At 71.3% G+C, this 49,554-nt stretch carries 37 protein-coding genes and 1 pseudogene (1 of these 38 only partly in view); 22 read left to right on the top strand and 16 right to left on the bottom strand.

All coding sequences use genetic code 11. The features are described 5' to 3' along the window. The 8 genes and pseudogenes from CBF90_RS05085 to CBF90_RS05050 all read right to left on the bottom strand — a co-directional run. Nucleotides 1–677: pseudogene (locus CBF90_RS05085) on the bottom strand (DUF5684 domain-containing protein); the annotation flags it as partial. A 51-nt stretch (nt 678–728) separates the two neighbouring features. Next, nucleotides 729–3,233, bottom strand: a complete 2,505-nt coding sequence (locus CBF90_RS05080; RefSeq protein WP_088380041.1) for a transglutaminase domain-containing protein — start codon at nt 3,231–3,233, stop codon at nt 729–731. Further along, nucleotides 3,230–4,585 (bottom strand): DUF58 domain-containing protein, encoded by a 1,356-nt coding sequence (locus CBF90_RS05075; protein WP_088380040.1) that lies wholly within the window; start codon nt 4,583–4,585, stop codon nt 3,230–3,232. The genes CBF90_RS05080 and CBF90_RS05075 overlap by 4 nt, the downstream gene beginning before the upstream one ends. Then, nucleotides 4,582–5,547: a MoxR family ATPase gene (locus CBF90_RS05070; protein ID WP_088380071.1), complete on the bottom strand. Its 966-nt coding sequence runs from the start codon at nt 5,545–5,547 to the stop codon at nt 4,582–4,584. The genes CBF90_RS05075 and CBF90_RS05070 overlap by 4 nt, the downstream gene beginning before the upstream one ends. A 31-nt stretch (nt 5,548–5,578) precedes the next feature. Then, a complete protein-coding gene (locus CBF90_RS05065) occupies nt 5,579–11,518 on the bottom strand; it encodes an Ig-like domain-containing protein (protein WP_088380039.1) in 5,940 nt (1,979 codons plus the stop codon). A 1-nt stretch (nt 11,519) separates the two neighbouring features. After that, the gene (locus tag CBF90_RS05060) at nt 11,520–12,665 is read right to left on the bottom strand and encodes a serine/threonine-protein kinase (protein WP_023950268.1); all 1,146 of its coding nucleotides are present in this window, start codon (nt 12,663–12,665) and stop codon (nt 11,520–11,522) included. 110 nt (nt 12,666–12,775) lie between these two features. After that, on the bottom strand, nt 12,776–13,831 hold the full coding sequence (locus CBF90_RS05055; RefSeq protein WP_088380038.1) for an FHA domain-containing protein: 1,056 nt from the start codon (nt 13,829–13,831) through the stop codon (nt 12,776–12,778). Nucleotides 13,832–13,864: 33 nt separating this feature from the next. Next, nucleotides 13,865–15,460, bottom strand: a complete 1,596-nt coding sequence (locus CBF90_RS05050; RefSeq protein WP_071917992.1) for a dolichyl-phosphate-mannose--protein mannosyltransferase — start codon at nt 15,458–15,460, stop codon at nt 13,865–13,867. A gap of 22 nt (nt 15,461–15,482) precedes the next feature. On the opposite strand from CBF90_RS05050, the gene rsmI reads away from it, so the two are divergent. Beyond that, nucleotides 15,483–16,307: a 16S rRNA (cytidine(1402)-2'-O)-methyltransferase gene (rsmI, locus tag CBF90_RS05045; RefSeq protein ID WP_088380037.1), complete on the top strand. Its 825-nt coding sequence runs from the start codon at nt 15,483–15,485 to the stop codon at nt 16,305–16,307. Nucleotides 16,308–16,397: 90 nt separating this feature from the next. Here rsmI and CBF90_RS05040 read toward each other — a convergent pair whose 3' ends face one another. The 5 genes from CBF90_RS05040 to CBF90_RS05020 form a co-directional block, all read right to left on the bottom strand. Then, nucleotides 16,398–18,743, bottom strand: a complete 2,346-nt coding sequence (locus CBF90_RS05040; protein ID WP_141097130.1) for a glycosyl hydrolase 53 family protein — start codon at nt 18,741–18,743, stop codon at nt 16,398–16,400. A 105-nt stretch (nt 18,744–18,848) separates the two neighbouring features. Next, on the bottom strand, nt 18,849–19,742 hold the full coding sequence (locus tag CBF90_RS05035) for a sugar ABC transporter permease (RefSeq protein WP_023950273.1): 894 nt from the start codon (nt 19,740–19,742) through the stop codon (nt 18,849–18,851). Next, the gene (locus CBF90_RS05030) at nt 19,742–21,370 is read right to left on the bottom strand and encodes an ABC transporter permease subunit (protein ID WP_088380036.1); all 1,629 of its coding nucleotides are present in this window, start codon (nt 21,368–21,370) and stop codon (nt 19,742–19,744) included. The genes CBF90_RS05035 and CBF90_RS05030 overlap by 1 nt, the downstream gene beginning before the upstream one ends. A gap of 61 nt (nt 21,371–21,431) precedes the next feature. Next, complete coding sequence (locus tag CBF90_RS05025; RefSeq protein WP_023950275.1) at nt 21,432–22,664, bottom strand: extracellular solute-binding protein; 1,233 nt, start codon at nt 22,662–22,664, stop codon at nt 21,432–21,434. Between the two features lie 147 nt (nt 22,665–22,811). After that, nucleotides 22,812–24,833 (bottom strand): beta-galactosidase, encoded by a 2,022-nt coding sequence (locus CBF90_RS05020; protein WP_088380035.1) that lies wholly within the window; start codon nt 24,831–24,833, stop codon nt 22,812–22,814. Nucleotides 24,834–25,031: 198 nt separating this feature from the next. On the opposite strand from CBF90_RS05020, the gene CBF90_RS05015 reads away from it, so the two are divergent. The 3 genes from CBF90_RS05015 to CBF90_RS05005 are packed head-to-tail and all read left to right on the top strand — an operon-like array spanning nt 25,032 to nt 28,617. After that, nucleotides 25,032–26,048, top strand: a complete 1,017-nt coding sequence (locus tag CBF90_RS05015; RefSeq protein ID WP_036304553.1) for a LacI family DNA-binding transcriptional regulator — start codon at nt 25,032–25,034, stop codon at nt 26,046–26,048. A gap of 59 nt (nt 26,049–26,107) precedes the next feature. Then, nucleotides 26,108–27,676, top strand: a complete 1,569-nt coding sequence (gene metG, locus CBF90_RS05010; RefSeq protein ID WP_088380034.1) for a methionine--tRNA ligase — start codon at nt 26,108–26,110, stop codon at nt 27,674–27,676. Between the two features lie 2 nt (nt 27,677–27,678). Then, complete coding sequence (locus CBF90_RS05005) at nt 27,679–28,617, top strand: TatD family hydrolase (protein ID WP_064956455.1); 939 nt, start codon at nt 27,679–27,681, stop codon at nt 28,615–28,617. Nucleotides 28,618–28,621: 4 nt separating this feature from the next. Here the strand turns inward: CBF90_RS05005 and CBF90_RS05000 are convergent, their stop codons facing one another. Further along, complete coding sequence (locus CBF90_RS05000) at nt 28,622–29,587, bottom strand: LacI family DNA-binding transcriptional regulator (RefSeq protein ID WP_242435587.1); 966 nt, start codon at nt 29,585–29,587, stop codon at nt 28,622–28,624. Between the two features lie 8 nt (nt 29,588–29,595). After that, nucleotides 29,596–30,912: a glutamyl-tRNA reductase gene (locus tag CBF90_RS04995; RefSeq protein WP_023950285.1), complete on the bottom strand. Its 1,317-nt coding sequence runs from the start codon at nt 30,910–30,912 to the stop codon at nt 29,596–29,598. A gap of 116 nt (nt 30,913–31,028) precedes the next feature. Between CBF90_RS04995 and hemE the strand changes: the two genes are divergently transcribed. The 10 genes from hemE (at nt 31,029) to CBF90_RS04945 (ending at nt 41,378) form a co-directional block, all read left to right on the top strand. Continuing rightward, nucleotides 31,029–32,099 carry a uroporphyrinogen decarboxylase gene (gene hemE / locus CBF90_RS04990; RefSeq protein WP_267879193.1) on the top strand — a complete coding sequence of 357 codons (1,071 nt, stop codon included), beginning with the start codon at nt 31,029–31,031 and terminating at the stop codon, nt 32,097–32,099. Then, a complete protein-coding gene (locus CBF90_RS04985) occupies nt 32,096–33,499 on the top strand; it encodes an NAD(P)/FAD-dependent oxidoreductase (RefSeq protein ID WP_023950289.1) in 1,404 nt (467 codons plus the stop codon). Before hemE ends, CBF90_RS04985 begins: the two co-directional genes overlap by 4 nt. Then, nucleotides 33,499–34,188, top strand: a complete 690-nt coding sequence (gene hemQ, locus CBF90_RS04980; RefSeq protein ID WP_172407787.1) for a hydrogen peroxide-dependent heme synthase — start codon at nt 33,499–33,501, stop codon at nt 34,186–34,188. Before CBF90_RS04985 ends, hemQ begins: the two co-directional genes overlap by 1 nt. Further along, entirely contained in the window at nt 34,188–35,402 is a 1,215-nt protein-coding gene (locus tag CBF90_RS04975; protein WP_088380032.1) for a ferrochelatase, read from the top strand. Before hemQ ends, CBF90_RS04975 begins: the two co-directional genes overlap by 1 nt. Next, nucleotides 35,399–36,379, top strand: coding sequence for a hydroxymethylbilane synthase (gene hemC, locus CBF90_RS04970; protein ID WP_023950296.1), 981 nt, complete (start codon nt 35,399–35,401; stop codon nt 36,377–36,379). The genes CBF90_RS04975 and hemC overlap by 4 nt, the downstream gene beginning before the upstream one ends. Next, nucleotides 36,376–37,146 carry a uroporphyrinogen-III synthase gene (locus tag CBF90_RS04965; protein WP_071918000.1) on the top strand — a complete coding sequence of 257 codons (771 nt, stop codon included), beginning with the start codon at nt 36,376–36,378 and terminating at the stop codon, nt 37,144–37,146. Before hemC ends, CBF90_RS04965 begins: the two co-directional genes overlap by 4 nt. Continuing rightward, nucleotides 37,143–38,138, top strand: a complete 996-nt coding sequence (hemB, locus tag CBF90_RS04960; protein ID WP_023950300.1) for a porphobilinogen synthase — start codon at nt 37,143–37,145, stop codon at nt 38,136–38,138. Before CBF90_RS04965 ends, hemB begins: the two co-directional genes overlap by 4 nt. Then, nucleotides 38,135–39,454, top strand: coding sequence for a glutamate-1-semialdehyde 2,1-aminomutase (hemL, locus tag CBF90_RS04955; RefSeq protein WP_088380031.1), 1,320 nt, complete (start codon nt 38,135–38,137; stop codon nt 39,452–39,454). Before hemB ends, hemL begins: the two co-directional genes overlap by 4 nt. A gap of 57 nt (nt 39,455–39,511) precedes the next feature. Further along, entirely contained in the window at nt 39,512–40,357 is an 846-nt protein-coding gene (rsmA, locus tag CBF90_RS04950) for a 16S rRNA (adenine(1518)-N(6)/adenine(1519)-N(6))-dimethyltransferase RsmA (protein ID WP_064956461.1), read from the top strand. 100 nt (nt 40,358–40,457) lie between these two features. Then, on the top strand, nt 40,458–41,378 hold the full coding sequence (locus tag CBF90_RS04945; RefSeq protein WP_023950306.1) for a phosphodiesterase: 921 nt from the start codon (nt 40,458–40,460) through the stop codon (nt 41,376–41,378). On the opposite strand, the gene CBF90_RS04940 is transcribed toward CBF90_RS04945, so the two are convergent. Further along, entirely contained in the window at nt 41,323–42,957 is a 1,635-nt protein-coding gene (locus CBF90_RS04940; protein WP_088380030.1) for a stealth conserved region 3 domain-containing protein, read from the bottom strand. The genes CBF90_RS04945 and CBF90_RS04940 overlap by 56 nt on opposite strands. A gap of 83 nt (nt 42,958–43,040) precedes the next feature. Between CBF90_RS04940 and CBF90_RS04935 the strand changes: the two genes are divergently transcribed. From CBF90_RS04935 to CBF90_RS04900, 8 genes are all read left to right on the top strand, one after another. After that, entirely contained in the window at nt 43,041–44,114 is a 1,074-nt protein-coding gene (locus CBF90_RS04935; RefSeq protein WP_088380029.1) for an aldo/keto reductase, read from the top strand. After that, a complete protein-coding gene (locus CBF90_RS04930; protein ID WP_023950313.1) occupies nt 44,111–45,055 on the top strand; it encodes a 4-(cytidine 5'-diphospho)-2-C-methyl-D-erythritol kinase in 945 nt (314 codons plus the stop codon). The genes CBF90_RS04935 and CBF90_RS04930 overlap by 4 nt, the downstream gene beginning before the upstream one ends. Further along, nucleotides 45,052–46,365, top strand: coding sequence for a GNAT family N-acetyltransferase (locus CBF90_RS04925; protein WP_071918005.1), 1,314 nt, complete (start codon nt 45,052–45,054; stop codon nt 46,363–46,365). Before CBF90_RS04930 ends, CBF90_RS04925 begins: the two co-directional genes overlap by 4 nt. 109 nt (nt 46,366–46,474) lie before the next feature. Then, entirely contained in the window at nt 46,475–46,765 is a 291-nt protein-coding gene (locus CBF90_RS04920) for a DUF427 domain-containing protein (RefSeq protein WP_023950318.1), read from the top strand. A 4-nt stretch (nt 46,766–46,769) separates the two neighbouring features. After that, nucleotides 46,770–47,591: an ABC transporter ATP-binding protein gene (locus tag CBF90_RS04915; RefSeq protein WP_023950321.1), complete on the top strand. Its 822-nt coding sequence runs from the start codon at nt 46,770–46,772 to the stop codon at nt 47,589–47,591. Between the two features lies 1 nt (nt 47,592). After that, nucleotides 47,593–48,276: an ABC transporter permease gene (locus CBF90_RS04910; RefSeq protein ID WP_023950323.1), complete on the top strand. Its 684-nt coding sequence runs from the start codon at nt 47,593–47,595 to the stop codon at nt 48,274–48,276. After that, on the top strand, nt 48,273–48,986 hold the full coding sequence (locus CBF90_RS04905; protein WP_023950325.1) for an ABC transporter permease: 714 nt from the start codon (nt 48,273–48,275) through the stop codon (nt 48,984–48,986). Before CBF90_RS04910 ends, CBF90_RS04905 begins: the two co-directional genes overlap by 4 nt. A 54-nt stretch (nt 48,987–49,040) precedes the next feature. Further along, nucleotides 49,041–49,554 carry the 5' portion of an ABC transporter substrate-binding protein gene (locus CBF90_RS04900; RefSeq protein WP_023950327.1) on the top strand. 404 nt of this gene lie beyond the right edge of the window, so the window shows 514 of its 918 coding nt (coding positions 1–514); the start codon lies at nt 49,041–49,043; the stop codon falls past the right edge of the window.

The raw sequence follows: 49,554 nt of genomic DNA, 5'->3' as shown, positions 1-49,554 counted from the left end.
CGCGGTGCCGGTGTCGCGAGCGACGCGGCGACGGTCGATGTCGGCACCGCCGCACCCGCGGCCGGGGCCGCGGACGTACGGAACGGCCCGGGCTCGGCCGGTGCTTCACGGCCGAGCCACCGCGCCGAGCCCCAGCCGACGACGCTCGCCCACACCGGGAACAGCAGGGCGCCCAGCACGACGAACCCGGTGCCCAGTCCGAACCCGCGGCACAGGGCGCGCAGCATCCGAACGTGGATGACCAGGGCGAATGCGATGAAGGCGAGCCAGATGAGCGATGGCACGATCGCTGCGGCGGCGAGCGCGCCGGCCGCGCTGCCGGCGTCACCGCCGAAGCCCGCGTTGAGCGCGATCCCGGCGAAGATGCCGGCGACGACGCCGGAGATGATGGTCACGAGGACGGCGCCACCGGCGAGCACGGCTGCCCACCACCCGCGCATGCCGGCCAGGACGAAGAGCTCCCAGATGTTCAGCACCGGCACCCAGGCGCGCCACGGATCGATGCCCGTCTTGCGGAACACCGCGGTGAGTGCGAACGCCGTCCAGACGTAGATCCCGATGCCGACCACGACCTGGACGATCCCGAGGGCCGCGAAGGCGCCCGTGGGGCCGCCGTTCGAGCCGCCGAGCGCGATGACCGCCGTTGCGTGGTCGATCGTGAAGCCCTGTGCCTTCACCTGTTCTCCTGCCCTCGAGCGCGGAACCTTCCGCGCGTGCCGCGTGCCACCTTATCGATCCCGCCGTCCGCGCGGCAGCCGTTGCGCTCGGCCGACGCGACGCTCCCGTCGCACCAGCGAGCGGAGCGACACCCGCGCGCGGAGCCGGGCCCAGAAGCCCAGGCCCTCATCGAGCCGCGAACGTTCGGACTCGACGATCCGCCAGAAACGCTCCGCCTCGTCCTCGTCGGGCGGTGCGGCGTCGAACACCGACCGGTCGGCGAGCGTCGCCAGTTCGGTCGCCCCGACCGATCCGCCGTACGCGACCACGAGCTCCTGCCGTGTCAGCGAGCCGGGCCCGGGGAGCCCGTGGTCCACCGCGGAATCGACGAATTCCTGCCAGCCGCCGGTGAACCGCTCCACGGGGTCGGTGCTGGCGCGGCGGCCGCGGCGTCGCACGAGCTTGGCCAGCACGATGAGAGCGAAGGGCCCGACGAGCAGAAGCAGCACGAGGAGCGAGATCCCGCCGATGCGGAGAGCCGTCCACAGCGCGGTGAGGTCGCGCGACGTCGCCGTGTCGTCGCTGGGGCTGCGGCCGCCGTCGCTGGGATTCGCCTCGGCGGGCTGAACCGTCTCGGCCTGTTCCTGCCGCACATCGGTCGGGATCTTCGGATCCTGCCGCTGCTGCGTGTCGGGGGAGGGGAACACCGCGTGCTGCGGCGTGACGTCGACGGCGACCCAGTCGGGACCGAGACCGCGCACCTCGAGCCACGCGGAGATGTCTCCAGCCGTGCACAGCCCGTCGTCGCAGGTCTCGAGCGTATCGTCGGTCGACTGCAGCCGCATGCCCACGACGATCCGGGCGTCGAAGCCGAGCCGGTCGGCGATCATCATCGCGGCCACGGCGAACTGCTCGTCGTCGCCGATGGCCGCGACCAGTGCCGCATCGTCCTCACCGCCGACCTCGTCCTCGCGAGCCAGAAGATCCCCGAAGAGCTGGTCGATGCGGTCGGTGGAGTGCCCGGCCCGGCTCGGCTGGAACGCGTAGTCGCCGAGATCGGTGATCCACGCCGGTGGTGCTGCCGTGTCGATCGTGAGGGCGTGGCTGAGGAATCCGCGTGCGCGGAGCAGGTCGATGAGGTGCTCCAGTCCCGCCCCGCCGGAGCCGTTCGCGTGCTCATCCATCCATCGCACGAGACTCTCGGGCACGACGTCGTCGCCGAGCGTGGGCGTGCCCCGTGCGGGCTCCAGCGAACCGAGGGCGGGTACGGCCTCGGGACGAGCGGTGCCCTGCCGGTACTCGGCGCCGGGCTGCAGGCCCGGGTCCGCCAGCTGCACACCCGCGGACGTCTCGGCGTTGTAGTAGAAACCGTCGGCCAGGGTCGCGGCATCCGCGCCGTCGAAGTCGACGGAGGTGACGGCGTCGACCGTCGGCATCCAGACGCCGTCCCAGCCCTCGATCGCGATGCGCGCGGATCCTGTGACCGATCCGGCGCCGGCGGGGAGCGCCGAGGGGACCCGGGTGAAGGACGAGCGCGGGTCACCGGCCGGCGCGGCGGGGTCGACGACCCGCGCGACCCGGCCGTCGTAGAACGGCAGCGTCGCGAGCCTCACCCGGTCGACGCCCTCGGGCGCCGTGACGCGGAACATGGGCTGGTCGAAGCGGTCGTCGGAGAACCAGGTGCGGTACTGCCCGAGCGGGCTCAGTTCGGCGGCGAGCTCGAGCCGCGGGTCGACGTCGGCCCGGAGCACGTCGCGGGGCGCCCCCGCGAGCGCCCACGGCGCGACGATCGTCGCGCCGACCAGGCCGACCGCGACCATCCCCGCGGCCGTGGCGATCCGCCCGGCGAGCCCGCGGATGGGCCTGCTGCCGCTGCGGACGCCTGTCGCGGCCGTCGCCGTCGCGATCGCGCGCCGCCGGTCTGCCGTGGTGCGCCACACGATCGCGATGAGCGCCGCCACCAGGGCGGCCATCCCCACGAGTGCTTCGCGGCTGAGCGCCACCGGCCCGACCGCCGGGCCGGGCATGGGGGCCGTGGATCCGAACGCGACGCCGAACACCGTGGGGACGAGCGCCGTGACGACGGCGAGCGGCCACCATCGTCCGCCGCGCCACGCGACCGACAGCGCGAGCACCGTGGCGCCGAGGAAGACCAGCAGCGCGGGAGCGAGCGTGGCCTGATAGCTGCCGAGCGGCAGCTCGAGGGTCAGGAGGTCCTTCCACCCGGTGACCGGGGCCGTCACAACGCCCCGCAGGCCCTGGAGCGCCTGCGGGAGCGAGCCGAGCGAGCCGGGGGCCGCGAGCGGGAGACCCAGGACGACGTACGTCGCGATCGCGGCGAGCGCGATCCACCAGCCGTTCAGACGCCAGCGCAGTCCGGCCGCCGCGATGGCCGTCCCCGCCACCAGCGCCGCGGCGACGACGATGACGAACGCCGCACTGCGGTAGATGGGCCACGCGGCGAACGCGCCCACGGCGAGCACGAGCAACAGCACGACCGCCTGCAGGACGAAGAAGCGCCAGGGGGTCCGGGGGGTGCGTCGGGCGCGCAGGTCGCGCCGTGCGGGCGCGCTCACGACTGCGCCGCCCGCGACAGCAGCTGACGGAGGTCGTCGAGGAGTCCGATGGAGAGCACCGACATGCTCCCGAGGGTGCGGAAGCCCGGCTCGGCCTCGGGCGAGCAGGTCACCGCGATGACGCCGACGTCGGCGGGGAAGGCGAGGGCCGCGGACTGCAGCTGGGCAGCGGTGAGCGGTGAGCCGCAGACGAGGAACCCGATCGAGACGTCGGGGTGACTCTCAGCGGCGAGCGACGCCGCGTCGCGCAGCGGGCTGACGTGCTCGAGACGGTCGAGCCCGGCGAGGTCGTCGAGCAGAGTGCGGGTCGTGATGGTCGTGAGCTCGCGGATGGTGCGGATGCGACGGCGGGCGAACTCCGGCACCTCTCCGCCGACCACGACGTCGACGTCGCGTCCGTCGCGGATGCCGCGGATGCCGAGCGAGGCTGCGGCGCTGACGGCGAGCTCGAACTCGTCGTCAGAGGCGTACTCGTCGGCACCGACCGCGAGGGCGATGACCATGCGGCTGCGCCGCGTCTCCTCGTACTGCCGGACCATGAGGGTGCCGGTCTTCGCGGTCGACTTCCAGTGGATCTGGCGCTGCGAGTCGCCGGCGACGTAGGGGCGGATCGCGTGGAACGAGAAGTCCGCGTCGACGACCGTGCGCGACGCGCTGCCCTCGAGATCGCGGATGTAACCGGTCGTCGTGCTGCGGAGCGCCGTGGTGACGGGATGGATGTAGAGCGTGTGCACGTCGTCCCACGTGCCCTCGCGCTTGAGGATGCCGAGGGGGTCGCCGCGCACGGTGCGAGCGGGACCGACCGTGATGATGCCGCGCCGGTGGGTGGGTACCACGACCTGTTCGGTGTGGGTGTGCCCGTGGCGCAGCAGAGGAACGTGCACGTCGACGATGCCGTCTCCCACGGGGACGTCGATGCGACCGGGGAGGGCGGGCGCCGCGCCGACGTTGGTCACGACGAGCGTTCCTTCCACCTGGGTGCCGGCGACGACCCGGTCGTGCTCGAGACGCAGATCGACCTGGTAGGCGCGGGCGCTGAAGAGGAAGGGCACCGACAGCACGAGGAGCACGAGGGCGACGACGCCGGCGGCGGTGAACTCCATGAGACCGAGGCACAGGCCGATGCCCAGCCCGAGGACAGCGGCGACCACCATCAGCCACCCGGCGACCGTGACCGTCTCGGCGATCCATCGCGCCGTCGCCGTGGCGGCCCGCCGCAGACGTCGCCACGACTGCACGCCACGCACCGCGAGCACGGTCGTGCGGCCGGTGGTGCCGAACCGCGTGCGCGCGAAACCCGTGCCCTCCGAGACGGAGGTCCGGGTCAGGCGGGACTCGGTGTCGAAGCTCACACGGTCTCTCTCTGGCTGGGCGGCACGGTGTCGAGCAGAACCTGCCCGATGACCGCCCCGGCCGTCACGCCGTCGAACTCCGCCTCGGGGTCGAGGATCAGACGGTGCGCGAGCACGGGCTCGGCGAGGGCCTTCACATCGTCGGGCGTGACGTAGCTGCGGCCGTGCGCGATGGCCCAGGTCTTCGCGGCCTTCGTCAGCGCGATCGCCCCGCGGACGCTCACCCCGAGGCGCACCTCGGTCGCGAGCCGCGTCGCCTCAACGAGGCGGGCGATGTAGTCGAGGACGAGGGCGTCGAGGTAGACCCCGCGTGCGATGTCGGCCATGCTCACCACGCCCTGGGGCGTGATGACGGGGGAGACCTCGCGGCGCGTCTCGGCTGCCGCCTCGAGGATGCGCACGGTCGCGGCGTGATCGGGGTAGCCGAGCGTCGTCTTCATCAGGAAGCGGTCGAGCTGCGCTTCGGGCAGACGGTAGGTGCCCGCCTGCTCGACGGGGTTCTGCGTCGCGACGACGAGGAAGGGCACGCCCACCCGGCGGCTCACACCATCGACCGTGACCTGGCCCTCCTCCATGACCTCCAGCAGCGCCGACTGCGTCTTCGGCGAGGCGCGGTTGATCTCGTCGGCGAGGACGACGTTGGCGAAGATCGGGCCCTGATGGAACTCGAACTCGCCGCGACTCTGGTCGTAGACCGTGATACCGGTGACGTCACCGGGAAGCAGGTCGGGCGTGAACTGGATGCGGCTGCTCGTGCCCTGCACGGTCTGCCCCATGGCGCGGGCGAGTGAGGTCTTGCCGGTTCCCGGGTAGTCCTCGAGCAGGAGGTGACCCTCGGAGACCATCGCGGTGAAGGCGAGCTCGATGACGTGGCGCTTGCCGAGCACGACCTTCTCGACGTTGTCGACGAGCGTCGCGAACGTCTCCTGGAACCAGGCGGTCTGCTCCGGTGTGATGCTCATGGGGTCCTCTCGGTTCGCCATGCGGCGGCTGTCAGGGGGCGGTGTTGCCGGTGCCATCGGCGGATGGCTCGGTGGGTGTCGGCTGCGGGGCGGCTATCTGCTCGCAGGACCGCTCCAGGGTGAGCTTCTGCAAGCCGGACAACGGCCCCGTCCACGTCACCGTGTAACGGTTGCTCCGTACCGTGCCCGTGCCGCCGACGGCCTCGGAAGCGACCGAATACGTGCCCGACGGGAGGCCCGGAGGACTCCACGCGGGGACGGATGTCTGGTCCGATCGGCACGACGGCAACGAGTTCGCGGAGACCTGAACCGGGAAGGATGCGTTTGCGGAAGCCGGTTCGATCGGAGAGGCGTCCGAGCAGTTGGCGTCGAAGCCGAGGAACGTGTCGCACCAGCGTCCGGACCAGCCGGTCACGGGAGCGTTGTAGCCCGGGGTGAAGTCGGCGACCGTCGTGCGGCCGTTCAGGAGCCTGAACTGGGCGTCCTCGAACGGAGGATCGGTCGGACGGTTGAGCTGTGCGCCGTAGGTGTAGGTCGTGCCATCGCTGCTCGGCTGCGTGCTCACCGAGAAGGTGATCCCCTCGGGCGCCTCGACGTTGCCGACCGGACGCGCCGAGATCTCGGCGCCCGTGACGCCGAAGCCGCGCTTTCCGTTGAAGGTGTGCTCGGCGCACGCCCAGACCGTCTTGCGCTTGAACGCCTGCGCCTCGAACTGCTGGCTCGTCGCCGACCCGGTGGGAACGCAGGCCTCGGCCGACACGTCGCTGAAACCGATGAGGGTCTGCGTGCCATCGCCGTTGGGGGTGACCGACGCGGTCACGCGCATGGAGTTCGAGGTGTTGGTCTCCGACAGAGTCAGGCCCGGGGCGCCGACGCCGTGCGCCGTGACGGCACGCGACTGCCCTTCGCTCGAGCCGGCCGCGATGGGCGGCAGGTCGAAGGTCGTCAGCGGCGTCGCCGTGAGAGTGATCGCGGAGTTCGATCCGACGTCGTAGTTGGGGAACGTCGCGGTGCCGCCGACCACGGGGCGCGTGTCCGATCCCGCGCGCCCGCCGCTCAGTCGCACGCTGCCGGTCGTGGCATCCAGTCCGGTCACGGTGATGGTAGCGCGTCCCCCGTCGCGTCCGTTGGGCGTCGGCTCGAACGACGATCCCGCGGGCTGTGCCGGCGGGCGGTAAGCCCACGCCTGGGTGCGCACGGTCGAGCGCGACTCGCCGACGGAACTGTAGGCCCGCGCCTCGTACGTGATCTTCTCGCCGACGGGCGCGGAGATCGGGGAGCACGACCCGGATGCCGGGCAGGTGGCGACCTCGCGGCCACCCGCGGTGATCCGGTAGCCCTGGACAGCGGGGTAGGAACCGCTGTCGGAGCTCACGCGCAGGGTCACCGAGTCACCGGTGTACGCCGTCCACTCCACGCGCGCGGGATTGGCCGGAAGGCCCTGCAGGTCGAGGATCACCTGCCCGTTGCGGGCCCCGCTGGACTGACGCCCCTGCGCGTCCTCGACGGTGAAGCTGCCGGTGCAATCGGCGGCGCCCGGCGCATCCGCGCTCCACGTCGCTCGTACGGCGGTGTCGCTCGCGCGCGAGAACGACACGCCCGTGCAGTTGCCGGGGCCGCTGGCGCCCACGAGCCGCAGCGGCGTGCCGGGCAGCGGGTTCACTTCGCCGGCCCCGCCGATCACCTCGATCGTGCACGAGGTCGCGCCGCCCGACTGCGAGCACGTCTGCACCGCCGACCCGCCCTTGGGCAGCGTCGAGGGTGCAGGACCGACCGTCAGGAGGAGATTGGCGGGCGCGGCGTCGGAGTGGCTCGGGAGCGAGATCGCGACCGGTTCCTGACGCCCGGGACGCGCGGCATCCGCTGCCGTCACCGTCGCGGTGCTGCCCTCGACGGTCACGGTGAACTGGTCGCCGCCGTACGCGCCCGCATAGCGGACGGAGTCCCAATCGGCGCGACCGGCCCACTGGACCATCTGCCCCAGGTCGTAGGTCTGCGTCGAGCCGGGGCTGACGGTGAGCGACGCGCTGCGCAGGGTCGGCTGGGGAATCTCGGCTTCGATCGTCACCCGGAGCGTCAGGAAGGTGGCGACGTCCTGCGTGCTCAGTCGCGCGGGGACGATGCAGCTGTCGGTCCACGGGGCGCCGGCACCGGCGGAGTATCGGATCGTGGTGCCCGACACGACGCTGCACACGGCCTCGCCGCGAGCGCCGCCCGCGCGGATGCCGTCGTCGATCACCAGCGTCGCGCCGCGGGGGACGCGCACGGCGTCAGCGAGGTCGACATCGACGCTCTCCTTCTCGCGCACCTGCAGGGGCGGGAAGCCCTCGCGCAGCGCGAGGCGGACGTCGGCCTCGCCGGGCACGCGGAGGAATCCGTACGAAGTGACTTCGGTGCCGTCGAACGCGGTGCCGGTGACCTCGAAGGGGATGAGGCGCGAGCGCTCGGGCAGCTCGCCCGAGATCTTCCAGCCGTCGACGGCGAGATCGGTCGGCTCGCCCCACAGCGAGAGACGGAGGCCCGAGACGTCACCGGTGTTCCACGACACCTGCCCGTCGAGCACATCGATGCCTCGGGGGAAGTCCTCGCGGTTCTCCAGCGTCAGCACGGTGTCGCGCACGACCGGGTAGTCGGGCACCGGCTCGCGGACGGTCTTGACGACGATGAGTCCGATGGCGGTGTCGCCCCGCTCGTTGCGGACGGTGTAGGTGTACGAGAAGGTGCCGAGCACGTCGCCCGCGCGAAGAGTCACGGCGCCGTTCTCGATCGGTCCGATCAGGCCCCGCAGGGTGTCGTACTCGCTCGAGCCCTCCTGCGCGTTCGGTGCGACGTCGATCAGCTCGAGATCGGTCCCCGCGGGGTCGATGTCGTTGTCGGTGGGGCGCACGACCACCGTGCTCTCCGCGCCGACCTGCACCTGCAGGTAATCGCTGTAGGTCACCGGACTCGGGTCGGTCTGCGTGTCGATAACTCCGACGCGCACGTCCGCCGTCCCGGTCGCTCCGCTGGGGTCGCGCACGGCGTACCGGAACCTGACCTGCCCGCTGAAGCCGTCGGGGCTCGTGTAGACGATCGCCGAGCCGTCGGCCGAGATCGTCGCCGAGCCCTGGTCGGGCTGTGCGACGATGCGGTCGAGCACGACGGGGTCGCCGTCGGGATCGACGGCGTAGGCGTCGAGCGGGATGCTGACCGATTGGCCGCTGAGGACCCGCCCGACCAGCGTCCGCGGGAGGGGTGCCTGGTTCGACTCGTCACCCACGACGGTCACGGTCACGCGTGCTGTGTCTCTGACCTCGGGGAATCCGAGCCGGAAGATCGTGTACGTCAGGGCGTACGTCCCGGGCTCCGCGGGCGCGAGGTAGCGCACCAGCCGGCTCGTCGCGAAAGCGAGCCCGCCGCCGGTCTCGTTCACGATCGACGAGGGATCGATGGCGATCGGGGCGCCCGACGGAGCGGTGTCGTTCTCGAGCACCGGGATGTCGATCTGCGTGCCCGCGCGCACGGTCACGGCGTCATCGACCGCGATCGGCGGTTCCGCGGTCGCGGCCGGGAGCAGGACGACGGTCAGCTCGCCCTGCGCCGTCGCGGCTGCGCTGCCGGTACCGTCCGACACGGTGTATCGCACGACGCCGAGGCGACCGGGTTCACCCGAGTCGGTCATGCCGCTCACCCGGAGCAGGCTCTGGCCGACCAGGTCGACGCCGAGCGAGGCGAAGGGGTCGCTCTCGGGCCGGATGTCGCTGAGCAGCAGCACCGAGCCGGCCGGATTCGACACGGCGGCGGCGACGTCGATCGTCGCGTCCTCGTTCGGCCGGACGAATGCGGTGAGGGGCGGAGTGGTGATGCCGGCCGTCTCGGGCGCGAGCATCGTGACCCGTACGGTCGCCGTGGCCTCGGCCAGAGAGTCGCGCACGGTGTACTGCACGAGATAGGAGCCCGGGGCCGAGGCGGTGACGACCATGCTCAGCGCGGCAGGGTTCGCCGCCGCCGTCGACTGGGCCTCGTCGAGCGGCACGACGCCGGTGAGGGACACCGGCCCGGCGGCGCCGGTGACGTACGGCGCGACGGACACGTCGAGCGGCTCGCCGACGACGCCGGTGACCGCGAACGACTCGGCGGTCAGCTCCGGCGTGGGGGTGACGGTGATCGTGAGCGGCTGGGTCGCGGCCGCGGCGCGCGCATCGGAGACCGTGACCGTGATCGTCACGGTCAGGCCCTCCGTGGCGTTCGGATCGGGATGCTGGTAGGTCAGCGTTCCCGTGGGGGTGGTGGTGACCGTTCCGACGCCGGTGTCGTTCGTCGCGCCGGCGAGGAAGACCGGGTCGCCCTCGGGGTCGACCCACCCCTCGAGCAGCTCGGCCGAGACCGTTCCGCCGGGAGCCACGGTGAGCGACGGCCAGGTGGCGAGGCATCCCTCGACACCACACCATACGGGCGCGGTGTTCTGCTCGTCGTCCACGACCGTGAGTGTCACCGTAGCGAACTCGGAGAGCAGGCCGTCGGCGGTCGTGCCGTCGGTCACCCGGTAGCGGAGGGTCGCGGAGCCCGCGGCATCCGGAGACACGGCGACCGTCAGCTGCTGCTGCGCGCCGGTGATCGACGCGGTTCCGAACGACGGGTCGAGGTTCTCCAGCGAGCCCGGGTCGATGCTGAGCACGTCCTCGTTCGGGTCGTGGTCGTTCAGCAGCACCGGGAGGAGGGCCACCGAACCGGCTCGGACCCCGAAGGCGTCGTCGACGGCGACGGGCGGCTTCGGATCGACGACACGTTCGGAGGTGGCATCATCCTGCTGCTCGATCTCGACCTGACGGTCGAGATCCCACTGCTGCGACGACGCGACGAGCTCCCCGTCGGGGACGTTCCAGACCCAGCCCGAGCGGCGATCGTTCAGCGCGAGCCTCGTGCCGTTGCCGATGAAGGCGGGATCGACATTGTCGCCGATGTCGGCGCCGCGGTAGTCCAGCGGCGTGACGGTGCCGGGGTCATCGCTCGACCACAGTGAACCGGCCGACTCGCCATCGCCGAGCCACGCGGCGTAGACCGTCGAGCCGAGCACCGCGGGCCTGGCGGCGGTGCCGGCGCCGGGGCGGTCGAGCGCGCGGCTCGCGCCGGCACCGGTGAGGTCCACGGCGACGACGCCCTCCGCGTCGGCGATGTAGGCGCGATCGCCGTCGCCTGCGGCGTCCTGCAGTCTGGCGCCTCCGGCGAGACCGGTCGTGATCGCCTCGTCGCGCCCCCGCACCCACACGTCGCCGCTCGCGTCGTCGAGCAGGACCCAGCGCGAGCCGACGACGCTCAGCTGCGCCGCGTCGAGATCGCTCGGTGCCGCGTCCTCTCCGAGGATGCGGCCGGTGCGCGAGTCGGCGCGGACGACCCGACTCTCCGCGGCCGAGAAGGCGTAGACGACGCCGTCCGTGCCGACGGCGACGGAGGTGGCCACGAAGCGCGGCCGCTCCTCGCCCTCGGGCACCTCGGCATCCGCATAGGGGTCGATCGGGATCCCTTCGCCACCGCCCGACAGGCTCGAGCCGAACACGGCCCCCGCCTCGGTGCGGTAGGCGATGGTGTCGCCCGTCACGGCGATGTCTGCGGTCCCGGGAGGCGTCGGGGTGAAGACATCCTGGGCGTCCTCGGTGAGGTCGGCCGGCCGGCCCATGTCGACGTCGGAGAACTGCGATGAGCCGTTGCTGTAGACGAACAGGCGGTCCGTGGTCTGCGCCAGCGCGCTGCCGTTGTCGACGCGCTTGACGGTGTCGATCTCGCCGAGCTCGAGGTTCACGCGGGCGTATCCGCTGCCGGCGCCGTTCTGCAGCGCCCAGACCGTCGGATCGTCCGGAGGCGTCGACTGCGCGTCGTACCCCGGCCAGACGACGGCGAGCGTCGCGGTGACCGCGAGCACCGCCGTCACCGCACCCGCGGCGATCCAGGTCGTCCGGCGAACGCGGGGACGCGCGCTCTCGCGCCGCGCCATCTCAGAAGCCCCCGCCGACGATGAGCAACGTCGTGACGGCACCGGCCCCGGCGACCAGCAGCGCGCCGCCGGCGATCAGGGCGACCCGGGCTGCGGTTCCGAGGCGGCGGACCGGCTCGGCGCCCGCGAGGATCGTGCCTTCGTCGGGACGGCGATCCACCACACGCGCAGCCCGCGCCGGACGGCGGGACTCGTACGCCACCGAGGGGCGGACGGGTCCGCGTGCGCGGTCGTCGGCGAAGTCGACGGTGGCCCCCGCTGCGGCCCACTCGTCGACCGCCACCTCCATCGGCGTGTGCGGGAGCCCGAGCTCGTGCTGCACGAGCTGGAGGTCGTGCGCGAGATCGGCCGCCGTGGCGTGCCGTGCACCCGGGTCGCGACTCATCGCGCGCGCGAGGACCTGCTCGAGGCGCTCGGGCACGTCGGCCCGGCCGATCGGCGTGTACGCGGCCTTCCGGATGCGCGACTTGAGCTGCTCGCGGCTGTTCTGACCGCTGCCTGCGCGCTCGAACGGGCTGCGCCCGGCGAGAAGGGAGTACAGCGTCGCACCGAGCCCCCAGACCTCGGCCGCGACCGACCCGGAGACGCGCTCGTCGATGATCTCCGGCGCACTCCAGGGCACCGACATCGCGAATACCTCGTCGCCGTCGGAGCGTCCGGAGATGGCGGCGGCGATGCCGAAATCCGACAGCACCGGGGTGCCGAAGGTGGTGATGAGGATGTTGGAGGGCTTGATATCGCGGTGGAGGAGGCCCGAACGGTGCGCGGTCTCGAGGGCCGAGCCGATCTTCACTCCGAGCTGCAGCACCTCGCCGACCGGGATGACCTCGCGCCGGTAACGGTTGGTGAGCGAGGTGGGGCAGTACTCCATGACGATGTAGGGCCGGCCGTCGGAGGAGATCGACGCTTCGTAGATCGTCAGGATGGAGGGATGCGAGCTGAGGCGCGCCATGACGTCGGCTTCGGCGTTGAACATGCGCAGCAAGCTGTCGTCGATGATGTCCTCGAGAAGGACCTTCACCGCGACGGGGCGGCGAGGCAGGTTCTGCTCGAAGAGGAAGACGTCGGCGAACCCGCCCGTACCGAGGGGACGGACGTAGGTGAATCCCGCAAGACCGGGCGGCGCGGAGGGCAGTCTCGACGCCACGAGTCATGCACCCCCTGTCAACGGGGGCGCGATGACGTCCCCCGGAATCCGAATCCGGTGAGATTTTTCTAACACACCGACCACAGGCCGGGAAATCGCTTGACCGGACGTCACGAGAGCGGCTCGAAAGATGCGAGCACGCCGTCGCCGAGATCGAGCACAGCACCCGGCGCGACCCGAGCGGTCGCCCCGCTCCGCAGCAGCTCGGCGTCGCCCGACGCGTCGCGCACGATCGTGCCGTTGGTCGACCCCAGGTCGCGCACAACGAGCATGTCGGCGTCGAGGCTGACCTCGACGTGCGTGCCCGAGACCTCCTTGCGGGGCGAGGGCACCGAGACGATGCGGGCGCCCGGATGCTGCGCTGCGCGCGGCGCTCGCCCGAGCACGATGGGGTGGTCGAGAGGGTAGGTACCGCCCGGCTCGAGGCGCAGGACGTACCGGCGCGGTTGCGCACCGACGGGTGCGGCGGGTGTGCGGCGCGAGCCGAGAACGGTGCTGTCATCGATCTCCGGCCGCGGCTCGGGCTCGGGTGCCCGCTCGGGGTCGGATGCCACCTCGGGCTCGGGGCCGGGTTGCGTGCGGCGCCGGGGGCCGAAGGACTCGGTCAGCGTCCGACGATCGACCGCGACGGTCTCGAGCGGGTCGAGGTCTTCGAGCGCCGCGACGGGAGGTGCAGCCGCGACGACGGTTGCAGCGACAGCGGGCGAGGCGACAGGCGCGGTCGAACCCCATTCCAGGGCGTCGGTGCGCACGACGCCCCGACCGATGGGGAGGAGCGAGGGTCCGGTCGCGGCGCCGATCCCGAGGGAGATGCCCGCGACGTGCTGGGCCGAGCCCTCGACCCACGTGCCGACGCCCGTACCGGCGTAGCTGCTGCGCTGAGGACCGTGCAGATCGATCGTCGCCGCGCCGCGGACGGCGACGGAGACGGCGCTGGAGCCCGCGTCGACGAGCTCGACCAGGGCGAAATCGGGCAGCGCACCGATGCCGACGGTCGCGATGACCGAGAGGACATCCTCGAACGCGGCATCCCGCGCCGTCATCGCCTCCCACACGGCCCCGGACAGCGCTTCGCCGGCGCTCGGGCCGAGAAGCAGCGCGAACCGATCGGTGACCATCGCGAACCCCGAGCCGCGGGCGTCGTCGGGCGTCGGGTAGCGGAACACGCGCCTAGCCTACGGGGCCGCCACCCGCGGGCGTCAGACCCAGCCGGGAAGCCAGTTGTGCAGACGATAGAACTCGTAGGGGACCGAGATCGCCGACCACAGCGGGAACCAGAACGCGGCGAGGATCAGCACGACACCCAGGAAGACCAGCACGACCCGTTCGACGCCCCGTGTGCTGCCGCGGTCGCGACGGGCGGACCTGACCGCGGAGCGGATGACGAACACCAGCGCGAGCAGCAGGAACGGCTGGATCAGGACGGTATAGAACTGGAAGATCGTGCGCTCGGGGAAGAGCAGCCACGGCGCGTAGGTCGCGAGGACGCCGGTCAGGACGATGCCGTAGGCGCCGTCGCGGGTGCGGAAGAACAGGTAGACGAGGTACAGCACGCTCGCGACGCCGGCCCACCAGACGATCGGGTTCGGCATGCTGTAGAGGATCTCCCAGCATCCGTTCGGATCGGTGCACGATCCGGTGCCGCCGGGCGTGCTGCCCGCGTACATCGAGGTCGGGCGCAGCAGGAGCGGCCACTGCGCGGCCGGACTCGCATAGGCGTGCGGTGTCGACATCCCGGCCGTCGAGCCGTACATCGACTCGTGATAGCGCCACAGGCTCTGCAGCGGCAGGGGCACCCATGACCACAAGCCCGTCGCCGGGTTCGCATCCGCCGCGTGCCGGTCGTAACCGCCGTCGGTGACGAACCATCCGGTCCACGACGCCAGATACACCACGAACGCCACCGGAACCAGGAGCACGAACGAGACCGCCCCCTGGCGAACCGTCGCGTCGGCGGGCCAGTACAGGATGCCGGCGCTGCGACGCGCCAGCGCGTCGCTGACGACGAGATAGATGCCGATCGCCGCCAGCACCCAGACGCCCGACCATTTCACGGCGGTCGCCGCGCCCGCCGCGGCCCCCGCGGCGATCACCCAGGGCCGGTTCCACAGCACCGGACCCCAGGCCGGAGCGCCGATGTCGTCCCACCGCGCCGCGATGCGCTCGGCGAGCATGACGCGCGTGCGGTTGCGATCGAGGACGACGAACCAGAACGCCAGCAGCGTGAACATCGTCAGGAAGATGTCGAGCAGCGCGACCCGGCTCATCACGATCCCGAGGCCGTCGATCGCGAGCAGACCGGATGCCAGCGACGCGAAGACGACCGAGCCGGTGAGACTGCGCGCCAGAAGGTACAGCACGAGCACGCACGCCGTGCCGGCGAGGGCAGTGCCCAGGCGCCAGGCGAAGGTCGAGTCGGCTCCGAACACGGCCATCGGCAGCCCGATGAGGTACTTGCCGAGCGGGGGATGCACGACGAAGCTGCCCGTCGTGGTGAAGATGTCGGTCTCGCCCGCGAGAAAACGCTCGTCGGCGCCGTCGGGCCAGGTCGCGGCGTACCCGAGCACCCACTGGCTCCAGGCGTCCTTGACGTAATAGGTCTCGTCGAAGACCACGGCGTGGGGGTGGGCGAGGTTCCACATCCGCAGGACGGCCGCGATCAGAGTGATCACGAGCGGGGCGATCCACGCCACCCGCCGGGCGAAGGCCGGGTCGCCGCCGAATCGGGCGTGCCACCGGTCGAGGAGGCTCGTTCGACGTGTCTCGGGGAGCAGCGGCTCAGCGGTCGTCGTCACGCCGCCAGCCTATGCTGGGGCGGTGATCATCCTCGCCGCGACGCCCATCGGCAACCTCGGCGACGCCACGACGCGGCTCGTGACCGCGCTCGAGGAGGCGACGACGATCGCGGCCGAGGACACGCGCACGACCCAGCGCCTGCTCCAGGCCCTCGGGGTGACGAATCGTCCCCGTCTGATCGCTCTTCACGATCACAACGAGAAGCAGCGGGCCGAGGAACTCGTCGAGCGTGCGCGGACCGAGGACGTCCTCGTCCTCAGCGACGCCGGGATGCCCACCGTCAGCGACCCGGGCTTCGGGCTCGTCGCCGCGGCCGCCGCGGCGGGGGTCCGCGTGACCGTCCTGCCCGGGCCGAGCGCGGTGCTCGCGGCGCTCGCCGTGTCGGGGCTTCCCACCGACCGGTTCGCGTTCGAGGGCTTCCCGCCGCGCAAACCGGGCGAGCGACGCCGACTGTTAGACCAGCTGGCGGGCGAGCAGCGCACGCTCGTGTTCTTCGAGGCGCCCTCCCGGATCGCGGAGGTGCTCCGGGCCATGGCCGACGCCTTCGGAGGCGATCGGCGTGCGGCCGTCTGCCGCGAGCTGACGAAGCTGCACGAGGAGGTGGCCCGGGGGACGCTCGACGAACTCGCCGCGTGGGCCGCCGAGGGCATCCGCGGCGAGATCGTCATCGTGGTCGACGGCGCCGGTGCGCGCGAGACCGACCCCGCCGATGCGCTCGCGCAGGTGCAGCGGCTCGTGGCCGACGGCATCCGTCTCAAGGACGCCGCCGCCGAGGTCGCCGCCGCCACCGGCCTGTCGTCACGCGATCTCTATCAGGCCGCCCTGGCTGCTCGCGCCCGCCCCTGACGCGGCCCGCCCCTGACACGAGAACGCACCATCCCCGCGAGAACGCACCATCTTGGGCACGTTTTCGCGGGGACGGTGCGTTCTCGGGGGTCAGCCGCGTCGCGCGACGAGGGGGAGCCCGGCGAGGACCAGCAGCGCGGCGACGGCCAGCGCGGCGAGGGGGAGGGTGCTGCCGGAAGCGGCCAGCGAGCCGGTCGCTGTGGTCGTGGTGGCACCGGGGTCCGTGCCGGGCTGGCCGGGTGCGGGTGCGGGTGCGGGTTCGGATGCGGCGGGGGCGGGCGCTCGGGCGACGAGCGCATCGACGGCGGTGGTGAGGGCCGAGGTCGCGGCATCCACCTCCGCCTGAGGCGTCGCCGGAGCGGACAGGACCGAGCGGGCTGAGGCGAGCGCATCATCGAGCGAGGCCAGGGATGCCGCGGTGTAGGACGTCCGGTCGATCGCTTCGGCTCGGACCACAGCGGCCGTCAGCGCCGAGAAGTCCGCGGCAGGCGCGGCGCGGACCAGAGCGACGTCGTCGATCGTTCCCCAGGCGCCGGCGGGCAGCTCGCCCGCGATCCGCACGGTGAGCGTGTCGCCGGCGGACGCGAACACACCATCCGTGACGGGGGTCGACCACACGCGCCAGCCGTCGAGGGCGAAGCCGGTCTCCGCCGGCAGCGCGCGGGCAGCAGCCGCTTCGTTGGACAGGCTCAGCCGAAGGCGTCCGTCGGTGCCGGCAGCCCCGCCCTGGGCTGCGGCGGACGCGGTGTACCAGCCCGCCTGCGCCACGACGACGTCCTGCTCGAGTGAGAACTGGTATGCGGCGTCGGACCAGAAGTGCGCCGAGCGCGTTCCCGAGCGGGGATCGTCGGTCGCCCGCAGGGTGAGGCCGCGCCCCTCCGCGCGCCACATCGAGACATCGGGGTCTTCGAAGCCGCCGTTTCGGAGCAGATTGCGCCCGATCACCGTGACGGTCGCCGACGTGGCGAGGCCGGCTGAGGTGGTGCCCGAGAACGTGTACACGCCGACACCGTCGACGGTGTCCGACCCCGGTGTCCAGGTGACGCTCTGCGCTTCGCTCGTGCCATCGGTGTACGACACGGTGACGGTCTCGGGCAGATCGATCGGGTCGCCGTCCTCCACCGTCAGCGCGACGCGCTGCACGTCGGTGACGCTGCGCGGCGCGACCGCGCCCGTGCGCACGTACGAGAAGACGTTCAGCGAGGCCAGTGGATTGCCGTCGTGGTCGAAGAGCGCCTGGTTGTCCCACGCCGATCCGCCGAACCACTGTCCCGCGTCATGGGGTTCGTAGCCGCCGGCGTAGCTCGACGCCCAGCCGGATCCGTCGCGCTCCCAGAGCACGCGATTGGACTCGAGCTGCTCCGGCGGTCCGACCGGCAGCCACGCGGGCTCCCAGTAGAAGACGCCGAGGCCCGCCTCGCCCACATCCGCCACGGCTTGCACGACGTCGCGGACGGCGGTGGCCTGGCCCTGCACACTCACGGGGTAGCGGGTCGCGTCCTCGGGCGTCTTCACGACGTTCGGGTGCCCGTCGCCGTCGTCGAGCGTGTACGCCCACGAGGTCTCGGCCACCAGGACCTTCTTGTCGTACGTCGTGGCGATCTGCGACAGCACCGCCGTGAGGTTCTCCGGCGTGCCGTGCCAGAACGGGTAGTACGACGACGCGAACACGTCGTAGTCGACATCCCGCGCGTCCAGCTCGTGCGCGACGTTCGCGTAGAAGCCCTCGCGCTCCGGGTTGGTGAAGTGCAGCACGACGCCGGCCGCGGGCAGGACATCGCGGATGGCTGCCGACCCGGCGCTGAAGATCCTCGCCATGTCGTCCCACCCGGTCACTCCGGCGATGCCCCCGTTGGTCTCGTTTCCGACCTGCACCATCGTCACGTCGACGCCGGCGTCGCGGAACTGCGTGAGCGCGTCGCGGGTGAAGGTTCCCGCTGCGGCGGCCTTCTCATCGACGGTCATCCCCGCCCAGGCCTTCGGCGCCTGCTGCTTGGCGGGATCGGCCCAGAAATCGGAGTAGTGGAAATCGACCAGGACTCCGAGACCCGCCGCCGTCGCCCGACGGCCGATCTCGACGGCCCGGGTGACATCGACGTCGCCACCCCCGTATCCGTTGCCGTCGGCATCGAAAGGGTCGTTCCAGACGCGCACGCGGATGTCGCTCACCCCGGCATCCCGGAGGATCACGAACAGATCGCCGGGATCGCCGTCCGCGTCGCGGAACACGACGTCCGACTCTTCGAGCGACAGCACCGATGACACGTCGACGCCGCCGATGAAGTCCGCCGGGAGATTCTCGACCCGTGGCACGGTGATCGTGCTCGGGACCGGTGCCGGATCGTCGGCCGCCGCCGCCGCCGGGAGCGCGAGCGCCCCGACCGCCAGGGCCGCCGCCGTGATGGCCGCAGCCAGCCGCGGGATGGTTCGTTGCATGGGCCTCTCCTTCGAGGTCGGTGCGCGCGGGCGCGCGACAGGGTACGTTCCCGGCGAACGTGTACCGGGGACGGTGTGGTCTCGGCGCGAGGGTGCGTTCTCGCGTCAGCCCTTGACGGAGCCCGCGGTCAGCCCGCCGATGATGTACCGCTGGAGGCCGAGGAACAGAGCCAGCACGGGGATCGACGCGAGCACAGCACCCGCCGCGAAGAGGCCCCAGTTGCTCGCGAGCTGATTCGAGACCCACTGGAACATCCCGACGGCGAGGGTCCAGTTGTCCTGCGACACCAGCACGATCTTCGAGATGATGTAGTCGCCGAACGAGGCGATGAACGCCAGCAGCGCCACGACCGCGAGGATCGGCGTCACGAGCGGCATGATGATGCGCCAGAACACCTGAGCGTGTGTCGCGCCGTCGATCTTCGCCGACTCGTCGAGCTCCATCGGGATCGTGTTGAAGAACCCGTACATGAGGAACGTGTTCACACCCAGCGCGCCGCCGAGGTAGACGCAGATGAGCGCGAGCTTCGAGTTCAGACCGAGGGCGGGGAACACCTCGCCGAGGGCGAGGAGCATCAGGAAGATCGCGACGAACGCCAGCGCCTGCGGGAACATCTGGATGATGAGCAGCGACGTCAGGCCCGCGCGGCGACCGCGGAAGCGGAACCGCGAGAAGGCGTACGCCGCCGCGGCTCCCATCAGCACGGCCCCGACGGCCGATGCGCCGCTCACGATCAGCGTGTTGCCGTACCAGGTCCAGTACGACGTGCTGCCGAGCGAAGCGAAGTTCGCGAGGTCGAAGACGCCGAACAGCTGATTGCTCGCGGCCAGACTGCCCCGCGGGTTCAGGGCCGCCGAAACGACGTAGAGGAGCGGGAACATCGCGTAGAAGAGGATGACGAGCGCGACGAGGTACTTCCAGCCCACCTCGAGCACCCACCGGCGACGGCGAGCGCCGGCGCGGCTGGGCGGGGTGGCGACGGTGGTTGTTGCAGACATCACTGGTACTCCTCCAGCTTGCGGGTCTGGCGGAACGCCAGGGCGGAGATCACGCCGATCACGATGAACACGAGGATCGACAGGGCGCTGGCCAGGCCGTAGTCGGCAGCACCGCCCGAGACTCCCGAGATACGCCAGATCGCCGAGATCAGGATGTCGGTGGAGCCGAGCGCGTAGGGGGCGCCGGGGATCGCCGGCCCGCCGCTGTTGAACATGTAGATGACGGTGAAGTTGTTGAAGCTGAAGGCGAACGACGAGATCAGCAGAGGAGCCGTCGACACCAGCACGAGCGGCAGGACGATCGCCCGGAACTGCCGGAACCTGCCGGCGCCGTCGATCGATGCGGCCTCGAGACTGTCGGACGGCAACGCCTGCAGGGCACCCGTGCACACCAGGAAGTAGTACGGATACGTCAGCCAGACGTTCACGAACAGCACGGCGATGCGGGCGAGCCACGGGTCACCGAGCCAGTCGATGTTCGCGCCGCCGAAGAAGAACTCGTTGATGACCCCGAACTCGGCGTTGAACATGCCGCGGAACAGCAGGGCCGACATGAACGCCGGGAAGGCGTACGGGAGGATGAACAGCGTCCGGAGGATCTTCCGGCCCTTCACCCGCGGGTCGTTGAAGATGAGCGCCACGACGAGCCCCATCGCGAACGGGATGATGACCGAGAGCGCGGCCCACACGAACGTCCAGAGCGTCACCAGCGCGAGCGGCTCGAGGAGGCCCGGGTCGGTGACCAGCCGCAGGAAGTTGTCGAATCCGACGTTCACGACCCACCCGGTCGGGAGGGCCGCGCCGTCGGCGGAGACGAACTGGCCGTCGTCGGTCGCGGCGTAGACGACGCCGGATGCCGTGTCGGTGATGGTCTGCGCGTCGGCATCCCACGTCAGCGTCGAGAGGTAGACGGCTCCCGTCGAGCCGTCGCGCGTGCGGATCGAGCCGTCGTTCGGGTCGTCCGAGACCGGGACGCGCAGCTCGACGATCTGCTCCTGGAGGGCGGGGTCGCCGAGGAACGTGCCGCGGGGGACCACGTTCCAGCCGGGAACGTCGGTGGGTGCGCCCGAGCCGGATGCGTCACCGACGACTTCGAGCGGACGATCGGTGGCCCCGGCCTTGATCTCGCCGTCGTCGACGATCGCGAAGCCGTACTCGCCGCCCTGCTCGACGACCGCCAGCGGGTACGACGGTGAGGTGTCGATGCGTCGCTCGCCCTGGGCGAGGGCCGCGGCCACCGCCTGGTCCTGCGAGCCGACGTGCCCGGCACCGTAGTTCGTGAAGGCGATGTACGCCGTGTAGCCGAAGATGAAGACCTGGAACACCAGCAGGAACGCCAGTCCCGGCAGCAGGTACTTCAGCGGCAGAGCGCGCTTGGTGAAGTAGACGATGTCGGCGGCGATGAGCAGGACGGCCGCAGCGGTCGCGATGATCCACGACTCGGCTTGGACGGCGGCGAACACGCCCATGAGGCCGAAGGCGTTGACGATCGCCAGCAGCACGAGCTTCACGACGAAGCCCCAGCCGATGCCGGACCAGCGCCGCCCGTGCGGCTCGGACTGCTGCGACCGTTCGGGGGAGCGGCGCGGCGGTGCGCTCTCGCTCACGGTTCCCTGGGGGACCGACATGTGCATCTCCTTCACGAGAGGGGTCCGGGGGCGGAGCTGTGCGCTCCGCCCCCGGAGGGGATCAGCCGATCGCGGCCTGGACGTCGGTCACCATGGTGTTCCAGGTGCTGACGGGGTCGCCGCCCTTGATGATCTGCACCTGTGCGGCGTTCCACAGGTCCCAGACCGAACCCATCTCGGGGATCGAGGGCTGGGGCACGCCGTTCGCGGCGGAGGCGAGGAATCCGGCGACGATGGGGTCGGACGAGACCTCGGCGGCGAGGGTCTTCCACGCAGGCAGGCGCGGGTCGGCCTCGTAGAGGGCGCGCTGCGCGTCGTCGGTCGCGAGGTAGGTGGTCAGGAACTCCTGGGCGAGCAGCTTGTTCGCGCTCTCCGAGCTGATGTAGAAGCCCTGGACGCCCACGAACGGCGCCGCGGTCTCGCCGCCGGCAGAGGGGATCGGGTTGACCTTGACGTTCACGCCGTTGGCGGTGAGCGTCTCGATGGCCCACGGGCCCTGCACCGTGTACGCGGCGGTGCCGGCGGCGAACAGCTCGTTGTTGGTGTCGTAGTCGATCGTGGTCGAGATCTCGCCCGAACCGGCCTCGCCGTGAGCGCCGAGCCACGTGGCGAATGCCTCGCCGCCCGCGCCGCCCATGCCGACCTCGTTCGTGTACGAGCCCGAGGCGTCCTGCACGAAGACGGGCGCGCCGAACGACGTCTGGAAGCCGTACATCGTGTAGGCGTCGCCCTTCTGGCCCGCCGTGTTGATGACGAACGGACGCTCGGCGCCCGCAGCCTGGGCGCGGGCGATCATGTCGTCGAACGATGACGGTGCCTCTTCGCCCACGAGATCGGTGTTCTGCACGAGCGCGATCGTCTCGAGCGCGTACGGGAAGCCGTACAGCTGGCCGTCGTAGGTGAATGCGTCGACCGCGACCTTCTCGATCTGGTCGGCCTTGTCGCCGAGATCGATGGTGTCGACGACACCGGCCGAGACGAAGGAGCCGAGGAAGTCGTGGGCGCCCACGGTGATGTCGGGGCCCTCGCCCGTGGGCACCTGGTTGATGAAGTCGTTGCGGATGTCCTCGAAGTTCTTCTGGACCAGCTCGATCTTGGTGCCGGTCTCCTCTTCGAACGCCTTCGCCGCGGCCTCGATGGCCGGCGCGCGGTTGGCGTCGGTCCAGACGACGAGCGAGCCGCCGGAGCCTTCGGCGGCGTTGCCGCTCTCGCTGGGGGTGCTGCCGCCGGAGCAACCGGCGAGCAGGACGGTGGTCGCCGCGATGGCGACGATTCCGGTCCCGATCTTGCGCATGGATCTTCCTTCCGAAGTGGTCGATCGGAAGGGCCTCTCGCGAGGTCGCTCCGTCACGACCGGTGTGGATGCCGCCGCCGGGTGGCGTCGGCTTTCTCTCTCAGTGCCTGCCGCGAGACGTCGACTGTCTCTCGGTCGTGGGCGCGGTCATCGGCCGCTCCCGTGTGCTGTGCGCGGAGTGCGGATGACGGCGACGTCGCCCGCACTCACCTCCAGCGTGCCCCGGGCGGCGCGACCTGTCACCAGGTCGACGCCCTCCAGGGCGAGCTCAGCGTCCGTCGCCGCGTGGTTGATCGCGATGACGTAGTCGTCGGCGTCGCCGGTACGGCGGACGATCTCGAGGCCGGCCGGCGCGTCGAGCGGGGCGACGCCCGCGTCGGCGTACACCTCGGCCATGATGGCCGCGAGGCCCGCGGCATCCGGTCGCGTGCTCACGTACCAGCCGGTGCCGGCGCCGTGCCGCTTGCGCGTCACCGCGGGCATCCCCGCGCCCGGTCCGTCGACATAGGTCGCGCGGACCTCCGCCTCGGAGACGACGAGGTGCTCGTGCCAGATGTCGGCGGTGTGCGACGCGCCGCCGACATCGATCGTCGTGGTCACTCCGGCGCGCAGCGGCAGGTGCTCTTCGACGCGGATGCCGAGCGCCGGCTCGAGCGGAGCGGCGAAGCCCCCCGGGTGCACGGCGTCGTTCTCGTCGACGACGCCCGAGAAGAACGAGACGACCAGCGTGCCGCCGGCTTCGACATACCGGTTGAGGTTGTCGGCGTCGGCCTGGCGCAGAAGGTACTGCGCGGGCGCGATGACGAGCTTGTAGCCCGACAGGTCGTGACCCGGCAGGGCGAAGTCGACCGTGATGTTGTCGCGCCACAGGCGCTCGTAGAACGCGCGGATGCGCTCGTCGTGCGACACGTCCTCCGACGGGCGCCATTCCAGATCCTGCGCCCAGAACGACTCGAAGTCCCACAGGATCGCGACGTCGGCGTGCACGCGCGAGCCGCGCACCTCGGCGAGCCGGTTCAGCTTCGCGCCGAGATCGACCACCTCGCGGAACACCCGCGACTCGGTGCCGGCGTGCGGGAGCATCGCCGAGTGGAACTTCTCGGCGCCCGACCGTCCGGCCCGCCACTGGAAGAAGAGGATGCCGTCTGCGCCGCGTCCGAGGTGCGACAGCGAGTTGCGCGCCATCTCGCCCGGGCGCTTGGCGATGTTCCGCGGCTGCCAGTTGACCGCCGAGGTCGAGTGCTCCATGAGGATCCAGGGCTTGCCGCCCCCGACCGAGCGGGAGAGGTCCGCGGCGATGGCCAGACCGATCTCGCCCTCGACGTCGGCGGCCCACAGGTAGTGGTCGTCCGAGACGATGTCGACCTCGCGCGCCCAGGCCCAGAGGTCGCAGCCGTGGTGCTGGTTGGCCATGAAGTTCGTCGTGACCGGGAGAGACGAGAAGCGCCGGATGGCGTCGCGCTCGGCGGCGAAGCACGCGCGCAGCTGGGCGTCGGTGAACCGGGCGAAGTCGAGCCGCTGCGCCGGGTTCACGACCGACGGCGCTGCGGCCGGGACGCCCACGTGCTCCCACACGCCGTAGTGCTGGCCCCAGAACGCGGTGCCCCACGCCGCGTTGAGCGCGTCGAGCGAGCCGTACTTCTCCTGCAGCCAGGTGCGCCAGGCGCGCTGCGCGTGGGGGGAGTAGTCCTCGCCGACGGGAACGCCGTACTCGTTGTGCACGTGCCACATGACGACGGCCGGGTGGTCGGCGTACCGCTCGGCGAGCGTCGAGGCGATGCGGATGGCGGCCTCACGGTAAGCGGGTGCGGAGTGCGACGCCATGCCGCGCGAGCCGAAGCCCATCACCACGCCGTCGCGGTTGACCGCACGCGCATCGGGGTGCTCGGCGAAGAACCAGGCGGGCGGGGATGCCGTGGGGGTGCCGAGGTCGACGGCGATGCCGTTCTCGTGGAGCAGGCCGATGATCTCGTCGAGCCAGTCGAAGTCGAACACGCCTGCGCTGGTCTCGATGAGCGCCCACGAGAAGATGCCGACGCTGACCAGGTTCACCCCGGCCTCGCGCATGAGGCGGACGTCCTCGCGCCAGACCTCGCGGGGCCACTGCTCCGGGTTGTAGTCGCCGCCGTAGGCGATCCCGTCGATGGCCGGCCAAACGCTCGCAGGCATGAAACGCGTCCTCGTGTCTCTCGAATGCGCCGGTCGTACTGTGACCGGTCACAGGGTGTGCGACAACTGTAAGCGAGCCCGTCATCCAGAACACGCGTCGTTACCGAACTGTGACCGGTCCCAGGTCGCCTGCCACGCTCGGCTCCTCCTGGCGGCGCGTGCCGACCGGGCAGTGCTGTGCGGAGTAGGCTCACCGACGTGAACGGCTCCACCGGCGCGTCGCGCAAACCGACCATCCGCGACGTCGCGGCAGCGGCCGGCGTTTCGCACGGCACGGTGTCGCGCGTGATCAACGGCGGGCACTGGGTCTCGCCCGAGGCCCGCGACGCCGTCGACCGGGCGATCCGCGAGACCGGCTACACCGCCAACCATGCCGCCCGCAGTCTGGCGACTGGGCGATCGAACTCACTTGCCTTCCTGCTCACCGAGCCTCAGCACCTGCTCTTCGCCGACCCGACCTTCGCGCTGCTCCTGCGCGGAGCCACCGAGGCGCTTGCGCAGCGCTCGATGACCCTCGTGCTCATGATCGCCGACACCGCCGCGGAGCGGGCGAACGTCGAGCGCTACGTGCGTGCGGGGCACGTCGACGGCGTGCTCCTCATCTCGTCGCACGAGTCGAACCCGCTGCTCGCCTCCCTCATCGCCGCGGGGGTCCCCACCGTCTGCACCGGCGTGCCGCTCGGCGACCGCGCCCACGTCCCCACCGTGTCGGTGGACGAGCAGGAGTCAGCGCGGACCATGACGCGCCACCTGCTCTCGCGCGGCCACCGCCGGATCGCCGTGATCACCGGCCCCGACGACACCCCGGGCGGCCGGTACCGCCTGCAGGGCTTCCGCGAGGAGATGGGCGACCTGTTCGACCCCGAGCTCGTCGAGCAGGACGTCTACTCGAGCGACGCCGGTTCGGCGGCGATGACGCGACTACTCGAGCGCGCGCCCGACATCGACGCCGTCTTCGCGGCATCCGATGTCATGGCGGTCGGCGCGATCGCCGCCATCCGCCGCAGCGGACGACGGGTCCCCGACGACATCGCCGTCGCCGGCTTCGACGACTCGGGCCTCGCGGCGACGCACGATCCGCCGCTGACCACGATGCGGCAGCCGTGGAACGAGATCAGCTCGGCCATGGTCGACATGGTGCTGCAGGTGATCGCCGGCGGCGACCCGGAGCCGCTCGTGCTCCCGACATCCCTCATCGTGCGCGAGACCGCGTGACGCTCCGTCGCCGCGACACACGGCACCGGCGGTCCGCGCACTCGAACTAGAATCTCGGGGTGAGCAACGGCCGCAGCTTCTACATCACCACGCCGATCTACTACCCGAGCGACCTGCCCCACATCGGGCACGGCTACACGACGGTGGCGGTGGACACGCTCGCGCGCTGGCACCGTCAGGCGGGCGACGACACGTGGATGCTGACGGGGACCGACGAGCACGGTCAGAAGATGCTCCGCGCCGCGGCGGCGAACAACGTCACCGCTCAGGAGTGGGTCGACAAGCTCGTCGAGGAGTCGTGGTTTCCGCTGCTGCGCACCCTCGACGTCGCGAACGACGACTTCATCCGCACGACGCAGGAGCGTCACGAGGAGCGCGTGAAAGTCTTCGTGCAGACGCTGTTCGACCGCGGATACATCTACGCGGGCGAGTACGCGGCGCTGTACTGCGTCGGCTGCGAGGAGTTCAAGCCCGAGGCCGAGATCGTGAACGGCACCGGCGCCTTCGAGGGACTCAAGGTCTGCGCGATCCACTCGAAGCCGCTCGAGCTGCTGCAGGAGAAGAACTACTTCTTCAAGCTCAGCGAGTTCCAGGACCGCCTGCTCGAGCTGTACAAGACCGTCCCCGACTTCGTGCGTCCCGAGTCGGCGCGCAACGAGGTCGTCTCGTTCGTGAAGTCGGGGCTGAAGGACCTCTCGATCTCGCGGTCGGCGTTCGACTGGGGGATCACGGTTCCCTGGGACCCGTCGCACGTCATCTACGTGTGGGTCGACGCGCTGCTCAACTACGCCACCGCGATCGGGTACGGCACCGACCCCGACGAGTTCGCGCGCCGCTGGCCCGCGTATCACGTCGTCGGCAAGGACATCCTGCGGTTCCACGCGGTGATCTGGCCCGCCATGCTGATGGCGGCCGGTCTCGACGTGCCCCGCGGCGTCTTCGCGCACGGCTGGCTGCTCGTCGGCGGCGAGAAGATGTCGAAGTCCAAGCTCACCGGCATCGCCCCGACCGAGATCACCGACGTGTTCGGCTCGGACGCCTACCGCTTCTACTTCCTCTCCGCGATCGCGTTCGGCCAGGACGGGTCCTTCTCGTGGGAGGACCTCTCCGCGCGCTACCAGGCCGAGCTCGCCAACGGGTTCGGCAACCTCGCGTCGCGGACGATCGCGATGATCGAGCGGTACTTCGAGGGCATCGTTCCGCCGCCGGCCGAGTACTCCGAGGGCGACCTCGCGGTCCAGCGCGTCGTGGCCGAGGCCGCCGATGCCGCGGATGCCGCCATGGAGCGATTCCGGCCCGATGAGGCGATCGGAGCCATCTGGACGATCGTCGATGCGCTCAACGGCTACATCACCGAGAACGAGCCGTGGGCCCTCGCGAAGGACGACGCCCAGCGTGCGCGACTCGGCACCGTGCTTTACACGGCCGCGGAGGGGCTGCGCGCCCTCGCGGTGCTGCTGTCTCCCGTGATGCCCGAGTCGACCGGCAAGCTCTGGGTGGCGCTCGGCATCGACGCACGGCTCGAGGACCAGCCGCTGCGGGAGGCGGGCAGCTGGGGTGTGCTCCCCGCTGGGACGACGGTCAACGGCCTCGCCCCGCTGTTCCCCCGAGTCGAGCAGCCCGCCTGAGCATGGTCGACTCGCCGAAGAACGCGGATCCGGCCGACTCGACACCGTCGCTTCGTGGCGAGTCGACGGATGACGTGTCGCAGTATGTGCGGCAACGATCCCAGGCGGCGAGGGATGTGCGCTGGCCGGAGGCGCCGGAACCGCTGACGGTGCCGGTGTACGACAACCACACGCACCTCGAGATCGAGGATGGCGACGAGCCCCGCTCGCTGGACGAGCAGCTCGAGCTCGCTGCATCCGTCGGGGTGATCGGCGTCGTCCAAGCCGGCGGCGACATCGAGTCGTCGCGGTGGTCGGCGTGGGCGGCGGCATCCCACCCGCGCGTGCTCGCCGCCGTCGCCATCCATCCGAACGAGGCGCCCTTATACGCCGAGGCCGGCCGCCTCGACGAGGCCGTCGCCGTCATCGACGAGCTGGCGGCGCAGCCCCGCGTGCGGGCGATCGGCGAGACGGGCCTCGACTTCTTCCGCACCGGGGAGGACGGGCTGCCCGCCCAGTTCGAGAGCTTCGAGGCGCACATCGAGCTCGCGAAGAAGCACGGCATCGCGATGCAGATCCACGACCGCGACGCGCACGATGCGGTCCTCGAGACCCTCGAGCGCGTCGGTGCTCCCGCGCGCACCGTGTTCCATTGCTTCTCGGGCGACGCCGACATGGCGCGGATCGCCGCCGACCGCGGCTACTGGCTGAGCTTCGCCGGGAACGTGACCTTCAAGAACGCGCAGAACCTGCGCGACGCCCTCGCGGTCACGCCGCGCGAGCGGATCCTGGTCGAGACCGACGCGCCGTTCCTGACGCCGACCCCGCACCGGGGGCGGCCCAACGCGCCGTACCTGATCCCCGTGACGCTACGCTTCATCGCGGCCGAGCTGGGAATCGACGTCGACGAGCTGTCGGCTCAGATCGCCGCGAACACGCTCGAGGTCTACGGCGAGTTCTGAAGCCTCAGCGCGTCGACGAGCCGCGCACGATCTCCCAGGGCAGATCGATGACATCGGGTGCCCCGGCGTCGCGGATGCTGCTGAGGGCCTGGAACATCGCGGCGGGAGCGAGCTCCGGGTGCACGCAGACGTGCGTGACACCGAGCCGCGTGTTGACGGCGCAATCGCTCGTGCAGAGGGCGACGAACTGCATGTCGCGCGGGATGACGAAGTCCATCTCCTCGAGCTGCAGGTAGATGGCCGGGCCTTCCTCGGCGAACGAGAAGATCGCGTCGGCGCCCGCGTCGCGCAGCTCGCCGACCCGGCGGGGGAGCGCGCCGTGCTCGGCATCGAGGTAGGCCACGAGCGGGTCGCGACCGCGCACGGTGCTCCACGCGCGGTACGCGGTCTCGCCGATCTCGTCGCGGGGCGAGCCCGCATCGTCGACGAGGAACCCGATACGCCGCGCCCCGCCGGCCTCGAGCAGGGCGAGGGCGGCGCGCACCGCTTCGTCGTAGCCGGTGCGGACGGTGATCGACAGCTCGGTGTCGACGTAGAGGTCGTTCGTGGCGACGGGGATGCCGCGGGCGATGGCCTCGCGCAGCAGCAGATCGTCGGCGGCCACCTCGGCGAAGTAGACGACGTCGATCTGCGCGCCGCGCAGCAGGTCGGGCCGCGCGGCGGGCAGCATCGTGACCGTGAAGCCCTGATCGGCTGCAGCGCTGACGAGCGCGCCGATGTGCCGGCTGCGATGCAGTGCACCGCGCTTGGACAGGTCGAGCTCGGCATCCTGGGGAACGACGAAGCCCACCGACATCGTGCGGCCGCTCCGCAGCGCCGCGGCGTACTTGTTGGGCTGGTATCCGAGCTCGGCCGCGATCGCCTTGATGCGCTCGCGCGTCTCGGGACGCAGGCTCCCGCGATCGTTGAGGGCCTGACTGATGGCGGCCGTGGAGACACCCGCGCGCAGCGCGATGTCTTTCAGGGTCACCTGCCGCGTCATGACCGGCCGACTCCGGCTTGCGCGCCACCCGGGGCGCGCTCGGTCGGAACGGCGCCGGTGGTCGTGGACGCCTCGGCCGCAGCCGGGAACACGGTCGCCACCGCATCGGCCCAGGCCGCACCCGAGCCGGAGGACGCGAGGGTGTGACCCTGCGCGATGAGACGGTGCAGCAGTACACCCGAGAAGTGGCGCAGTGCGGCCTCGACCTGGGGGGACTCGCCGCGCAGCCGTGCACGCTCGAGCTCGTCGTCGAGGATGCCCGTGATGTATCCGCGCATCGCCACGACCGACGGCGCGACCTCGTGCACGCGCCGCGCCGCCGCGTGGCGGGCCGCAGCGCCGGCGACGATCTCGCGTGCCTCGTCGAGCGTGGCGAACTCGTCGATCGGGGCGTGGATGCGGATGGTCTCGAGATCGAGCAGCTCGATGTCGGCGACGTCGCGGAGGGCGGGGTCGACATTGCGGGGCAGCCCGAGGTCGATGATCAGCTGCGTGCGATCGGCGCCGGCCCGGCGGGCGGCGTGCTCGGCGGCGGTGAGCGCATAGGTGTCGGTGGTCGTCGTGCAGGTCACGATGACGTCGGCAGCGGCCGCCTCTTCGGCGTAGTGCTCGGCGTCGACGGCGACGAGGTGCTCGCGCTGGGCGAAGCGGCTGCGGCCCGAGCGAGAGTGCACGCGGACGTCGACGGCGCCCTTGTCGCGCAGTGCGGCGAGGGATGCCGCGGCGTAGCGGCCGGTGCCCACCAGCAGCACCCGCGCCGCGGACCAGTCCGCCACGCGCGAGGACGCGAGCTCGAGGGCGAGTCGCACGAGCGAACGGCCCGACTCCCCGATGCGCGTGCTGTTCTTCACGGCGCGTGAGGTCTCGGTGGCCCGCTGGAAGAGGTGCTCGAGGGGAGCGGTGGTCAGCCCGCCCCGTCGCGCGTCGTCGAGCGCGCGACGCACTTGGCCGGCGATCTCGTCCTCGCCGACGGCGACCGAGTCGAGGCCGGACGCCACGGAGAAGAGGTGGTGAGCGACCTTGTTGCCGTGGGCGAAGTCGACCGTCTCGCGGACGGTTCGGTACGGCAGATCGCTCAGCTTCGCGATCTCTTCCATCGCGGCGTCCATCGCCGGGATCGTCGAGGGGAAGTCGGCGTCGTCGCGCAGGTCGAAGTACGCCTCGAAGCGGTTGCAGGTCGCCAGGACCACAGCACCCTGGATGGCGTCATGGGCCTCTGTCAACCGGGTGCCGACTTCGTCTCCGATGACGGAGAGTCGCTCGAGTGAAGCGAGCGGCGTGGAGCGCTGATGCGCGGTGAGAGCGACGAGCACGTGCGGAAGAACCCCCTGGAATCGTGACTAGTATATCGATTAACTCATTCGAGGAGATCATCATTCCGGCATCCGCCCACCCTCTCGTCACGCACGCCACCGGCTCGAGCCGGCTCGTGCGCACCCTGCTCGGCGAACGCGTCGAGAAAACCCCCGTCTGGTTCATGCGCCAGGCCGGCCGGTCGCTGCCCGAATACCGTGCGCTGCGCTCGCAGGGCACGATGCTCGACGCCTGCCTGACGCCCGAGCTCGCCAGCGAGATCACGCTCCAGCCCGTGCGCCGCCACGGCGTCGACGCGGCGATCTTCTTCAGCGACATCATCGTGCCGCTGGCGATCCTCGGCATCGAGGTCGAGATCGCGGCCGGGCGCGGCCCCGTCTTCGCCCAGCCGCTGCGCACGGCGGCCGACATCGCCCGCGCGGTCGAGATCGATCCCGCTCTCGTGCGCGAGCGCGGCGAGGCGATCGCCCGCGCCGTGGAGCTGACGACCGGGATGCTGGCCGAGGAGTCCGAGTCGCGCGGCGAGCCGCTGCCGCTCATCGGCTTCGCCGGTGCCCCGTTCACCCTCGCCGCCTACCTCGTCGAGGGAGGGCCGTCGAAGGATCATCTGGCCGCCCGCCGCCTGATCCACGAAGACCCGGCTGCCTGGCGAGCGCTGACGGAGTGGCTCGCCCGCGTGACGGGGGAGTTCCTCGCGCTGCAGGTCGAGTCCGGCGCCAGTGCCGCGCAGCTGTTCGACTCGTGGGCGGGGGGCCTGCCGCCCGAGGACTACCGTGTGGCGGCGCTGCCGGCATCCGCGGCCTCTTTCGAAGCCGTGCGCGCGCTCCCGGTCCCCGCCGGCGCGGGCATCGATCACATCCCGCTCGTGCACTTCGGTGTCGGGACGGGCGAGATCCTGCGTGACATGGCCTCGATCGGCATCGACGCCCTCGGAGTCGACTACCGCGTGCCCCTCGACGAGGCCGCTCGTCGGGTCGGCGGCGACCTGACGCTGCAGGGCAACCTCGACCCCGCCTTGCTCTTCGCTCCGGCCGAGGTCCGCGACGCGGCGATCGCGCGCATCCTCGAGGCCGGGCGCGCGGCACGCGCACACGTGTTCAACCTGGGTCACGGAGTGCCCATGGAGGCGGATCCCGACGCGATCAGCTCCGTCGTGCGCACCGTCCACGCGTGGCGGTCGGCATGACCGTCGAGACCGACGTCGTCATCGTCGGGGCCGGCATCGCCGGGCTCGTCGTCGCGCTCGAGGCCGTGACCGCGGGAGCGCGCGCGACTGTCGTCGAATCCGACGATCAGATCGGCGGGATGCTGCGCCGCGGGCGCATCGCGGGGGTCGACATCGACCTGGGGGCGGAGTCCTTCGCGAAGCGCACCGACGCGGTGCCGCGACTCATCGCCGACTTCGCCCTGCCGCTCGAGGTCGTCGCACCGCGGTCGGGGCCCGCGCACCTGGTATCGCAGCACGGCGTCGGCCTGCCCGGCGCCCGGTGGAGCCGGCTGCCCCTGCCGAGACGGACGGTCATCGGCATCCCGGCCGACCCGCTGGCACCCGACGTCGTCGCGATCGTCGGCGACCGCGCCGCCGAGCGAGCTGCCGCCGAGGTTCTGGACGCGCCCGTCGATCCCACCGCTTCGCTCGCCGACGTCGTCGAAGAGCGCCTCGGCGAAGGGCTCCTCCGCGACCTCGTGGATCCGCTCTGCCGCAGCATCTACTCGCAGCCCGCCGCGGCCGTTCCGCTCCCGCGTCTTCACCCGAAGATGTGGGAGGCGTTCGAGCGCACGGGCTCGTTGCTGGCGGCAGCTGCGGAGGTCGCCCCGAACGCTCCGGGCGGAACCGCCGTCGGGGGAATCGCCGGAGGAATGTGGCGGCTCGCCGACGCCGTCGCACGCCTCGCCGCCGAACGCGGCGCGGTGATCCGCACCGGCACCGCGGTCGGCCGGGTCGACCCGGCGCCCGGATCCGGCGTCGCGGTGACGCTCGCGGACGGCGAGACGATCCGCGCCGATCACGTCGTCATCGCAACCGGCCCGCGGGGTGCCGCGAATCTGCTCGGGCGAGACAGCCGCGCCATCGATGCGGGGGCGACAGCACCGATCCAGCCCGCGGTCCGCCTGCTCACCGCGGCGGTCACCTCCGACGACCTGTCTGCGGAGCCCGTCGGATCGGGCGTCATCGTCGCTCCGGGTGCGCGTACCGCGGCCAAGGCCCTGACCCACATCGACGCGAAGTGGGCCTGGGCGCGAGAAGCGCTGCCGGAGGGGACGCACCTCGTTCGCCTCTCGGCGCGCGCCGACGACACCGCGGGCCTCGACTCCGCCGAGGCCGTGGCGCGCGAGATCTCCCACCTCACGGGCGCTCGCGTCGATCGCGGTGACATCGGGGAGGTCATCACCACCCGGTGGCGCGACGCCGTCGTGCCGGCCGAGTCCGACTCCTGGACGGCGACGGTGATGGATGCCGCGGCCCGCGGCATCCACGTCACCGGAGCCGTCGCGGCCGGTACCGGGCTCGCCTCGGTCATTCCGCACGCCCGCGCGCTGGCCCATGAGCTCTTCGCTGTTCCCTCCGTTCGAAAGGAGTCCTGATGACCGAACAGATCCCGCTCGGTTACACCCTCTTCGCGATCCTCGCCGGTCCGCGACCGCGTCACCAAGCGCCCACCGACGCCGACCTCGCCGAGCTCGAGCGCGTCGTCGCCGGTCTGCCCGAGGCCGGCGTCACCGTGCGCGGACTGTACGACGTCACCGGCATGCGCGCGGGCGCCGACCTGATGGTGTGGCTGCACACGGCTTCCGGCTCGGACGACGATCCGGCGGCTCTGCAGCGCGCGCTGCGCGAACTGCGCCGCACGGCGGCCCTCGCCGCCTTCGACCTCGAATGGAGCGCCATGGGCGTTCATCGCGAGGCGGAGTTCAACAAGCGGCACGTTCCCGGCTACCTCCGCGGCGAGCCCGCCCGCGACTGGCTGTGCCTCTACCCGTTCGTGCGCAGCTACGAGTGGTACCTGCTGCCCGAGGAGGAGCGTTCGGCGATGCTCGCCCAGCACGGCCGCCGCGGTGCGAAGTTCTCGGACGTCATCGCCAACACCGTCACGACCTTCGCCCTGAGCGACTACGAGTGGCTGCTGCCGCTCGAGAGCGACGAGCTGATCAGCCTCGTCGACCTCATGCGCGACCTGCGCGCCACCGATGCGCGGCGTCACGTCCGCGAAGAGGTGCCCTTCTACACCGGACGACGCGTCGAGGTGTCCGAGCTGGCGGAGGTGCTGTCCTGATGAGCGCGAACGAGTTCCGTCCCAAGCCCCCGCGTGCCCAGAGCGCCCCGCCGTGTGCGCCCGGCTGCGCGGTTCCCGCCGCCGGTCCCGCGTCGTGCGGGGGAGCACCCCACGTGAGCGAGCCCACGTCGTACGACGCGCTCCTCCTTCTCGGCTTCGGCGGCCCCGAGGGCCAGGACGACGTCCTGCCGTTCCTGCGCAACGTCACGGCTGGTCGCGGCATCCCCGACGAGCGCCTCGAAGAGGTCGCCCACCACTACCGTCACTTCGGCGGGGTGTCTCCCATCAATCAGCACAACCGCGAGCTGAAGGCCGCCCTCGAGACGGAGATCGCCGCGCGCGGCCTCGGCCTGCCGGTCTACTGGGGCAACCGCAACTGGATGCCGTACGTCGACGACGCGCTGCGCGAGCTGCACGCCGATGGGCACCGTCGCGTCATCGCGCTCGCCACCAGCGCCTACAGCTCGTACTCCTCGTGCCGCCAGTATCGCGAAGACCTGGCCGACGCCATGGAAGCGACGGGACTGGCGGGCGAGGTCGAGATCGACAAGGTCCGGCAGTTCTTCGACCACCCCGGATTCGTCGCCCCCTTCGTCGACGGCATCCGCGACGGACTCGCGAAGGTGCGCGAGCGCGGCATCGCCGACGAGGACATCGAGATCCTCTTCTCGACGCACTCGATCCCGAACTCCGACGCCGACCGTTCCGGCCCGCCCGAGCGCGGCTTCGGCCCCGGTGGCGCGTACGTCGCCCAGCACACCGCGGTCGCCGAGGCGATCGTCGCCGAGCTCGGCACGACGAGCCCCTGGCAGCTGGTGTTCCAGAGCCGGTCGGGCCCGCCGTCCGTGCCGTGGCTCGAGCCCGACATCAATGACGCGATCTCCGAGCTTCCCGCCGCGGGGCGCAAGGCGGTGCTGATCGTGCCGCTCGGGTTCGTCAGCGACCACATGGAGGTGCTCTGGGACCTCGACACCGAAGCGATGGAGACGGCCGAGGAGCACGGACTGTTCGCGGTGCGCACCGCGTCGCCCAGCACGCACCCGGCCTACGTGGCGGGTCTGGTCGACCTCGTCGAGGAGCGGCTCAAGGGCACACCCGCCGACGAGCGCCCCGCCGTGACCTCGCTGGGGCCCTGGTACGACGTATGCCGACCGGGATGCTGCGAGAACAAGCGTCTGGGCTTCCAGCCGGCGCTCGCGGGGGTGGCGCCGTGACAGCCGGCACTCACGCCGCCGACGCGACCGACGTCCCCGTCCTGCGTCTCGGGACCCGCGCGAGCCTGCTCGCCACGACCCAGTCGCGCCATGTCGCCGACGCGATCACCGATGCGACCGGCATCCCCGTCGAGCTCGTCGAGATCACGACGGACGGTGATGTGCTGACCGGCTCGCTCGCGCAGATGGGCGGTACCGGTGTGTTCGCCACCGCCCTGCGCGAGGCTCTGCTGCGGGGCGACTGCGACCTCGTCGTGCACTCGATGAAGGACCTTCCCACCGCGCCCTACCCCGGACTGACCATCGGGGCGGTGCCGCCACGGGCCCCGCAGCGCGACGTGCTCTGCGGGCCGACCGCCCAGACGACCCTCGACGGACTGCCCGAGGGGGCCGTCATCGGCACCGGGTCGCCGCGCCGCGTCGCCCAGGTGCTGCGCCGCCGACCCGACCTGCGCGTGCGCGACATCCGCGGGAACATCGACACGCGTCTGCGGAAGATGCGCGACGGCGACTACGACGCCATCGTCCTCGCCGAGGCGGGACTGCGGCGCATCGAGCGCGACGGCGCCATCGGCGAGGTCTTCGGGCTCGACCGGTGGCCGACGTCGGCCGGGCAGGGAGCGCTCGCGGTCGAGATCCGCACGGTCGACCTCGACGGGCCCATCGGCCGCGCGGTCGCGCTGATCGACGACGCCGAGTCGTCCTCGCGCGCCCTCCTCGAGCGCGCGGTCCTCCGCCGACTCGAGGCCGGATGCGCCGCGCCGGTCGGGATCTCGGTCACCGGGCTCGCAGCCGAGTCCGTCTTCGTCGCCGAGGTGTACGCGCCCGGGGGCGACCGCACGGTGCGCGCCCAGCGTGCCCTGCGCGCCGACCTGACCTCCGAGGGCGAGCGTGAGTCGGTCGCCGCCGACGTCGTCGCCGAGCTGCTGGACGGCGGTGCTGCGGACATCGCCGATCTGCCGGGGACGAGCCGATGACGGGCGGTCTGAGCGGGCGCCGCATCCTGATCCCCCGCGGGGGAGCCTGGGGTGAGCGCGTGCGCGCCGAGGTCGAGCGCCGCGGCGCGACGGGTGTGATCGCACCCCTCATCGAGTCGCGGCCCCCGCGCGACCTCGCGGCCCGCGACGCGGCCTTCGCCGCTCTGGCGGCGGGGGAGTACGCCTGGGTCTTCATCACGAGCGCGGCCACCGTCGAGCAGCTCGTCGCGCAGCGCGTGAGCATCCCGATCGGAACACGCATCGCCGCCGTCGGGCGGCCGACCGCGCGCGCCGTCGCCGACGCGGGCTTCGAGGTCGAGTTCGTGCCGGTGGGCACCTCGTCCGCGACGAACATGATCGCCCAGTGGTGCGCCGGTCGCTCACCGCGATCGACGGGGCGCTGTCTCGTGCTCCGCTCGGATCTCGCGATGGCCGTCATCAGCGACGAGCTCGAGCTCCAGGGCTACGAGGTCGACGTCTGCATCGCGTACCGGACGGTGGGGGTCGATCTGACCCCCGAGATCGCCGAGGAGGTGCGCACCGGGAGGATCGACACCGTCCTGCTCACGTCGCTGAGCGTCGGGCGCGAGCTCCGCCGCCAGGTCGGCATCCCCGGGCGCGAGGTGTTCATCGCCTCGATCGGCCCCGGCACCACGCGCGACGCCGAGAAGCTCGGCTACACCGTGCACCACACCGCACATTCGCAGAGCGTCGACGCCCTCATCGCAGAGCTCGACGCGCGACCCGCACCAGAGGATTCCCCATGAGCACCTTCCCCGAGCGGCGCCTGCGCCGCACGCGTCGCACCCCCGCGATGCGCCGCCTCTCGACCGAGCACCACCTCGTCGCCGCGCAGCTCGTGCTGCCGGTCTTCGTGAAGGAGGGCATCGACCAGGCCTTGCCGATCGCCAGCATGCCGGGCGTCATGCAGCATCCGATCGAGGCCATCGCGAGCGTCGTGACGGATGCCGCGGACGCGGGCGTCGGCGGCATCATGCTGTTCGGCGTGCCCGCCGTCCGAGACGCCGAGGGCTCGGGGGCGGTCGCTGAGGACGGCATCCTCAACCGTGCGATCCGTGTGGCGCGCGACGCGGCGCAGGGACGCATCACGGTGCAGGCCGACCTGTGCCTCGACGAGTTCACCGATCACGGGCACTGCGGCCTGCTCGCCGCCGACGGCTCGGTCGACAACGACGCGACTCTCGAGGTCTATGCCCGGATGGCGCTCGCCCAGGCCCGGGCCGGCGCCGAAGTGCTGGGGCTGTCGGGGATGATGGACGGCCAGGTGGCCGTCATCCGAGCCGCGCTCGACGAGGCCGGACACAGCGACGTCGCGCTGCTGGCCTACTCCGCGAAGTACGCCTCGGCCTACTACGGGCCGTTCCGCGACGCCGTCGAGTCGACCCTGCAGGGCGACCGTCGCACCTACCAGCTCGATCCCGCCAACGGGCGAGAGGGCGTGGCCGAGGCGATGCAGGACATCGCCGAGGGTGCCGACTACGTCATGGTCAAGCCCGCCGGCCCCTACCTCGACGTGCTCGCTCGTGTCGCCGATGCCGCGACGGTGCCCGTGTGGGCGTACCAGGTGTCGGGGGAGTACGCGATGATCGAGCTCGCCGCCCGCGCCGGTGCGATCGACCGCGAGCGCACGATCGCCGAGTCGCTCGTAGGCATCCGGCGCGCCGGCGCCGACGTCATCCTCACGTACTGGGCCCGCGAGGTGGCCGATTGGCTCCGCGCCGGAAAGGACTTCGCATGACCCGCAACGACGAACTGTTCGACCGTGCCCGGGCGGTCATCCCCGGCGGTGTGAACTCGCCGGTCCGCGCTTTCGGATCGGTGGGCGGCACGCCCCGTTTCTACGTGTCGGCGACCGGCCCCTATGTCACCGACGCGGAGGGGCGTGATTACGTCGACCTCGTCGCCAGCTGGGGTCCGGCGCTGGTCGGTCACGCGCATCCCGAGGTCATCGACGCCGTCGTCGACGCCGCTCGACGCGGTCTGTCGTTCGGCGCATCGACACCCGCCGAGACCGAGCTGGCGGAGGAGATCCGTCGCCGGGTGCCGATCGCCGAGAAGATCCGCCTCGTCTCGACTGGCACGGAGGCGACCATGACCGCCATCCGTCTCGCGCGCGGGGCGACCGGGCGCGATCTGCTCGTGAAGTTCTCGGGTCACTACCACGGCCACTCCGACGGCCTGCTGGCGCAGGCCGGCTCCGGGCTCGCGACCCTCGCACTGCCGGGATCCGCGGGCGTCCCCGCCCCCATCGCCGCGCAGACCCTCGTGGTGCCCTACAACGACCGTGCCGCTCTCGAAGCCGTCTTCGCCGAGCACGGCGCGAACATCGCCGCGGTGATCACCGAGGCCGCCGGCGCGAACATGGGCGTCGTCCCGCCCGCGCCGGGCGTCACGACCTTCCTCCGCGAGCTGACGAACCGCCACGGCGCGCTGCTCATCAGCGACGAGGTCCTGACCGGGTTCCGCTCGGGGCCGTCGGGATACTGGGGAGTCCTGCGCGAGGCGGGGGAGGACGTCGCGCCCGATCTGCTGACCTTCGGCAAGGTCGTCGGCGGCGGCCTCCCCGTCGCCGCGCTGGCGGGACGCGCCGAGATCATGGATCTGCTGGCGCCCCTCGGGCCGGTGTACCAGGCCGGCACGCTGTCGGGCAATCCCGTCGCTGTCGCCGCGGGCCTCGCCACGCTGCGCCTCGCCGACGCGGACGTCTACGCCCGCATCTCGCGAGCGGCCGACACGGTCTCGGTCGCGGCCTCGGCCGCGCTCGATGCCGCCGGTGTGCCGCACGTCGTCCAGCGGGCCGGGACGCTCTTCAGCGTCTTCTTCGGCTCGGCGGTCGTCGCGGGCGTCCCCGACTACGAGACGGCGACGCGTCAGGATGCCGGGGCTTATGCGGCCTTCTTCCACGCCATGCTCGAGGCGGGGGTGTCGCTTCCCCCCTCGGCGTTCGAGGCGTGGTTCCTCACGGCAGCGCACGACGACGTCGCCCTCGGCCGCATCCTCGAGGCGCTGCCCGGCGCCGCGCGGGCTGCCGCCGCCGCATCCGCCGACGCATGAGCCGCGCGTCGCGTCGTCCGTGGGGCGGCGCGGCGCGGCGCAACTAGGCTGGTCCTCATGCCTGTGACCCTGCTCGGTGCCGCCGAGATCCGCGCCCTCGCGGCCGAACTCGACGTGACTCCGACCAAGAAGCTCGGGCAGAACTTCGTCGTCGACGCCAACACCGTCCGCAAGATCGTGCACGCGGCGCGCGTCCAGCCGGGCGAGCGCGTCGTCGAGATCGGCCCGGGGCTGGGCTCGCTGACGCTCGCGATCCTCGAAGCGGGTGCGCGTGTCACGGCCGTAGAGATCGACCACCGCCTCGCCGCGCACCTGCCGGTCACCGCGGCTCGGCACGGCGTCGACGCCGATGCGCTGACGGTCGTCGACGCCGATGCGCTCCGGGTGACCGAGCTGCCGGGTGAGCCGTCGGTGCTCGTGGCGAACCTGCCCTACAACGTCAGCGTGCCCGTGCTGCTGCACTTCCTCGAGACCTTTCCGTACCTGCAGCGCGGTGTCGTGATGGTCCAGGCCGAGGTCGCGGAACGGCTCGCCGCCGCGCCCGGCTCGAAGATCTACGGCTCGCCGAGCGCGAAGGCCGCGTGGTACGGATCGTGGCGCCTCGCCGGGACGGTGTCGCGGCAGGTGTTCTGGCCCGTTCCCAACGTCGACAGCCTGCTGGTCGCCTTCGAGCGGGACGCCGAGCCCCGCGGCGACGACGACCTCCGCCGCCGCACCTTCCAGATCATCGACGCCGCGTTCGGACAGCGCCGCAAGATGCTCCGTCAGGCGGTCTCACCGCTGTTCGGCGGCACCGCGGCGACGGCGTCCGCCGCTCTCGAGGCCGTCGGCATCGACCCGACCCTGCGCGGCGAGCAGCTCACGATCGACGATTTCGTCCGGCTGGCGGCATCCGTTCACTGAATGATCATCAGCGCGTCATCGGGTTCTCCCGAAACATGCCGGTAACATTCGGGGCGAGCCGCGAGCGCCGCGGCGAGCATCACCCGACCCGGAAGAGACGATGCGAAGCGCCGAGTACCCGGCACCCGAGAGGGTGCTGCTGCACCTGAGCGACACCCACTTGCGAGCCGCCGGCTCGCAGCTCTTCGACCGCGTCGACGCGGCCGCGCACCTGCGCCGCGCCCTCGACGCGATCGAGGCGGCGGCCCTCCGTCCCGACGGGATCGTCTTCACCGGCGACCTCGTCGACCTCGGCGAGCGCGGCGCCTATGCCGAGCTGCGCGACCTGGTCGAGCCGTTCGCCGAGCGCCTCGAGACGCGCGTGTTCTGGGTGATGGGCAATCACGACGACCGTGCCGGCTTCCGCGAGACGCTGTGGCGCGAGTCCGGCACCGCTGAGGCGGCCGACCGGGTCGACGAGATCGACGGGCTCCGGCTGATCACGCTCGACACGAGCGTTCCCGGCTCACACCACGGCGAAGTGCGCCCCGCGCAGCTCGCGTGGCTGCGCGAGGTGCTCTCGACGCCCGCGCCGCTCGGATCGATCCTCGCGATGCACCACCCGCCGGTGCCCAGCGTGCTGCCGCTGGCCGCGAGCGTCGAGCTGCGCGACCAGCGCTCGCTCGCCGCCGTCCTGGCCGGATCCGACGTCCGCGCCATCATCGCCGGGCACCTGCACTACTCGACCTTCGCGACCTTCGCCGGTATCCCGGTCTCGGTGGCTTCGTCGACCTGCTACGCGCAGGACCTCACGGTCCCGGTGGGCGGTACCCGCCCGCAGGACGGCGCCCAGTCGTTCAACTTCGTGCACGTCTACGACGACACGGTCGTGCACTCGGTGGTGCCGATCGACGCGCCGACGACGCTGGAGTACACCGACGCCGGCGAGGCCCAGCGGCGACTGGCCGAGGCCGGGATCGCTCCCGTCAGCGCTTCACGCCGGAGCGCGCCGCCGACGCGTCCCGTACCCGTCCTTCGCTGACGGCCGGGATCTCCCACGGCGCCCGGATCGGGAACATCCGCTCCAGCACGTCGCGCAGCGACGCCACGCGGATCTCTTCGGGTACCTCGGTCTCGCCGCCGTCGTTCAGGCAGAACATGTCGATGTCGCGGCGCTTCGCGAGACGCTCCATCCCGGCGAGCGAACGCGCGAGGGTGGTCTGCACGTACCGTGTGCGCGGCACCGACGTCGGCAGTGCACGCCCGGTGAACATCGCGTAATAGTGGTACAGCGAGTTCGTCACCGAGATGTCGGTCGCGGCGCGGAAGCGGGATGCCGCGGTGCGGCGGAAGTCCTCGGGGAAGGTCTCCTCGAGCTCCTGCATCACACTGCGGCGCAGCGGAGCGGCGCAGTGCTCCAGGTCGCGGACGATGACGCGGCCGAACCGCTCCTGCAGGAGGGCACGGTTGACGCGCAGGCCGTTGTCGTGACCCGACCGCTCGAGCCGCGGGTCGCCCGAGCCGATGCGGACGTCGCATTCGACGAACGACGAGACGCCGCCGGGCGAGAAGAACAGCTCGGGGTGCACCGGGCGACCGAAGAACATGTCGTCGTTCGAGTACAGGAAGTGCTCCGCGAGCCCCTCGATGCGGTGCAGCTGCGCTTCGACGGCGTGGGAGTTGTGCGTCGGTAGCGTAGACGGATCGGCGAAGAACTCCTCGCTGCGAACGATCGTCACCTTCGGGTGGTCGGCGAGCCATGCGGGGGCGGGGGAGTCGGTCGCGATGAAGATGCGGCGGACCCAGGGCGCAAACATGTGGACGCTGCGCAGCGCGTAGCGCAGCTCGTCGACGTGGCGGTACCGGGCCGGGCCGTCGTCGCCCTCGCCGACGACGTACTCCGACAACTGCGCCGCGCGCTGCCGCTGGAACTCGCTCGCCGAGCCGTCGACCCACGAGAACACCATGTCGACGTCGTGGGTGATCTCGCGGGGGTGGGGGTCGAGCATGCCCGCGACGGTCTGCCACTCGCGGCCGTACCGGGTCGCCGTGACGATGTCCACGTCCTGAGCGGGCGTGATGCGCCGCATGAGCGCGTTGGCCTGCGGGGCCTCCACGGAGGTCTCGCCGAAACGCCAGAACTCCACCCGCACGCCGTACTCGTGGTCGTAGCGCCGGCCTCCCGTCGCGGTCACGCGCGGACGGTACGCGCGGAGGGCGTGCGGCGCGGAGTCGGGGATGACGGCGTCGGCAGCGAACACCGGAGCCGTTCCCTTCGCCTTCAGATACAGCGGCTCGCGCCGACCGAGAGTGCGCAGTGCCGTCGCCGTCCGCTCCGCGTCCGCGAGGTCGATCGCGAGCGCGGGGGTGTGGAGATCGTGACGGATCATCAGCACGCGGATGCCGGCGGCGTCGAACGCCTCCGCGAGCAGCAGCAGATCCGCGGTGCGGGCGGCTTCGGGCGTCGTCGTGTCGTGGACCAGGCGCAGAACGCCCTCGTCGAAGACGACGTCGTCGCGTTGCGCGGGCAGGTCGATCCAGGGGTTCTCGCGGCGGGGCAGAGCGGAAAGGGCCAGGGTTTCCTCCTCGGGGAAAGATGTCTTCTTAGGCAGAGTAGACATTCTCCGTTACATCGGTGTTTCCGTGCACCTCGGATATCCCTGCGGGGGCGGGGCTCGGCCCGACGAGCTGTCGATAGGCTCGGATCGTGACCGCCTCGCCCCGCTTCCCCGCTTCGCGCGGCGGAGACCTGCACCGTCCCTACACCGCAGCACCCGATCGCTACGAGAGCAGCGGGTACCGCCAGGTCGGCTCGTCCGGACTGTTCCTGCCCCCGATCTCGCTCGGGCTGTGGTGGAACTTCGGCGACAACATCCCCTTCGACCGCCAGCGCGAGGTGCTGCGTCACGCCTTCGACCGCGGCATCACGCATTTCGACCTCGCGAACAACTACGGGCCGCCCTACGGCTCGGCGGAGACGAACTTCGGCCGCATGATGCGCGAGGATCTCGCCCCCTACCGCGACGAGCTCATCATCTCGTCGAAAGCGGGATACGACATGTGGGACGGCCCGTACGGCAACCACGGGTCGCGGAAGTATCTCATCGCGAGCGCCGAGCAGTCGCTGAAGCGGATGAGCGTCGACTACGTCGACATCTTCTACTCCCACCGCGAGGACGACACGACCCCGATCGAGGAGACGGTCGGCGCGCTCGACGCGCTCGTGCGTCAGGGCAAGGCGCTCTACGTCGGGATCTCGTCGTACTCGGCGGAGAAGTCCGCGCGCGCCGCCGCGGTGGCACGCGACCTCGGCACGCCGCTGGTGATCCACCAGCCCTCCTACTCGATTCTCAACCGCTGGATCGAGGACGGCCTCACCGACCAGTTGCGGACCGACGGGATGGGTGCCATCGGCTTCATGCCGCTGCAGCAGGGACTCCTGACAGGGCGATACCTCGATGACGGCACGTCGGAGCGGTCCATGCAGCGCTTCTCGCTGCCGGACGACGGGCGGCTGTCGGCATCGGCGCTGGCAGGGCTGCGCGAGCTGGGCGACCTCGCCCGCGAGCGCGGGCAGACCCTCGCGCAGCTCGCCATCCGGTGGACGCTGCGCGACCCCGTGGTCGCGTCGGCTCTCATCGGCGCATCGCGCACGGCTCAGCTCGACGAGAACCTCGCCGCCCTCGATGGTCCCGACCTGACCGACGACGAGCTGCGGCGCATCGACGACATCGCGGCTCGCATCGGCTCGATCTGGGACGGGCCGGACGGGTCATGAGCCTCAGTGCCGTCCCCGACCGCGTGCGTGTGCGGGCACCCGGCAAGATCAACCTGTTCCTCGACGTCGGCTCGGTGCAGGACGACGGGTACCACGACGTCGCCTCCGTCTATCAGGCCGTCTCGCTCTACGAGGACCTGGTGGCCACCCCGGCGGACGACTTCACCGTGAGCGTCCGCGACGAGACCGGCGCGCCCGTGCCCGGCGTTCCGCTCGACGATCGGAACCTCGCCCTGCGTGCTGCCCGCATGGTGGCGCGCGAGGTCGGCTATCTCGGCGGCGTGCACCTCGACATCCGCAAGGCCGTCCCGGTGGCCGGAGGGATGGGCGGGGGCTCGGCGGACGCCGCGGCCGCACTGGTGGCGTGCGACGCCCTGTGGGGGGCGGGGCTGACCTCGCCCGCTCTGCAGGAGATGGCGTCGCGCCTGGGTGCGGACGTCCCCTTCTCGCTCATGGGCGGCAGCGCCGTCGGCACGGGACGCGGGGATCGACTGAGCCCGGCGCTGGGGCGAGCGCGCTTCGACTGGGTCCTCGTCATCGCCGACGGCGGCGGTCTCTCGACCCCCGAGGTCTACGCCGAGCTCGATCGGCTGCGCGCCGATCGCCGTCCCGACATCGCGCCGCGTCCCGAACCGCCGGAGGTCGACCCTGTCGTGCTGCAGGCCCTGCGGTCCGGCTCTCCCGACCTGCTCGCGACGGCCCTGCGCAACGACCTGCAGGAAGCGGCATGCGAGCTGCGTCCCGACCTGCGTGAGCTGCTCGATCGCGCCGGCGAGTTCGGCGCCCTCGCGGGTCTCGTGTCCGGTTCCGGGCCCACCCTCGCCTTCCTGGCGGCCGATGCCACCGCCGCGCAGAGCATCGAGCACGACCTGTCCGCGATGGGCCACCGGGCCCGTCATGTCTCCGGCCCGGTGACGGGCGCGAAAGTGATGACACGATGACCGAAACCCCGAACCCCCTCCTGCATCGCGACGTCGACGAGGCGTCCCGTCGTTCCCTCGCCGAGCGCGGCCTGACCTATCGGACCGTGCCCCCGCACGAGCGGGCCTTCGAGGGGTGGATCCAGGCGGTCTCGCGCGGCTTCCAGGACGGCGAGCGCTCGGCCGAGCAGATCGCGGGCGCGCGCGGTCGCAACAGCGCGCGACGCTTGACGGGCGTGTTCGACGAGAGCGGTCCGATGCCCGAGGTCGCCGTCGGCACGATCGCGTCGTGGCCGTCCGAACTCACGGTGCCGGGCGGGACGATCCCCGCGGGCGCCATCAGCGCCGTCACGGTCGCGCAGACGCACCGCCGCCGCGGCATCGCTCGCGCCCTCCTGGAGGGCGAGGTCCGCACCGTCGCAGCGGCCGGGCTGCCGATCGCGATGCTCACGGTGACCGAGTCCACGCTCTACGGCCGCTACGGTTTCGCGTCGGCGGCATCGGCCGCGATCCTCGACATCGACACCCGTCGGGTGCGCTGGGCGGGTCCCACGCCCGACGGTCGTCTCGACTTCATCGACCGGACCTCCGCGCGCGACGTCGTCGCAACGCTCCACGAGCGCACGCGTCGCCGCACCCCGGGCGACATCGCGCTGCCGCCGGGACACGGCGATCGCTTCACCGGCACCGACCCCGATGCCAAGGACGGCGGCGACATCCGGTGCGTGCAGTACCGTGACGCGGCGGGCGAGGTGCGCGGCATCCTCACCTACGCGCTCGCGCCGCACGAGCGCGACATCGTCAAGGGCACCGCGAAGGTCACGATTCTCATCGCCGAGACCGACGACGCCTACGCCGCGCTCTGGCGGTTCCTGCTCGAGCTCGATCTGGTGGCCCACGTCCGCGCGGAGCTGTGCTCGGTCGATGAGCCGGTGCTGTGGATGATCGGGGACCGGCGGGCGGCGTCGGTCTCGGTCTTCGACCACCAGTACCTGCGCATCGTGGATGTGCCTGCCGCCCTCCGTGCGCGCACCTATGGTGCCGCGGGTCGCCTGCTGCTGCGAGTGAGCGATCCGCTCGGGATCGCTACGGGGGAGTACCTCCTGACGATCGATGACGGCGGCGCGGGCACGGTGTCGACGGCGGCGGATGCCGATACGACCGGCGCCGATGTGCTCGACCTGTCGGTCGTCGAGCTCGCCGCCGTCTATCTCGGTGGTGTGTCGCCCGAGACTCTCGGGCGGGCCGGCCGACTGACGGGCACCGACCTCGCGGCATCCACGCGGATGTTCGCGTCGACGACGGTGCCGCGCGTCGGTCTCTGGTACTGACCGCCGGGTCGGGATGCGCTGCTTTAGTCCATTTCGCGACATGACGCAACACGGCCCGGGTGTCGGCTCCGAACGCTAGCGTGAGAGACCACAACGGGAGGGCGGCGCCATGCGTGCACGACTGGGCGACACGATCATCGCCGAAGCCGACGAGAGCGATCTCGTCCGGATCGAGGGCAACTGGTACTTCCCGCCGCGGAGCGTCGCGCCGGGAGTCCTGACCGAGAGCGACACGCCCTATACGTGCGCCTGGAAGGGTGACGCCCAGTACTTCGATGTCGCCGGCTCGCCCGACAAGGCATGGTCGTACCCGACGCCCTATCCGACCGCGATCGAGCGCGTGGGCACCGACTTCTCGGGATACGTCGCGTTCGACCGCTCGGTCGTCATCGAGAGCTGAGCGCGTGATCGAGTTCCGCGACGTCGTCAAGGAGTTCCCCGACGGCACCCGGGCGGTGCAGGACTTCTCGCTCGTCATCCCCTCGCACAAGACGACCGTCTTCGTCGGATCGTCCGGGTGCGGCAAGACGACGCTCCTGCGCATGATCAACCGGATGGTCGAGCCGACCTCCGGTGCCATCGAGATCGACGGCGAGAGCGTCGCGACCGGATCGCCGGTGCAGCTGCGCCGCCGTATCGGCTACGTCATGCAGAACTCGGGTCTGCTGCCGCACTTCACCGTCGCGGACAACATCGCCACGGTGCCCGTCCTCACCGGCACGAGCCGGCGCGATGCGCGTCGCCGGGCGCTCGAGCTCATGGAGACGGTCGGCCTCGACACGCGCATGGCCGACCGCTATCCGAGCCAGCTGTCGGGCGGTCAGCAGCAGCGCGTGGGGGTGGCCCGGGGCCTCGCCAACGACCCCAACATCCTCCTCATGGACGAGCCGTTCGGGGCGGTCGACCCCATCGTGCGAGACGAGCTGCAGCAGGAGCTGCTGCGTCTGCAGCGCGAGCTCGGCAAGACCGTCGTCTTCGTCACCCACGACATCGACGAGGCTTTCCTCCTCGGCGACCAGGTCGTGATCCTCGCGGCCGGTGCCCACAAGCTCCAGGTCGGCTCGCCCAGCGAGATCATCCGCGACCCGGCAGACGAGTTCGTCGCGAGCTTCATCGGCGTCGACCGGGGCAAGCGCGCCCTGCACGTCGAGCGGACGGCCAACGGTGCGGTGCTCGTCGACTCCGAGGGGCGCACGCAGGGCGCCCTGGTCGAAGGAGACGCCTGAGGTGTCGTGGATCTGGTCGAACCTCGACCTCATCTTCTCGCTCGCCCTCGATCACATCCGGCAGAGCGTCATCGCGATCGTGCTGGGACTCGTGCTCTCCGTGCCGCTCGGCTGGGTCGCGTGGCGCTACCGCCTGCTGCGCGGGTGGGTGATCACCCTCACGGGACTGCTCTACACGATCCCCTCTCTCGCCCTGCTGGTGCTGCTTCCCAGTGCACTCGGATACGGCATCCGCACCGAGACCAACCTCATCGTCGGCCTGACGATCTACGCGATCGCGATCCAGACCCGTTCGGTGGCCGACGGGTTCGACTCGGTCGACCCGGGCGTCCGGCAGGCGGCGACGGCCATGGGATACGGCGGGTTCCGCCGGTTCTGGGCGGTCGACCTGCCGCTGTCGGGCCCGGTGCTGCTCGCGGGCCTGCGGGTCATGGCCGTCTCGACCGTGTCGCTCGCGACCGTCGGCATCCTCGTCGGCGTCACGAACCTCGGGTATCTCTTCACCAACGGCATCCAGCGCCGTCTGCTCGAGGAGGTGTTCGCGGGCATCCTCGCCGTCGCGATCATCGCTCTCGTCATCGACGCGCTGCTCGTCGTCATCGGACGCGTCGTCATGCCGTGGGCGCACGCCGGATCGGTCCGACGCGACCGCCGCGCGCGCCGCCGACGGGAGGCGACCGCATGAACGTCTTCGTCGACGCGATCGCCTGGGTGCTCGACCCCGCTCAGTACACCGGCAGCAATTCGGTGCCGTTCCTGATCGGCCAGCAGCTGTTCTACACCTTCGTCTCAGTCGTGATCGCCGCGCTCATCGCGGTGCCGATCGGCTGGGCCATCGGTCATACGGGCAAGGGACGCGAGTTCGCCGTCGCCGTGTCGGGGGCTGCGCGGGCCATCCCGTCGTTCGGACTGCTGATCCTGCTGATCCTGCTGCTCGGCGTCACCCAGAAGACCGAGGCGGCGTTCATCACCTTCGTCGTGCTCGCGATCCCGCCGCTCCTCGCGGGCGCGTACAGCGGGCTTCAGGCGATCGATCGACGCACGATCGACGCGGCTCGCGCGGTCGGCATGACCGAGTGGCAGATCCTCTGGCGTGTCGAGGTGCCCCTCGGCCTGCCGCTGCTGATCGGCGGGCTGCGCTCGGCCGTGCTGCAGGTCGTGGCGACCGTCACGATCGCCGGGTACACCGACCTCGGCGGGCTCGGCTTCCGCATCATCCAGGGCATCGACCTCCGCGCGATCGACCAGGTGCTCGGCGCCGCCCTGATCCTCGCGCTGCTCGCCCTCCTGCTCGACGCCGTCTTCGCCCTCCTCCAACGCCTCAGCGTGCCGCGTGGCGTCCGTGCCGCCGACGCCCCGCAGCGCCGCCGCCGGCCCGTCGCCGCGACCGCCTGACCGACCATCCCGACCCACAGCACCGAACCTTCGCATCACCGAAAAGAGGAACCCATGTCCCGCTTCACCACCCGCCGCCTGTTGACGGCCGGTGTCGGCGTGCTCGCCGCCACCACCCTGTTCGCCGGATGCGCGAGCTCCGACCCGCTCGCGGAGGGCGGCGGCGAGTCGGCGGCCCCGGCCGACGGCACCATCGTCATCGGCTCCCAGGACTACTACTCCAACGAGATCATCGCCGAGATCTACGCGCAGGCCCTCGAGGGTGCCGGCAAGACCGTCGACCGTCAGTTCACGACCGGTCAGCGCGAGGCGTACCTGCCCGAGCTCGAGAGCGGGTCGCTGACGCTGTTCCCCGAGTACACCGGCAACCTGCTGCAGTACTTCGACGAGGACACCACCGCCCGCACCTCCGAGGACGTGTACGCCGCTCTCGCCGACGCGCTCCCCGAGAACCTCACGGTGCTCGATCAGGCGACCGCGAGCGACCAGGACTCGTACACCGTGACCGCGGCGTTCGCCGAGCAGTGGAACCTCACCACGATCGCCGATCTCGCGAACGTGACCGAGC

The organism is Microbacterium sp. AISO3, assembly GCF_002204305.1.
Lineage (GTDB): Bacteria > Actinomycetota > Actinomycetes > Actinomycetales > Microbacteriaceae > Microbacterium > Microbacterium arborescens.
Note: the sequence above shows the minus strand (reverse complement) of the source record. Positions and strands in the feature narration are given on the sequence as shown.

What these genes read in the sequence shown, in the direction of transcription:
- CBF90_RS04965 (WP_071918000.1), top strand. Translation starts at nt 36,376, where the DNA reads ATGACGGGCGGTCTGAGCGGGCGCCGCATCCTGATCCCCCGCGGGGGA.
- CBF90_RS04940 (WP_088380030.1), bottom strand. Translation starts at nt 42,957, where the DNA reads ATGTCTACTCTGCCTAAGAAGACATCTTTCCCCGAGGAGGAAACCCTG.
- CBF90_RS05005 (WP_064956455.1), top strand. Translation starts at nt 27,679, where the DNA reads ATGGTCGACTCGCCGAAGAACGCGGATCCGGCCGACTCGACACCGTCG.
- CBF90_RS05025 (WP_023950275.1), bottom strand. Translation starts at nt 22,664, where the DNA reads ATGCGCAAGATCGGGACCGGAATCGTCGCCATCGCGGCGACCACCGTC.
- CBF90_RS05070 (WP_088380071.1), bottom strand. Translation starts at nt 5,547, where the DNA reads ATGAGCATCACACCGGAGCAGACCGCCTGGTTCCAGGAGACGTTCGCG.
- hemQ (WP_172407787.1), top strand. Translation starts at nt 33,499, where the DNA reads ATGACCGAACAGATCCCGCTCGGTTACACCCTCTTCGCGATCCTCGCC.
- rsmA (WP_064956461.1), top strand. Translation starts at nt 39,512, where the DNA reads ATGCCTGTGACCCTGCTCGGTGCCGCCGAGATCCGCGCCCTCGCGGCC.
- CBF90_RS05020 (WP_088380035.1), bottom strand. Translation starts at nt 24,833, where the DNA reads ATGCCTGCGAGCGTTTGGCCGGCCATCGACGGGATCGCCTACGGCGGC.
- CBF90_RS05040 (WP_141097130.1), bottom strand. Translation starts at nt 18,743, where the DNA reads ATGCAACGAACCATCCCGCGGCTGGCTGCGGCCATCACGGCGGCGGCC.
- CBF90_RS04925 (WP_071918005.1), top strand. Translation starts at nt 45,052, where the DNA reads ATGACCGAAACCCCGAACCCCCTCCTGCATCGCGACGTCGACGAGGCG.
- CBF90_RS05035 (WP_023950273.1), bottom strand. Translation starts at nt 19,742, where the DNA reads ATGTCTGCAACAACCACCGTCGCCACCCCGCCCAGCCGCGCCGGCGCT.
- CBF90_RS04985 (WP_023950289.1), top strand. Translation starts at nt 32,096, where the DNA reads ATGACCGTCGAGACCGACGTCGTCATCGTCGGGGCCGGCATCGCCGGG.
- CBF90_RS04905 (WP_023950325.1), top strand. Translation starts at nt 48,273, where the DNA reads ATGAACGTCTTCGTCGACGCGATCGCCTGGGTGCTCGACCCCGCTCAG.
- CBF90_RS05030 (WP_088380036.1), bottom strand. Translation starts at nt 21,370, where the DNA reads ATGTCGGTCCCCCAGGGAACCGTGAGCGAGAGCGCACCGCCGCGCCGC.
- CBF90_RS04975 (WP_088380032.1), top strand. Translation starts at nt 34,188, where the DNA reads ATGAGCGCGAACGAGTTCCGTCCCAAGCCCCCGCGTGCCCAGAGCGCC.
- CBF90_RS04930 (WP_023950313.1), top strand. Translation starts at nt 44,111, where the DNA reads ATGAGCCTCAGTGCCGTCCCCGACCGCGTGCGTGTGCGGGCACCCGGC.
- CBF90_RS05065 (WP_088380039.1), bottom strand. Translation starts at nt 11,518, where the DNA reads ATGGCGCGGCGCGAGAGCGCGCGTCCCCGCGTTCGCCGGACGACCTGG.
- CBF90_RS04945 (WP_023950306.1), top strand. Translation starts at nt 40,458, where the DNA reads ATGCGAAGCGCCGAGTACCCGGCACCCGAGAGGGTGCTGCTGCACCTG.
- hemL (WP_088380031.1), top strand. Translation starts at nt 38,135, where the DNA reads ATGACCCGCAACGACGAACTGTTCGACCGTGCCCGGGCGGTCATCCCC.
- CBF90_RS04920 (WP_023950318.1), top strand. Translation starts at nt 46,475, where the DNA reads ATGCGTGCACGACTGGGCGACACGATCATCGCCGAAGCCGACGAGAGC.
- hemB (WP_023950300.1), top strand. Translation starts at nt 37,143, where the DNA reads ATGAGCACCTTCCCCGAGCGGCGCCTGCGCCGCACGCGTCGCACCCCC.